Genomic DNA, 57,671 nt, shown 5'->3' with positions numbered 1-57,671 from the left:
GCAATGTACATAGTTTTGCATCTGGAGCGATTAATTATACAAATGTAAGCGATCTTGCTTACTCAGTTCCCGGATTTAGCCAGTGGCAACAGCAAAATAATCAGTATCTCTGGAATCAGGCTCAACAAGGTGTAAGTGGTTTTCAAGGTTTGGGATCTCTCGCATCAAGTATGCCTTGGCTTGGCAGTGTAGGAACAAGTTTGTCTGGGATAAGTTCAGCTCTTGGTAATATATTGGGTGATGGAAGTCTATCAGCTTTAATTTCACCTTTTAACAAAAATAGAAGTTCTCAAAACCTAGCCGTCATCTCCAACCTTTCCATCGACAAATTAACTGACCAAGACTGGTTTAAATTTGAACTTAGTAAAGATGGAGAAGAAGGTCAATTTATTAGCATCAACTTTGATCATGGCCAAGGCGATCTGAAATTAGAACTGTTTGAAGCATTCAACACCACTACCAACACTGCTGAAGCACAATATCAAACATATCTCGTCGATCGCGCTAATGGTAATGGTGACACAGAACAAATCAGTCTCACTGGGTTAGCAAAAGGAACATACTTTATCCGTGTCAGTGGCGCAATCAACCCAAATTACAGCCTCACCCTCAGCGCCCCTCCGCAACCGAACGATACAGGCGACTGGACAGAACCCAACAACAGCAGTTCTACAACCTACGATTTAAAGACAGTAGAAGGCGGACGTTTACTAGAAAATTTGTCTATTCACAATTCCACTGATCAAGATTGGTTTCAGTTCACTACAACAGGAACAGGAAAAAATGGTCACAAAGTCCGCATTGATTTTAGCAATGCTCAAGGCGATTTAGATTTGCTGCTCTATGACCAAAACGGTACTACTGTTAGAGGACGTTCCGAAACCACAGGAAATTTTGAAGAAATTAGCCTGAATACTTTACCTGCTGGTACTTATAAAGTCCAAGTTCTCGGCTACAACAATGGCACTAACCCGAACTATAGCCTATCTATCCTCGCTCCTGATAATACAACGACGATCGCTCCCGATAACTTAGAACCAAATAATACCTCTGCTACCGCCATTAATCTCAATCAGGCTGATGGTATCAACACCATTTCTAATCTTACCATTCACAATAGCGATCAAGACTACTTCAAATTTACCCTGCAAGATACCAATCCCAATGACGGACAAAACCTTGTCACTACCGACTCTTCTATCAGCATTCAATTTGAAAACGCCTTGGGCGATTTACAATTAGAACTTCGAGATCAAAATAATACTCTCGTCAGAAGTTCTCTGAGTACTTCCAATAACGAATCTATCTCCCTCAAAGGTCTTACCCCTGGAACTTACTACTCGCGTGTTTTCGGTAATACTGTCAACAATACTACTGCAACCAATCGCTACGAATTCCATATCGACGCGCCCACAGATGCGACGCAAATCAAAAATGACTGGACTGTTTTAGTGTACATGACCGCCAGCGATTTGCAGTCAGCCGCTTTTGATGATATCAACGAAATGGAATGGGCAACTTCTTTATTCCCCAGTAACGTTAACTTCGCTGTCCTCTGGGATCAGAGTTCCTTTGACACTAATAAACAATACACCACTGGCACACAGGGTAAATGGGGAACTACGGGACGAGCTATCATTCAAGCCGATACCAATATGAATCGAGTGGCTACAAATTTTGACATCAGTATTGGCGAACTAAATACAGGCGACCCCAATAACCTTGTCAACTTCGTCAACTGGGCAAAAACGGCTGCTCCGGCAGAGAATTATGCTCTTGTTATGTGGGATCATGGTGCTGGTGATTTAGGTGGTTTTAATTTCGATGATGAGGGTAATAAAACTAATACTTCTGTTGATCGCCTCTACACCAATGAACTGGCTGCTGCTCTCAACACCCTGAAAACAAGCGGCACAACTTTGGATTTGCTCGCCTTCGATGCTTGCTTGATGGGCATGACTGAGGTAGCCTATGCACTCAAAGATTATACCGATGTCTTCGTTGCTTCCGAAGAATTAGAAGCAGCTGAAGGTTACGATTACACTACCGCCTTTTCTGCCCTATTAAGCAATCCCGACCAAGTAACAGCACAAGACATCGCCTCTGGAATGATTACCAGTTTCCAACAACAATACCAAGGCGATCGCTTTGGATTCGATACCCTATCGGCAATTGATGCTCTCAACGATACAACTACGGGTAAATTCTCTAACTTTGTTACTCAATTAAAAGCCTTTACCGTTGCAGCCGTTGCTATCACCACATCTGCTACTTGGGATGCGATTCAAGATGCCCGCAATGCTGCAACCAGTTTCTTACAATCCGGGGATTACCGTGACTTAGGACAGTTTTTAAATGCGATCGCCACTAGCAATAACACCGCCCTCAGTGGACTCAAAACAGTCGCCCAAAGTGCTTACACTGCCTTACAGGACTTGGTAATTGATAAAACCTCAGATCGACGAGATACTCAAGGACTCTCAATTTACCTACCTTCCAGAGGATCAACCCTTGACCCTGGTTACCTCAACCGTAATGGGGCATTCTTCACCGCTACTGGTTGGAATAACTTCCTCAATGCTGCAATTAGTAGGGGAAGCAACCGGAATGCTACAACCGACTGGGCAGACTCTAACGATACTGCTGCTCGTGCTTATAACTTTAATAAACTGATTGGTGATGGGCATACCTTTACCAATTTAAGTCTGCATGAAGTTGCCGATCAAGACTGGTATCGTTTTGAAATAATTGGGAATGGAGAAAGTGGCGATCGCCTTACCGTCACCTACAGCAGTACTTTAGGATCTGGACTATCTTTATCGATTTATTCTCTGAACAACCGACAAACTCCTGTCAAACCAATTGCTAATGCAGTTTCTGGACAAGCAAGTATTGATTTAGCAGGGTTAGCTACAGGAGAATATCTAATTCGTGTTCAAGGCAATGGTTCTTTAATCGTTCCTCAATATTCTCTAACAATCAATACTCCAGGAACGCTGGGATCTGCCAATATCCAAGACTGGGCAAGTGGCAATAATAGGACAGCCAAAGCCAATAGTTTAGGTATCATTACGGCGGAAAGCGTATTTGCTGGTTTACGAGTTAATTCTACGACTCCAGATTTCTTTGAATTTGAAATCCCGAAAAACCAGATTGTCAACCCTGGAAGAGTGAATGTGAATGTGGTAGGGAATCAATCTGTCACAGCAGAATTACTCGCTACTAATGGAACAACAGTTCTTGCTACCAAAACAGGAACAGGAAAACTACAACTTACTTACCCTGGTGAAGCAGGAAAAACCTATCAACTGAAAATCAGTCAGCCTAGCGGACAAAACCCAGTCAGTTACTCCCTCCAGTTTGAGACAACACCTAGAACTGTTAATGATGGTACGATCAACAACGATCAACTGGAAGGAACATCAGGTAATGATACTCTCAATGGTGGCACTGGCAATGATGGGTTATCAGGTTTAGCGGGTAATGACATCATCAATGGGGGTCTTGGAAACGATACTCTCAATGGTGGCACTGGCAATGATAGTCTAATTGGAGGGTCTGGTGATGATACTTACATCATCGACAGCATTGGAGATACCATCACCGAAAATGCCAACGAAGGCACAGACACTGTTCAATCTTCTATCACTTACACTTTAGGTACAAATCTCGAAAACCTAACCTTAACTGGAATAGCAACTATTAACGCTACAGGGAACAGCTTTAACAACACTATTATAGGTAATAGTGCTAATAATACCCTCAATGGCGGAGATGGTAACGATAGTTTAACAGGTGGTGCTGGTAACGATATCCTAGTTGGCGGTGTAGGGGCTGATACTCTCACTGGTGGTACAGGAAGCGATCGCTTTACCTTCAACTCCCGCACAGAAGGCATTGACCACATCACCGATTTTAGCGTCATTGATGACACGATCGCCGTTTCCACAACCGGATTTGGCGGCGGATTAGTCGCAGGTGCAGTCATTACAGCCGCCCAGTTTGCCATCGGTACAGCCGCAACCACAGCTAGTCAAAGATTCATCTATAACAATACTACAGGCGGAATGTTCTTTGACCAAGATGGCACAGGTGCGATCGCTCAAACTCAATTCGCTACCCTCAATACTGGGTTGTCTCTGACGAATGCAGATATTTTGGCGATCGCATAAACATTATTGAGTTAAAGGTAGTAATACCCAGCTTTTTTTATTTCAAGAGTGATTCCCTGTATATTTTTCCGCAACTGTCCCAATAGATAGATAGCACAAGAAAAAATAGATCGATGATCAAGGAAATATAGATGAATTGTAAGCTAGTAAATCGCTTATTCCTGGCAGTGTTAACCAGTGGATTTGCAGTTCTCGTTACAAGTTGTCAGAAGACAGAACAGAACTCTTCAGTTCCTCAATCATCCTTTAGCTCAAAACCCTTTAATTTGAGATTAATTCCTTCAAAGCTAGACAACTCACCTCTACTAAAAAGTAATACTTCTTTATTGCTCCCTCAAACTGCCAAGCAGTCCTGCGGCGATACCTCGACGGGAAGTGAAACAGCTTGGTATCCTGTTTTTATTGACTACGGTAACTTAGCAAACATTAACCGTGAGCTATGTGCAGATGCCATTGAAACAACAAGAAAGGATACGGGAATTCTGTCAGTACAAGTGGCTAGTTTTTCAAATAGGGATAGGGCTGTAGCATTTGCTAATAAGGTTGGTGGTAATGTCGGTAAGCCAACTTTTGTCAATGGGGAATCTCAAAGCGATGTCTCTGTCAGTGATAGTAGAGGAGAAGTATTAACGCCTGTTGAAACAGAGTTACCACCAAACAATAACCTTACAACTATAGAACCACCAGTGCAGCCTAATCAAATTCAGGCTGCACCTATAAAACCACCTGATATTAGCTCTTGTGCTTTCGATTTTTCTCCTAATTCTAATTGCTCCGAGCAATTATTTAAGTACCAACAATATGTTGAAAAACAAATTCAGGAATCAGCAAATAATCGATCTCAAATTAGAAACCAAATATCTAGCAACGAAGGATATAACAGTGGCATACATTCTATGCAAACTCAGATCAATGTTGACAAATTTCTTAATAATCAAAAACGCAGCATTGATAACCAAAACTTCCTGATCCAACAAAGGAATGCGTCTAGATGTGCTACAACGACATCTCTAGTTTGTTAAAAAGTGCGACTTGCCAGTCTTTTTTACTTTTGATTTACATCATGATTCTCTGTATATTTTTCTGAACTTGTCTCAATAGATAAATAGTACAAAAAATTAGAACAAAGGAGGCTAAATTTATGTTCGGTCGCAAACAAAAATTTTTAGAGCATAGCCAACAATGTCGTCAATCTGCTCAAGAATTAACTCAAGAAGCAGTAAATAACCTGGCTCGTGCTGCTTTTCACGGAGGAAAATCTATGTTTATAGATGGTGGAATAAGTGAAGTTGTGAATGGCTTTCAAGGATTTAAGAATTTAGGAAAAGGAGTCTATAAAGCCAAACAAGCTTATGATTATCATCAAATGGCAAATACTCTTGAAGAAAAAGCCAAAAATACTAAATGGTGGCATTTTTAGAAGCGTTATACCAATCTTATTTGATTCATGAAAATTGAGAATACTAGACTAGAACACTGACTTATTTAAAAAATCGAGTTCTAGTTTATCATTCATTATTTAGTATGGCTATGTTAATTTTTAAGTTCTCATGATTTACATGGTTCTGATTTCAGATATGCTAAACACATAATTTTTTGATAGACTTTGACGCGAAAACGGTGATGGGGAAATTTACAAAAAGGAAATACAGAAAAGGTTTTTGGCAATTTTTTCAGAAAACGTTAATCTTAGCAGTTGTATCCTGTCTTCTTTCAATAACACTCCCTTCTGTTGTTGCTCAAATTTCCTCACCACAAGTGATCGCTCAATCTCCACAAAATACCTCATTCTTAGTTAAACAAGCGAATCAACTCTATCAAGCAGGAAGGTTTACCGAAGCAGTTGAAGTTTGGCGACAGGTGGCGATCGCTTTTGCGTCTCAAAAAAATTACCTCAATCAAGCAATGGCGTTGAGCAATCTTTCTCTCACCTATCAGCAGCTTGGTGAGTGGGAAAAAGCAAAAACAGCGATCGCTCACAGCCTTAAACTCCTGAAAACTCTCGAACAGACAACCACAAAACAACGCATATATGCCCAAACCCTTGATATTCAAGGACAACTACAACAAAAAATTGGACAATCCCAACCTGCTCTAGAGAGTTGGCAACAAGCAGCTAAAATCTATGCAGCTATGGGGGATAATGATGGTGTAGCAATCAGCGAAATTAACCAAGCGCAGACATTACAAGACTTGGGACTATATCCAAGAGCCTGTAAGACATTACTTAAAGCTTTGGGCTTAAATAATCAAGAATGTCAACTCTTAGCCGAACAGTTTAATCCTCTCCAACAAAAACTCCTCGAAAGCCAACCAAATACTATCCAGGAAGCTCAAGCACGGGGATTGCGAAGTTTGGGTAATGTTTTTCGAGTCGTGGGTAAATTAGAGGAATCAGAGAAAGTCTTACAAACCAGTCTAGGAGTTGCTAAACTTTGGAATTTACCCCAAGATATGAGTAAAGTTTTACTCAATCTGGGCAATACAAACCGCGCTTTGGCAACAAGAGAAGAAACCTATAAAGATGAAAAACAAGCAAAGATTTACAGAAAAGTAGCTTTAGACTATTATCAACAATCTGCGATCGCCGCCTCTCCTCTCGTCAAAATTCAAGCTCAACTCAATCAACGAGATTTATTAATCGATCAGCAACAAAGGCAAGCAGCTGATAGTTTATTATCTCCGATTCGAGAATCGCTCACTCAATTACCCCTCAGTTGGGCATCTCTCTATGCCAAAATTAACTTTGCTAAAAGTTTAATTGATTGGCAACAGGAAGTTACTCAACAACCTGACTCTGGCTCTGTTTCAGAAGCAATTTCTCTGTTAAAAGGTGCGATCAACGAGGCGAAAATCTTGGAAGATGAGCGATCGCTCTCCTATGCTTTTGGTACTCTGGGGAAATTATATGCAGACATTAATCAAAACGACAATGCTAAAACTTCTACTCAACAAGCATTACAAGCCGCTAATCAAATTCGGGCATCGGATTTAGCTTATCAGTGGCAATGGCAATTAGGACAGATGCTGCGCGATGAGAATCGGGAAGAGGCGATCGCAGCTTATGGTGGTGCAATTAACTCCCTAAAAAACCTCCGGGGAGATTTAGTCAGCCTCAATTCTGATGTTCAGTTTGACTTTAAAGAGCGAGTAGAACCAGTCTATCGAGAATATGTAGATTTACTTCTGCAACCTAAAGAACCTAACCAAGAAACCCTAAAAATAGCCCGTCAGACCATTGAAGACCTGCAATTAGCCGAACTTGACAACTTTTTCCAAGAAGCTTGTACAACTGTCAAACCCCAGCAAATAGATCAAGTTGATGCCAATACAGCCGTTATTTACTCAGTAATTTTACCAGAGCGATTGGAAATTATTCTTTCCCTTCCAGGCAAATCTCAAAGCAACCTACGTCGTTACACAACATCAGTTACTCAAAAACAAATCACAGAAACTGTCACCAAGTTGCAGAACAGTTTGAATGCACCTTTATATAAGGAATCAGAGATTTTGCTGCTCTCACAGCAAGTTTACAATTGGCTAATGCGCCCTTTAAAAAACGAACTCGACAACTCTCCACAAGTTCAAACATTAGTGTTTGTCTTAGATGGAGTTCTGCAAAACATTCCGATGGCTGTTCTTCATGATGGGCAAGAATATCTCATAGAAAAAAATTATGCGATCGCGCTCACCCCTGGTCTACAATTACTCGACCCCAAACCCCTGACACGCAAAAATTTCAACCTGCTTGCAGCTGGATTGAGTCAAGCTCGCACTAGTCCAGTTACCCGTAAACCCTTTTCAGCCCTTCCTAACGTCACAACAGAGTTAAAAGAAATTCAACCGACTGAGCGTAAGCGCCTGCTGGATGATTCTTTCACCTCAGAGAGCCTGGAAAAACAAGTCAACTCATCTGCTTTCTCAGCAGTTCACATTGCCACTCACGGAGAATTTAGTTCTCGTGTTGACAACACCTTTATTCTCGCCTGGGATGGAGAAATTAATACTAATAAGCTAGAGGATGTTATTAAGGCTAAATCTCAGCCAAACCGCCCCATTGAACTACTTGTTTTGAGTGCTTGTAAAACAGCAAAAGGGGATAATCGAGCCGCTTTAGGCTTGGCGGGTGTAGCAGTGCGAGCAGGAGCGCGCAGTACTTTAGCATCTCTTTGGGTGGTTCGAGATGATGCAACTGCCATACTGATGAAAGAATTCTATGGAGAATTCACTCAAAATCAAGTCACGAAAGCTAAAGCCCTCCAACTTGCCCAAAGAGCAATTCGGCAGAATCAAAACTGGAAACATCCTTATTTTTGGACTGCTTTTGTACTGGTTGGTAACTGGTTGTAATCGTTCCAGGAAAATTATCTATAGACGCGATTTATCGCCGTCTCTACAATATTAATGTACTGGATTTTTCAAACATCATCTTATGATTATGTTATTTAGCTATAGAACAGCAAGAAGTTAAGGGTTGAGATTTTAAGCTTGAGAGAATGACATCAGGGCGATCTAGCAAAGTAAACCAAGCTTCTTTGATTTCTGGATCGTCGGGATTGAGACGGCGTAATTGAGCTAATTCATTGAGCATTTCATACCAAATGCCATTTTCTCCATAAAGAATTATCCGATCCCAGGGGGATGATTTTTCTAACTGAATTGCTTGGGTTGATGGAGGGGATTGGCGCTCAATAACTCCACTTTCAGATAGCCAAATATGTTCGTTTTTTTCGCCATACAAAATATCAAATTGCCAAAAATATGACTTACCAATTTTTAAAGGTGGTGCAGTTTGAGGTAGCTGAAAATTAAAAATCCCTGTCCCGCCAGTGAGTTGAAAATCGGTTTGGTAGACTTTCGTATTGGTTTGATCATCAAATAAGGTAAATCTCACAGTTACCGATCGCTCAGAGGTGATCTGACTTTGATCTTCAAAATAAAGCCAGAAAGTCGGAAACTCGGCATAAGTCAGTCCAAATTGCTCATCTGGATTGTTTTCATCTTTGAACACCAGGGCTTTAAAAACTTCACCTCGGACAACAGCATCTTTGCAGACGTTATTCTTTTTACAAAAGCGAGAAGAACCATTCTTCGGAAATTTAAAAGCTCGAACTCTGTCCACAACATTTCGCTGTTTTTTAGCTGATGGCGCGGGGGATGATTTTAACTGTTCGGATGCTAGAACTAAAGTACTATTTAGTGGAAAGTTGACATCAGATTTCAAAAGTATCCCAAAGCCGTCAAAGCTGATTAAAGCCGGGGTAACAGCACAGGATAAAGTAATGAATTGATGGAGTAATTTTTTCCTAGACATAAGTTATTTTGACTTTTAACTTTTTCAAGTGCGTTTTTGAAGCAAAAATGAGCGATAAATAAAAATAATTGTACTGGTGGAGACTACAGCTAAACCTGAAGAAACTAGTGGCATCCACCATCCTTGTACGAGTAAAAACAAGCAGATACTATAGAGAATTGCCATTGTTGCGACAATAACTAAAGCATTGATCCAGAGTTTTTCAAAACGCCAAGTTAGACTGCTGGAGATCGCAGCCCATGTTAAAATCCAAAATGTCTCTTGCCATAACTGCCAAACTTTTAACAAAGGTCGTCGATCTAAGACTGCATTGATGATCTGGCTGGTCATATGTGCCTGAAGGATCACTCCCGGCTGTTTACCAAGGGGAGTATCGTGATAATCTGAGTTACCCGTAGGGTCAGTTACGCCAATAAGAATAGCTTTGTCTTTTACTAATTCCGGTTTGACCTGATTTTGTAAAACTTCACTCAAGGTAACAACTTCAAAGGGCTTCTTAGCGGTGCGATAATTCAGGAGGATCTGAAACCCACAATTATTTATTTGTTGGTAAGCACCTAGATACTTTGGCAAGCTTTGAAAGATTGTTTCACCAACTCGAATTACAGAGTTAAAATCTTGACATTCCGAATTATCTTCGTCTTGAGATTGGAAAATTTTTTTTGGCTCAATGTTGTGTTTAGTCAAGTAAAGAAAAGCAAGTCTAGTACTTAAGGCGTGGTCTGTAGGACAGGAAGTTTGATTTGGTTCGTAGGACAACAAATGACGGCGAATCACTTGATCCACTTTATCCGCTACGATATCGCTAAACCCTAAAAAACCTGCTATTATGCCCGGAGGGGCTTTAAATCCGGCTTTTTCAGGGTTTCCCTGATCTGGGTGGCTACAAATTGCGATCAAGTTTTCCTGTTGTCTAAAAAGCTTCATTAGCTCTTGATAACCTGGTTCTCTGGGTCGATCGCGGATGATATCTAGGGCGATGAATTGGGGTTGGTATTGATTCAATTTCTCGATCGCTTGAGCTAGGGTGCGATCTGGTAGGGGATAGCCGCCGTGCTGCTCAATATCTTGCTGAGTAGCGGTAACAATTAATAAATGAGGATCTGTACCTTCGTCTGGGCGCGATCGCATTAATTGGTCATAAGCTGACAGTTCCCATGCTTGCAAAATTCCCAAAGCTCGGATACCAATTACAAGGGCTGTTATAACTACACTGACAGCTACAGGTATAAATGGTTGATAGCGTCCTTGATAGCATAGTTGCTGCCAAGTCGGAGGAATTGTGGCAGGATTTTGACAAATCACGGGCAACCAACTGGCACAGGGATATTCTTGTTCTATTGCTTGCAGTTTTTCCCTCGCCTGACGCACTGACAAGTAAAACGATTTACCCCCAGCAAACAATTCCAGAAAATGCTGTAAAAACTCATGAGCAACTGGATCTGCTACTGACTCCTTCATGACAACGACTTGGGGGATATGTAAATCTGCCAATTGTCTTGCTAATCCCAATCCCTCACAGGAGTTGAAAATTGCCAATTGTAAACCTTGGGCGATCGCAGTTTTTAGAGCGTGTTTTAATTCATCAATAGTTAAGCTGTCAGCCTCATTAATAAAAATCCGCCCCCTTTCCCCCTCAGTACGACTATGCCCAGCAAAAAACAAAATATCCCAGCCTTTTTGCTCCCAAAGAAACTGATTTAATTCTTGACGATGGGGTTGCCTCAACAGCACCAACTCAGCATTTCTCGGTAAACTTTCTAGTAATCTACGGTCAATGTCTACGTCTATTCCTTGAGAATTTCCCAATACTGCCAAAACTCTCACCGTCCCAGAAGGGGTTTGTGAGTGAGGTTTTGAGTCAAATTTCGGCGCACTCAAAGCAATTTCCGCTTGGGGATAGTCTTCCAAAAAATGCCACAAATGCCAAGGTAGCTGACGAATTTCTTCGTCTTCCGTAGCAATAATGACGCGGATTTGATCTTCTTCCTGCAACTTACGGGTTAATAGTCGCTCAATCCGAGCGAATGACTCAGCATTTAACCAACGAAGCAGCTGATTTTGCAAGTTTTCACTCAGTCGCTCTAGATTCACGTCTGAGATATTGGTGGGACTGCCCAGAACAATTTCTATTTTGCCACGATTTCTCAGGCGAAGAGCTAGGGCTTGATACAACACCTTCCAGTCTCGATAGGCATCAGCCAATTCTGGTGCTGGGGGTAAGCTTCCCTGCTCTTGGATACTTAAGAAATCTTGAGTATCAGATAGTTGAGCAATGACCGAAGGAAAGCCATCTGTCAAGCTACCATTGCCTAAATTAATCAGGACACATTTATTCATGAGAACTTAACAATACAGCAAAATTTTCTGTAACGCTGACCTGATCGAGAGCGATTTGAATTTGAAACTGAGTATCTCTAGAGCATCGGAAATAGGGAGTTTGGATATAGCTGTCTTGTTCTCCAGCCATAATCAGTGGAAACACTGCTTCTGATTCAGATAATAATACCAGTTTGAGAGCAGGAGGTAAATATTTTTGCTGTTTATCTGGATGCACCTGTACCTGTACACCAACTCGACCATCTGCTTCTGGAGTAATAGCCACAAGTAATACTACTGCTACTTCACCCATCAGCATCCGTAGGTTAATTAGTTTAGCTTGCTTGATGGTATTCTCGATACTGTTGATTCGATAAGCTAACTGAGGAGATGCTGGAGTTAATAATGCACTGATTTCTTGCCATCCTAGTTGCATTGACTCGGTAAAATTCCGGTTTAACCAGGCGCTCAAGTTCAGCCAAGGTTTTTTGGGAGTTTCTGCTACAACTTGAGTGCAGCGTAATTGATACAATTGTTGCCGTAGGCGATCGCTTGCCATCAAAGCTGCCCATTCGGTAAACTCAATGTCTAAACGGGGAGAGTAAGGAGAGGGTTGACTCAGTTGGGTTAATAAGGTTTGGGCTGTTCCCGCATCCAACACAGATATAGGAGCAATTGGCGCTATTTCATCAGGACAGATTTCTCTAGCCAGCCACATAACCTCCAAATCATCAATCATCAAATCCCGATTTAGAGAATAGGTGCGGTAAATCGGGTCATATCTGCCTTGAGTTTTGAGGGTGCGATGGGTTGTATATCCCCAAATTCGCATCCAGCCTTGCTCTAAGTCTATCTGGACTGCGAGATAGTAGTTAGCCATCCAACTGGGAATGTCAACCCATTCTTGGGGAACAGAAAACTCTTCTGTATCCGTGGCTTCGCTGGGAATGAGGATAACACGTGTTTGTCCGATGGCGATCGCACTCCCGTTAACGACTTCCCAAATACTCAACAAATCTTCGGTTGGGGACACAACAACTGGACTATCTTCTAGATGCTCTTTCAGCCAACTGATAAAAGCTCTTAGACATAAATCATTTAACTGGGCATTTATTTGAGCTGTTGTATTTGAGCATTTCTGAGCGATGAGTTTTGCTTTCTCTAAATCAGTTGCTGAAATTTCTAACCATAACTGCTCTGTATCCATAAAACTCATCTGTATTAAGTCTGATAAGTTCATTTTCATAAAGTTATACCTCCTTGATACTTAACTGAAATCCTAATAGGACGCGCGTTGAAACCATTCTGTTGTCAACATAACTATCTTTTCCTTTGCCGGCCCCGTTGGTTTCAGAGATAGAACTAGGCGATTTTGAATGCACTCGATTAAAAACTGCTTAACTGTTTCTTGGGCATTTTGCCTGATTTGAGCAACATTATCTTCAGAAATTTGCAATTTCTTAGCTATGGCTGTAGTATCTAAATGCAAAATATATTGGCATTTAAGTACTTCCATTTCTGAAAAAGATAAATTCCCCAAAGCTATCTGAAAATTTGCATAAATGAAGTTGGTGTAATAGTCATCAAATTGCTCAATGAGTTCTTGCTTAATAATTTCTAAGACCTCTGATGACCATTCAAATGGTTTTTCGTTTCCTAGCGGCAATTGCCATTTTCCTTGAGTAATTTGTCGTAGTAATTCCACTAACAGTCTTTGGTAACGCCGACCAACAGTAGGCTGAGTGATGTCTAACTCCAGTGAAATTTGCATTTGCACGAGTTTTAAACCGTTCTTTAAAAGCGGTATTCTGACATCGATACTATCTAAAACTTCTAGCTCATTAACAATAAACGTCTTCAGTGCGATCGCCTTTTCTTTTCTTTCCTGAATTTCTGCCGCATCTTCGAGAACTGTAGTTTCATCAAACAGTTTCTCTAGCAGAGTTGGGCTATCTTGTGTGCGTGAAAAATCCAATGATTCCACAGGTCGGTCTATATATTTGCGGATAGCTGCACCAATTTCATTCAGCCATTTTGCTATTGTCTCACCGTTAATTGCTGGATTTTGCTCAGATGCTAATGGTAATCCAGAACGGAGTTGATTGTAGCGATCGGCAATCTCTGGAAAATTTTGAGCATGAGGTAAGGAAATATCAACTCTCCCGGCTGTTCTCACTTCCTGGAAACACTTCCAAGCCAAGACATATTGCGTTAGATACGGTGGCGATATTCCTCTATATTTCAGAGAATCTAGCACTCTTTTCTCAGTTGCTTTCACCGCTAAACCTAAGTCGCTGCGCTTGAAGGTTTTCATGCCCTCCAGTTCTCTAATCCGGTCAATGATTATGCCTGTCATCTTCCGCAGGGCGTATTTCTTCAGCGCCGGATACCCAAAAACCCCCTGAGCAAATTCAAGGTCAAAGTTTTTGAAGAATTCTGCTGGATTTAAGGCAGACTCCAAGGCAATTTGCAATATATCTGGGAAAAAAGCATCAGTATCCGGAGAAAACTTGCCATGTTTACTGAGGTCTTTCTTGACTTCCCATGCTACTCTCAGGCTGAACCTCGATAAAAAAGCAATCAAGTGACCTCTGACTAGAGCATCCTGGGAATTGCGCCTTAAAGCGTTGAGAAAAATCAGTGCTAAGGCGGCTTCATTCAATTCGGGATCTCGTTGGAGGATAATATCTAAATGACGCTGCAACCTAGAATCGGCTACCCAACAAATGGTTGAATGCCCCTGATGCTCATCGAATCGGGGTAACTGGAAAAAAATCTCGAAGGTTGCTGTCATTGCCTTCTCCTATCAATGGTGAGTTTTTGCAACTCGGTTGTCGGTTGATTTAAGTTTTTAATCTAATTATCTATTGGGACACCTACAGATCATTATGCAGTTATGAAGAGTTTAAAACTGATTCGACTGCTAGACCTTTATCAGTACTGGCTGGCACTAATGAGTAAACATAGGGTATGCCGTTGAGGGTACTGATGAGTACCAATTTGTAGCCAAGTAGTGAATTTTCCGACTGGTACACCAATGATTTGTCCGCGAACCGACAAAAATTTCATCTTATGCACTAACCCACACTGTAGCCATAAACTGTCTATACTTAGGTAAATAAAAAGTGTAGACATGGCAAAAATTGAGCGGGTATCAATCAACTTTAAACTCCCCCAGCCTTTAGTTGAGGCACTCAAAACCAAAGCTAAAGAACAAGAAACCACAGCCACAGATTTAGTCATCAAAGGGCTGCATCATATCTTGAGTTTGTCCACTAGCAGTACAGACAACAGTACAGATAATGTTCTACACGAAATCATCACCCGCATTGAAGCACTAGAAACAAAGCCAGCAATCGATAGTAATAGTAAAGATAATAGTAGAGACAATCATCTATACCCACTAGCAGACAGCACAGAATCACAGCGACTTAGTAAAATGGAACAAAAGCTGGAGGTAGTTGCTAGGCGACTGGAACTTTTAGAGATAGCGATCGCCTCTGGGAAATACAATAGCAATAGCAAACCTCGAAGACAATCATATCCATATCAACAATCATCCGTTGAACTACAAGCAATACCTATAGAAAACTTAGCTCCGCGACTAGGTTTAACACCATCGTATCTGGCAGACCAGAAAGATAAATTATCAACTAAAGAATTTATCAGTTGGTCTCGGAATCGAGATCCCAGAAGCATTGGGTGGGAATTTTCAATTGAAGACGGTTTGTATCACCCAATATCACCATAAGCATACCTAGCAAGCCTGACTTTTCACCGGGGACTACTCCTCAATCCCATCAAAGTTTACCTACACATCCATCAACTTTAAGGCACTACTGTCACTAGGTCTAGCTTTCAAATAACGGTCAGTAGTAGCTAAATTGGCATGACCCAAAGTTTCCTTCACCAGCACCGGATTAGTTCCCCGCTCAATAGCGTGAGAGCCATGAGCATGACGCAGCCAATGAGCCGAAACTTTATCACTCAATCCCGCAGCCTGCGCTATTTCCTTGATAATTGGATGTAGATTTTGACGATCAAGATGCCCTCCCTTCTGGCTCTTAAACACAGGATCTGTCGCCAAAGCATTTCCTTTAAACTCCATTAATTCTGCCCACAACTTAGACTTGATGAGAATAGTACGGTTCTTGTTGCCCTTAGATTTGCGAATATAAACCTGTCCACTATCCCCTCGTGGAGTTAAATCTCCCCAAATTAGCTGACACAGTTCATTAGCTCGTAGCCCTGCTTGATACAGCAACTTGATAATTAACAGATTGCGACGGGCTACGCATTGCTTTTTAGGTGTCTTCACTTCCTCCAATTTCTTCTGTGCCATCCGCACCAACAACTTAATATCACCCTCATCTAAATACCGTTCGTTGATTGCGTCTGGCATTTCACTCAGCTTGAGTGCCATACCAACATTGAAAGGCAGATAGCCAATTTTATGTGCGAAAGAAATCAAACTTTTAGCCGCCGCCAGATAAATCCGTCTGGTACTTTCGGTGCAACCCCCAAATTCCGTCGCGTATTCCACCAAATCTTCATAGGTGACTTTTTTGAGCGGTTTACCCAAAAAAATTAAAAATCGCTTCGTATAACGCTGGTAAGCCTGTACTGATGACTCCGCCTTGCCATCCAACCACAGCGAAATCAACTTCGCCTCCGCTTGCATTGGCGTAAGAGATGCGATCGCCTGACGATAGTTGCTCACCTTCACCAACGACAGAGCCATTTTTCTTACTCACTTTTTTATCAGACATAATTGTAGTTTTGTCTGCTTTTATGTTGTCTGATTTTTATTGTCTCTTAAGACAGGTACTTGAGATACATATGTTTAATTTATTAAGCTATGTTAAGGTGTAACTTACTTAAGTGTTTTGTGAATAAAAAGCTAAGTTATATACTTAATTTTTCTGCACGACGCACCTGCTGTAGCTGATTGTTTGGTGTTTTGGCGTTTACGTTTATCGTCTGGTTGCAGGAATGACAGGCTGTATCATTCAGGAGAACGCTTGATTAACCAAGTTTTAGTGGCTAGAGATAGTTAGGATAGTCACCAGTCGTTGAGCATGGATGTCAAAAGAACTTTACAGATAACAAAAACCCCCTTACGGGGGCATTAATTGGTGAGTTTGACAAAGTAACAATACTTACTGCACTACCAGAGGTCTGTTAAGGATACTCATGACTTCGCCTGGATTGGGACTTGGTAGTAGGGGACTCCAATCGCCTACCTGAGCATAGCCAATAACCTGTAAGTAGTGGATTGTGCTGGTTACAGCTTTAGAAGAACCAATTAACAGATGTTTGAGTGGTTCTCTAAGAGGAACTGTGTTGTCAGACGCTTGATTTTGGACGGGTGGATTTGGGTCTTCTACACCGGATAGGAAGCTTTGGGTAATCATGATTCACCTGTGTTGAGCAGGAATAGCTATTACCCACAATAAAGTTGTTGTTGTCATGGTGACAACAAATTAATGCACCCGTGACAACTAATCATTGCACTCTGTATCGTTTTTGCGGCGACGCTTTCTTGCCCAGATTTCTCTGAGGTGAGCAGGTTCATTTTCAAATTGAGTCCACAGAGCATGAATTTCTGCCAGTCTGCGTTTGTCAGCTTCCGACGGTTCTCTACGATGTTCACCTTGAGAAAACCAATGAGCCACCGTGCTTTTAGAGCGTCCGCATAACTCTGCCAGTTCTTCATAGTTGACAGCCCAATGTTTTAGGAACTCTTCAGGCTCCATCTTGATAGCAACCTTAGCTTGATAAACCTTAAACAGTTCCCAGTGTCTTCTAGTAGGGGTTTTGGCTGCAATCATCATGACAATTATCTAAATGCACAGGTGACAACATAATCATGATCATATCCTGTTGGGAAACAAAGCAGAGTCACCGAAGATGTCGCCCCCCCTGAATAGATGACAAAGTTCAACGGCGATCGCTCACCGATTATTGGTTTTGAGGCTTACGCCTCTTGGGGTAATGAAAGTAATAGTAATATTTTATGAGCTTAAAGCCATGAAAAATGCTGAACAAATAATTGCTGAACTTAAACATTTTACGGGTTCGGAAGTCATGTACAAACATTGGTTAGGTATTCAATATACTGAAGGGGTTAAATATCTAGCTGATGCGGCAGAAGCTTACTGGCTAATTGATATAATTGCTTCATATCAAACTAAAAAGTTTCTCTCCAATTCCCAGCTACAAGATTTCCAAATTTGGCACTTGTTAGTAGAGAATCAATCAGGTACGTTAATTTGCGAGTGGGATACAGATCAGGAAGTAATACGCCAAGAAATTGAATATACAGACTTTCCACTTGCTACCACTAAACTTTATCTAGTGCAGAAAGTTTTAATGTTACCAAGTGAAAATTGATGTCAGAGAACACCACAAAAACTGACATTATTGAACTGCACATTACTTTTAATTATCCGGTAGCGAAGCGTGGTAAATGCGTTTACACGCATCAGTTAAAGAAATTTTCTTGCAGAAAAAATGGACATTATCGCACCACAGAAAACACAGAATTTAGCAGTGTGTCGCCAAAAATTGGAGTCACTACGAACAGAAATAATAACTGACTCTAATTCACCAGCATTACGAGAATTAGCAGCTAGGGAAGCTCTTTGGCAAGAAGAACAAGCTTATTACCATGACCAATTTCTTTATGATGACAGATTTTAGTCTTCATTTGCCGAATGACTGACTTAATTTGGTGTTCAAACGCCAGACAATCCGTACTTATCGCTAACGCGATTAAAGGAATTGATATTGATGATTTGGAGCAAAAAATATGGCGAAAACAATTGAATTTAGCGCAACTTCGTTTCCTTCTATCGTGCTGCGAGAAGACTTGACTCATACCTGGAACGATATTGGCATCTCTCAACTTTCAAATGCTGAACAAGTTGCTTTGCTGGATTTTCTTGAACACCTTGGGACAGAGTTATTGCAGGATTTCGACGTTGAGCGAGTGCTGTTGGTGAAAGCAGCTAACGGTGTCCCTCAAGGTGTGTATGGCCCGGCTATCTTTCGGGATGATGATTCTATAGTCCTGAAGCTGGGAGCTAATCTCTTTGGGGTTCAACAGATGGGCGATCGCCTGATACTGGGAAACTTGAAAGGCAAAGTCACGGTGACAGAGGAGAAAGATACCGCCGGAGTAACCTATCCTAAAGCTTTCTGCTCTTTTGTTGCTCCCTCTAGAGATGTCTTTAAAATTAATATCTCACTAGCAACAAAGGAATTAAACCTCACATCGGCAGACCTGAATGCAACCTTAATTAACGAAGAGTCCTTACTCCCCTTCTTACGACAAGTTCCCTGTGGCTCTTGCATGAAAATGCACGAATTGGGTTTGGGTGAATTTCAGGTTCAAGGTATCACGGAAACCGAGGGAGAGTACGGCACAAGTTACAAACTGCACCTTGCTGATGGTCGGTCTGTATGGGCTAGGGGTAACGCAGCATTACTACTAGATTCTGGCTGGCGACCTGCTCCTGGTGAAGCTCTGTGTCTGGTGATTTCTCATATTGAGCAAACGGGAGATAAGTACAGTGTAGATTGCGCTTTGAGATTGCGGCTGCCAAGCTTACCTAGTCAAAGTAGCAGCAATCATCACTATCACAATACAGCAGCGATCGCTGTAGAAGCATCACCTGTCATAGATGACGACGATATAGGTTTCTAGCTGGTTTATCTGTGTTCGCTTTCAGTGTTCTTTTCACAAGTTGCTGATAACAAATCACTCCGTTATTTCCCCTAACGGAGTGATTTGGTTTGGCGGTGCTTACGCACTAAAGATGAGAGAAAATTCTCCTTTGCAGTTAAGAAGTGAGCAATGAACTAACAACATATATGCGCTCACTTCTTGGGGGAATTTTGCTGACTAATTTACAAAAATCAGAACGATGACACAAGTAATAACCTCCCCTACATTACCCGAAACTTCATCGAGTCTACTAAATGTTGCTACTGTCAGAAACCATGACCTGAGAACCTTAAACAAAACCAAGGTGCGATTCAAAATTAGCTTGAAAAATGCCACCAAGAAAAAAGCACCATCCTGGCATCAGGTACTTTCTGGTAAAAGTTCTTTCCAAGCAGATTCTACTGTTACTACTGACCAAAATACACAATACCTGGAATCAGACCTCGAAAAAGTCACGCGCAGCGAAGTAGGTTTGCGTGGTATTCCTGTATTCAGAGCTTTAGAAGATGCTGCTGCGGTTTTGCGAACAGAAATTGAATCTGTCAAAGAATGGACTACCCTAGATGGCTCTGTCATGGTTTGTGCTATTGAATTGGCACAAATTGTGTGGACTCAACTGTTGCATATTCGTGACGAACTTGCTCCAGCACTTCGCACTGAATTACATACAAAATACGAGCAAGGATTGGCAGAATATACTGGGCGACTTGATAAGTTCCTTCAGTTACAAGCATGGAATTTAAATGCTGAAGATTATGAATTAGCACGCAACGAAATGCTGTTAGCTTATCCATCCAGAGAAGAAATTGATGATTATCTTCAAGTTACCATTGCTAGACCTGAAATAGTTAAACCACTAGCAACACAACTATCAGAAGAACAGGCTCGTATCTTAGGAGAAATCACTCGTTATATCGAGCAGTACGACCAAAATCTGGAAAGAAGTTTAGCAACAGCAGCAATCTCATCTGGTGAGAAACTAGCGGGAGAACTCATTGAGGCATTAGCAGCATGGGAACCAGGAAAGAAACCTGTACGGTTTCGCAAGTTCATTGAAAAACAACTTAAGAAAGCACGAGTGTTACTGCTCAATGCTGATAACAGTGCTGTGCCTTCATTAACTGTTTTAATGAACAATATTGAACAGATAGTTGAGGATACGAAAATATCACCGAAAGAACAAGTATCAAGACGGTCAGAACTGGAAAATAAAATTGCTGAAATTTCAGCTTCTATGCTGCAAGAACAACAAAAACTGAGAGAAATTGCAATTGCTGAAAGTTCCCTAGATGACCGTTCTGATTGGGTAGTGTTTGCCACTTCTGAAGATTAGGGATTGGGTTGGGGATTGGGGATTGGGTATTGAGTATGAGGAAGATATTTCGCCAGTCCCTAGTTATTCTTCTTCATCTTCCCAGTCCCTAGTACCGCAAGGCGTAAATAAACAGACCATTTAAAATCGCTGAAAACCCTACACTGTATTCATTTTGAATTTTGAATTTTGAATTCCGCTTTGCGGTACTAGTCCCCTAGTTCCCACTATAGGGAGTAACAACGAGATAACGAATAAATCACCAAATGTAAGGATGGAAATAATTTATGAGCCATTTTTCGAGCATAAAAACAACACTGATAAACAAGCAAGCTCTTGTCGAAGGACTAAAGTCACTACTGGCATCTCATCAGATAGATATTCCAGTTGAAATCTATGAATCTCCAATGCAACTATTCAATGATTACGACAGGCTGAATACAGATGAGGCAGAAATCATCATCCGTCGCACTTACTTAAAGACTCGCAATCGTGATGCTTTAGTTGATGTTGGATTTGCCAAAAACCCAACATTAAATGCCTACGAAATTAAAGTAGATGCTTGGGATTTCAACCAAAATCTATTGGGTAGCGTCTTTGGTAATGTGCGAAATTTCCAAGAATCAGTGCAACTTGCTCATAACCAAGCTTACATCAACATCCACTACCCTCCAGAAATTTGGGATTATCAACAATCTACTCTTGATGATGGCAGCTTACAAACAACTCTTACTAAGAAAGTAAGTTTAACTGTCTCAAATTCAAATGGTAACGATTGGAATAATTGGCAGTAATAGGAGTGAAAAATGTCACAAACTCAAATTATTATCAAACAGAAAAAGGGGCAACCTTTACAGGTAGAAGTGGTAGGTGTACCTGACTCTAGTTGTCGAAACCTCACAGAACCTTTAGAAGCACTCGGACAGCTTGAGGTGACAGCAAAACCACAGATGTACGTTGAACCTACGATTACCACATTCTCAACCGTTGAAATCGACGGGTAAGTAGAAGCTAAGAGGAAGCGACTACCTAAAAACGCTTCCTTTTAGCTCAATGATGTTTTGAAACCAAACCAAATATATGACATTTAACACACAAGAAGTCATCACTTCGTTTCACGCTGGTTGTGCCACAGTAGCAATCAATTCTCCGACAGCCAGCGAAATCAACATTACTCATCAGCTAATTGTTGATATTGCTCTCCGTCTTGGTATGGAAAGTTACATTTGGGATATAGCTAAGTCTTTGCAGAAAGTAGAACCAAAAATGCGTTCTGGCAAAGTTACGGGACTTCCTAAAACACCAGCTCCTAATTTTGATGCCAAAGGACATCCCATAGAAGCACTCTTGAAACACATTGAGGCTGAGTGTGCTAACAACACGAGTGTCCGAAAACTTTTCATCCTCAAAGATATCTACCCCTTTATTACTGGAATCAACCCCAATCCAGTATTTGTGCGTCTGGCGATCGATACTTTCAATGCAGCCAAGCGTAGCTCCCATCGACTGGTTATCCTGCATGACAATTTGAGGACACCCAAAGTCTTCCAAGACTTGATTGCGGATATGCACAATCCTAACCCCACACAGCAGGAAACGGAACACATATTTGACACAAGAGTAGAAGCACTGAAAAAAAGTGCGATCGCTCAAGGTGCTGAACTACCCATACACATTAGCCCATCAGACAAGAAGCGCCTCATCCGCGCTTTGCAGGGGATGTCTTATGAAGCAATAGAAGATGCCATTTCTCTATGTGCCACATCCTTAAGAAAGGTTGATGTGGGGGCAATTGAATTTCTGTCCAAACACAAACAAAAGAAATTCGCCGCTAAGGGGATTCGTTATGCAGAATCTCCTGATGTGGCTGTACAAGGATTGCCAGCAGTTACAGAATGGGCAGAAACGATGGCTGCACTGCTGGAACCAGAGGCTCAAGAAAAATACAACATCCCCTTTCCTTCTGGGGCGTTATGGGTTGGTGTGGGAGGTACTGGTAAGACTTTGTGCGTCAAAACCATCTCGCAACTGTGGGGTCTGCCTAGTTTAATTATGGATACTGGCAGTTTGATGAGTCGAGAACTGGGCGCAAGTGAAGAACGATTGCGGGAATACATCCAAGCCGCAGAAGACCTTGCACCTAGTATCCTGTTCATCGATGAGTTTGACAAGCTCATGCCAGGAGGGAACGCCGTAGAATCTGACAGTGGTACAAGTGCAAGAATGTTTGGCTATTTCCTCACATGGTTTGAGGAAAACAAAAGCAGTGTATTTGTAGCAGCAACTTGTAACCGACCTTGGGGAATTAAAGACGAAACCAAAAGGCGGTTCACCAAAATATTCTATGTTGATTTGCCGAATTTAGAAGCCAGAAGAGATATCTGGAATGTACAGTTAAATCACTGCAAAGTTGCAATTAAGAAACCTGAAATGGAGAGGTTAGCTTCTGTGAGCGCGGATTATACGGGTGCAGAAATTAGAAAAGTAGTCCAACAATGTGCTAGTTACTCCTATGCCAAAACCCGAAAAGTCAATGTGTCTGTTGAAGACCTGTTAGCAGAACTTCATAGGACTCCGGCTCAATTTAAAGCTAACACCAGAGAACTAGAAGAACTGCGAAAATGGGCGCGTTCTGGAGGCGCAACATGGGCTGCACCTGAAACAGAAGCTGGCGAGAGAAATCGCGAGCGCTCTGTCACCTTTCATTCAACCAGTGAAAATTCGCACAGCGACATCATCGATTTTTCTGATTTCAACTAAGTAATTCCAACCCGCTCAACATCTGACGAAATGATTGGGCGGGTAACAACTTTATTGGTGTTTAATTATGGCAGATAAAAATCAAGCACTCAAAGTCCAAAAACTCATTTGTGTCCGCCCTGGAACAAACAATAACAAATATTGGTGCGGTTATGTAATGCCCAATGGGGAATTACTAGTAGAGTACGGGCGGGTAGGAAATACACCGCGAACTCATGTTTATGCTTGCGGTTCTAGCAATGCAGCTAATAACAAGCTAGCCACTTTAGTTTGGGAAAAAACCACTCAAAAAGGCTACACTTTTGCAACAGTAGATATTGGTACAAATCCTCAGCTTGATTGGAGTCAATTTCCAGTTGATGCAGTAAATCAACTCCAACAAAAATTATCTCAAATTCAAGCTATAGGAGATAAAATTTCCAGAGATACGCTGATTAAATTTGACTGCGTTCACGGCTTGTTTATTACTGATTTAGGAGCTATAAATCAATCCACAATCAACAGAGCTACTCTGGCATTAAACGCAGTTGAAAGAAGCTATAACCAGGATAATAACAGTTTTAATGATGCCGTAGGAGATTATCTGCGTTGTATCCCGTTACCAGTTGGCAGAAAACTAGATGCTAGAGCAATACTGGGAACAAGACAATTGATTACTCAGCAGCGACAAATCCTGTCTTTACTACAAAATGGATTAGAAGCAATAGAGAGTTTACGCCAGGAAATGCTCTCTATACAAACGCAGTCTTCATCAGATTTATTAACTGAACGCTCTTGGTGGGTAAGGTGGGGAATTGACTCAGTAAGTCCATCATTATCTTCCGAAAATTTAGACAATCGTTCCTACTATGTCCAATTTAATTAACTAAAGAAAGGGAGAAGTTAGAAGTAAATAGATGCAGGGTGTTGATTGATAGTAATACAGTTTTGGTTATTATTCAGTAGTTAAGACAACTATATCTTCTGACTTCTGATTCCTTTTGGTTGGATGGGGAGCCAGTAAAAGACTCATAGCTCATCTCAAAATTCACGGTTCGCATAAACTCGGTTCTTGCCGCTCGATAGATTCGGTTGCAGCCAGATTACTTGCACTATGATCGCTCTGTCACTTTTCATGCAACCAGTGAAAATTTGCACAGCGACATCATCGATTTTTCTGATTTCAACTAAGTGATTATACCCCGCTCAATATCCGACGAAATGATTGGGCGGGCAACAACTTTATTGGTGTTTAATTATGGCAGATAAAACTCAAGCACTCAAAGTCCAAAAACTCATTTGTGTCCGCCCTGGAACAAACAATAACAAATACTGGTGCGGTTATGTAATGCCCAATGGGGAATTACTGGTAGAGTACGGACGGGTAGGAAATACACCCCGTACTCATGTTTATGCTTGCGGTTCTAGCAATGCAGCTAATCACAAACTAGCTACTTTAGTTTGGGAAAAAACTACCCAAAAAGGGTACACTTTTGCAACAGTTGATACTGGTACAAATCCTCAGCTAGATTGGAGCCAATTTCCAGTTGATGCAGTCAATCAACTCCAACAACAATTATCTCAAATTCAAGCTATAGGAGAAGAAATTTCCAGAGATACACTCATCAAATTCGACTCTGTTCACGGCTTGTTTGTCACTGATTTAGGAGCTATAAATAAATCCACAATCAACAGAGCTATTCAAGCATTAAACGCAGTTGAAAGAAGCTATACCCAGGATAATAGCAGCTTTAATGATGCTGTAGGTGATTATCTGCGTTGTATCCCGTTACCAGTTGGCAGAAAACTAGATGCTAGAGCAATACTGGGAACAAGACAATTGATTACTCAGCAGCGACAAATCCTGTCTTTACTACAAAATGGATTAGAAGCAATAGAGAGTTTACGTCTGGAAATGCTCTCTATACAAACGCAGTCTTCATCAGATTTATTAACAGACCGTTCTTGGTGGGTAAGGTGGGGAATTGACTCAGCAAGTCCATCATTATCCACTGAAAACTTAGACAATCGTTCCTACTATGTTCAATTTAATTAACTAAAGAAAGGGAGAAGTCAGAAGTAAATGGATGCAGGGGGTCGATTGATTGTAATACAGTTTTGGTTATTATTCCTTAACCAGAAAGTGAACGCCGTTCCCATGCAGTTATGAGATTTGACAATAGTTGTTCCTTTAACTGGAACTATGGAAGCGGCATAACGTTCCTAATCACCGGACGCAGACAAACTCGGCAACACAGCGACAAATCAACTTCGTTCCCTTGCACTGAGGTTGTTATGCCGTAACGCTACATCATTCGACTCAAAATACTTAGGGCTTTAAGACTTCTTTTGCTCCCTCAATGAAGAATTTGGCAACAGGATGATCAATCATTTTTTCCAAAGCTGCAAAGCTACCTGCTTTAACTCCTCTCAAAATTCGAGATTTTAGCTCTGGATTTTTTTCGACTTGATCTACAGCCTTTGCTCCCAAAACTCTAGGACTATCACTAGGATAGTCTACGGATAGCTGGTCTAATAAAGCTTTGATATCTTTAGAAGCTTGGACTAAATCTTGAGAATTGTTGATTTGAGTGCCAATTTTATCACCCATAACTTTATCACCTGCAATGTTATCACCCAAACCATATTGATTAATTGAATCTCCCATAATTAACTCCTGAATAATGATCTGTAATTTCTTGTGATCAATACCCTCTTTTAGCACTTTGCACAACCTGATAATTGAATTTCCGTAACGCTCAGATTGCATAGCATCATAACAACCGCTTTGACTGCTTGAGCATAGATAATAGCCCATTTGAAGCTTACGGTTAAAGCTCACGAGCTGATTGTTGAAATCAAGAAGGCATCCATAGGTTTGATGATGAGCGGAAACATTTGTATATCCACCAATCAAACAACACATTACAAGATGAAACAGTGCATGGCGTTGAAGTGAGTAATCATATTTTTGCTCAAGAATTCCCCAAGAGATAAATCGTAAAGAAACAACAGCAGTACATGGATATAAATCTTCTATATTGGCTCCAGCAATAAATAGATTTGCAAGCCCATGATCCAAAGCAGTGATTACACCATCGTAGAAAGCTATCAGAAGGTCTTCTTTATCTAAATCCAAACGTTTTTTTTGGCTATCCAGAAATTCTAAAATCTCAAGATAATCAGCATGAGACTTCTTTAATGGGGAGGTGTTTCCGCTCTCTGGGGGCAGAAGATAGAACTTAAAATCCGCCTGAGTGGTATTTGCCTGATCCAAGAAATTGGTAAATTCATTTTCATACTGATAGTGCGGAAGAATAAGCACTTTGGGCATTAGAATACATACTTCCTCGTTCGCTCATTGGTAATATTTGGGAACCAATGGTTCCCATTTGGCATTTTATAATGAAATATGGACAATAAATTTTCATGAGGTAAAAAATATGACACACTCTTCACCCGAAAGAATTGTCAGACGTGGAAGAGTATTCCCGGAAATTCAGTGGACAGAAGCCCAAAAAGCCCAAGAAAAAGCCAGAAGACAGGCATTTTATGAGCGTTGTTGGGTGATTTTCGAGCGTTTAAAACCAGAAATACTAGATAAATACTATGGTTGGTATATTGCCATTGAACCTGATACTGGGGATTACTTTATTGATCGGGATCAAGAGGTAGCAAGTAAAATGGCCAGAGAAAAATATCCTAATGTGATTCATCATATTTTTGGCATTAACGAAACCGGAGTTAGTGGCAGAATATGATTGAGGGGAGATTTGGAGATAAAGGTCAAGTTTACTTTGAAATTGATTTAATTGGAGGGGATGACTTCAGCTTTCCTGTAGAAACAATGTTAGATACAGGATTCACTGAATTTTTAGCTATGAACAAACAAGATGTACAAAGTCTTGATTGGTCTTTTTTGCGCCAAAATAAATTAAGAACTGCTCAAGGAGAAACTGAATTTGATGTTTATAGTGGTAGGGTAATAATAGATAGTCAAGAGTGGGAAATTCCTGTATTTGCTGGAGATGAAATCCAGGAAATTTTACTAGGTTCTCGATGGCTGAAATTATTTATCTTCGTCGCTAATTATAGTCAAAATATAGTAAGTTTAGAGTTAATTTAATCAAGAGTTTTACATAAACACTTGCTATGACTCCTGATTCCTTGAGTATGGTTTACTTTTTTAGAGAAGCGCTCTCACTTGCACTCTGCCACAAGCCTTACGGCTAAAGAAATTAAAACGATTCAAGTGAGCGTTTATATGGCAGAAGTGTTAGTGTCACCACAATTTCAGGTAGTAACTCATGTACAAACTGGGGCAAAAATAGGCAGGATTTACTTTCCGGCATTATTCCTAGCTGAATTTTACAGTAGTGTTATCAAATGGCTGCAACGGCAAGAAATCCACTTTAGCGAACAAGACTTCAAAAAATATGGAGATGGTTCATTTCGCCTCTATTTTAGAACAGCCAAATCTCCAGAAATAGAATATTTTGAGCTAATAGCAATAGTGAAAAACCTACACAATAGCTATTCCTAAGAATCTCGTTATTCCTCCTCATCTTACACAACATGGAGAAGGATAGAAAATGTTGTGGAAATAATTTCTACGGAGTGTGATGAGGAAATTTATTGTTAGCATCTGTAGCTTTTAGTCTCTGTGCAAGCTATTGGTGAAATACCAGTGGCTTGTTTTTTACGCTTACGCGCTGCTGAGGAATGAAATTTAAATAGTCATTGATCAATAAAATGTGCAATATCACTACAGACATCGACCGTGAAATTGACTTTTTAATGCAGGAACGCGATAGGTTAACACTATATTGGTTTGAGTTAGGCGAGGCAGACCGTACCTGTAATCTACCACCATCGTATTCAGAAAATTACTGGTATCTGCTTGGCTGGCATGACAGAGACTACCAGATAGAAATCGCTGTTCAACCGGAATCCTCAATTTTTGAGCATTTCTAGAATCAGTAACACCTCTAACTTGTAGCTAGGGGTGTTGAAATATTTGCAACCCCTCACGGGGAAGGAACTATAAAAAGCCAGCATACACTTCACGCAATTTTACTGGAGACACGGAAAATGCAAGATATTCAAGACTTTTTGACAAATGCGATTTTAGCGATCGCCACTGTATATGCAATCTTGATGATACTTGATTTGTTTGCAGGTTTAGTACAACTATGGAATGCTTGCAATCATCAACAGAACAACACGGCATACTCAGTTAACGACAAGCAAGTGACAGACCAACTTATTTCACCAGCTTCTAATAAACCTGTAAATAATCCAGAATCCCTATCAATTCCAGTAGCCGACAGCACCGCGCCAAGCACAACTGATAATATTGACACTGAATCCCTAACGCTTTTAATAGAGAAGCTGCCCCAGCCTCGCATTCGTACAGCAGCCCGACGTTTAGGGATTGCAGACAAGGTGAATGGTCATTACCAGCGATTAGCGATTCTGCGGACACAACTGAAAGCCAAGTTGACATCCCAGCCAACTGAAGTAGCACGGGTACTGAGTGAAATGACGCTACCAACTTCCACTAGCAGACCCAAAGTTCTTGCTGGCTAATGGAGTCCATACTCTTGTTCCACATCAGCCAGCAATTTTTCCTGTAACGGCGAAAGGTACGGTTTGAGTTGTTTCCCCAATCCTAAGCAAAGCCAATCTACTGCACTATCTCGGTTTTCAATTTCATGCAGCCGCCGCAATCGCGCACATAGTTGTTGCATAAATTGGCAGTCATTGTCTAACAGTTCTAGGGACTTGAGATGTTCTATTTTCACGGTATACTGAGCATCCCAAGTCTCAAGAGTGCAACTATAGTCCCCAACATGAGTGATGACACCCCAACAACCACTCTTGCCTTTAAGTTCTGGGTTGTCTTTGGGCAGTAGAGTACATATTTCCCCAAGGTGGTAGGGATTAGGCACTTTGGTTCTTTCTCGGATTTTGTCCACAATATCTTGAACAATACGACCGGAGGGAATTTTACCACCAGCAAGTTCTACTGCCTGTTGCCAAGCAAGACGTTGTTGTTCTGGTTCCAAGGGAACCAATGGTCTAACTTGGCGTTCGCTCGTTGGTAAGATTTGGGAACCAATGGTTCCCGTTTTATCTCGGTTCTCGATTTGGGAACCATTGGTTCCCGTTTCATCTGGGTTTTCAATTTGGGAACCATTGGTTCCAGTTTTATCTCGGTTCTCGATTTGGGAACCAATGGTTCCCATTTCATCTGAGTTCCCAATTTGGGAACCATTGGTTCCCATGAGATTGTCAACCACCAATGAACCAGCTATCAAGTAGTTCACATGGCGGTGAGTGAAGCCAAACCGGGAACGGCAGTAATCTTCAAATGTTGCGTGAGTCGAACGGTACAAACGTCTATCTCGTAGTTCTTTCAATGCTTTAGCTGCTGCGTAAAATGCTCGTTCAACTTGCCTTTCTAAAAATATGCGATCGCGCCACTCATCTGTGGTAAGTTCGGAGCTAACAACTATTTCAACTGGTACAGTGTGGTTGGCTTCTAAGTCGCTCTTGGGGGGTAGCAAGTCCCTATCAGTGGAGATGTTGGACATCTCGCTCATACTTCTACCCCCTATCTCCAAAGAAAAGTCACTATTGTTTGATATCTTTGATACCTTATCATAAACTATAAACTCATGGTTTACTATTTCGGGCAAACTGACAATCTATAGTTGAAGGGAGTTGAAGGGCTGAGGAATTGATGAAAGTTAGAAGAACGATAGATATAGAAATCCCTAGTCTGGGGGAGAGAATTAGACGAGCTAGAGAAGCTGATAGGCGTTCTTTAGCTGAAATATGCCGTCAAATTCCTATGACAACTATGAATTGGTACAAAATAGAAGCTGAAGAAACGAAAGCTTTGCCAATCGAAACTTTACGACGCATAGAAGAGGTATTGGGAGTTAATTTTAGTATCAACTTGGATGAATAACCCAGAATTAATTAATCCTCATGCTCTACCACATATTCCTCTGGTAAATCGCAAAAGTTTGCCGGAGATATCATGGAAGTAATTCTCGTCTTTGATTGATTATGCAACGGAATCATCAAAGGGATCTGAACCGATGGTAATAATATCGCTATGTTCGCTTAAGTTTGCCCAAACAGTTGAGAAGTAACGATTATGATGAGTGATGACCTCATCAATTTGCGTAACAACCTCAACAACATCGTAGAAGTGAGCAGCTTTACGCCATGCAGTTGTAGTTAAATTTGCACTACCTTTAAACGCCATCAGTCCATCAATAACAATCAGCTTTTGATGGGGAAGTTTTTTCCAGTTGTTAGTAGAGGTACAAATCGTCTTTATGCAGAAATTCGGAGTTTTCAGATCGGAGCTTTCTAGCTCAGACAAAACCCAGGATTGATCGGGAGTAAGAGCGACTATACCCCGTACCTGAATATGTTGGGCGATGAACTTAAGGACGAGCAAAAAATCTTTGCTAATGCCAAAGGTTGTGAAGTGAACAAACTGTCGCGCCAAGTGGAATGCCTGAAGCAGACCGGCCAAAGGTGGATAGTCTGGGCTGTACTGATTAATACGATGAGCGATCGCTGCCAGTTGCCGACAATGTTCAAAAATCTGGTGATTCTGGATATAAAGCCCTTTGTTTTTGAAATAAGCTCGAAACTGCTCAAATTCTGAATTGCCATGAACAATGTATTGCACTCGACAAATAGGGCAGTGAATATGTTGTTGGCGGTTACGCTTCATAGCACGAGAAATGGCAAGGCACTTTTTGCAGCAGGCAAGAGCGTGGGGAAAGTTCAACAGGTCTTGAATATCAAAGCCAAAATTATTAGAACCAGCCATAGCTTTATCCTTAAGTAGTTGACTGTCCTACAAATTACCTAAAATATCCAATCTAGGTATGCACACAAATATGGGGAGTTTTGTGGGTATTTTTGTGGGTAGTTTCTCATTTAAGGAAATTGCTAACCTTGAGAGCAGTAAACATAAAGACATTTAAGTGATGCCAACCTTTCCATCTAACCCCAGTGAGGAGTTCTCCGAGGTCTACCAGTTATACGATTGGGATAAATTTTACTTGGATCTGTTGACTAGCAATAGTGGGGACGGATTGAGTCTTCAGCAGGAAAGATGTTTGCGAGCCATTGCCCTGGATTTAGATCGCAAGCAAATAGCAGAGAAACTAGGTATTGAATCTCGCACAGTAAGTGACTATTTAAGAAAGCCATACGAGCTTATTAAAATGCTCTTCAATCAAGAAGGAAGAATGATAGAGAAGAAAGCTCGTAGTCTCATCTTAGGCAAGTACAGCAAGTCCAATCGCTCCCAATTAAGTAGTTTTAGTTTTGTACAAGAATTTGAAGCTAATCATGAAGTCGATAGAAATGATAATAAAGAATATTTAAACTCAGTTAATCAAAATACTTGGCAGACAATTGATGATGTGAAGCCTCACGTTGAAAATTTTTACAAACTCTGCGATTCTGAGAAATATTTAGACGCTTTTTATACAATTTTTGACACTGACGATTATAACAATTGCGTTTATAGGTTTTTAAGTTCTTATGGCTATCTAAATACTGTCATAGCTTTGTATAAGCAACTAACCGAATCTTGGATTCCACGAAAAAATGAAAAATGGGAATTTTTAACAGCACTTGCTTGTTTGGGAGATGCCCATGATCGAATAGGTAATCACGAGATAGCTATTGCTAATTATCAAGATTGTTTGGAAATCGCTTTAGAAATTGATGACCTTGATAACATTGGTGGTTCTCTTGTAAATATAGGGCTTTCTTACTATTCCTTAAAAAATTATGAAGAAGCACTAAACTATAGCCGACGTGGTTTAGAAATCGCTAGAGAGATTGAAAATAGAGAGTTTGAAGCTCATGCCTTAAATAACTTAGGCTTGATATATGATGCACAACAAGAATATTACTTGGCAATTGATTACTATCATTTCTCTTTAGAGATTAAGCGGAAAATTAATGATTATCAAGGAGAAGCAGGTTCCCTAATTAATATAGGAAACGCACATCGCCAGCTAAAGCAGTATGATCGGGCAATCTTCTATCTTCAAGCGGGAATAGAAGCTGCTCATCAAAGTTACCATAGTCAATTTGAAGCTAATGGTTGGTTTAATTTAGCCCTGGCTTTAGAATCTGTCAAGCATTATTCAGAAGCTATCCTTGCCTATGAAAAAGCTTGTATTCTGTATCAGAGGATGGAAATGTCCGATTATGTTGAAGAATCTCAAGAAGCAATGAATCAGCTTTTTATAGTAATTAATAATAGCAATAGTGTTTCAATGCCAAACAGCTTAAATGAAAAGGATTTTGACAATGATAAATTTGATAAAAATAATTTCGATACCAAAACTAGCAATGAATGAGATGTTTCTAATCTAACGCTCGTGTTCTAAATTTTTTGTTACTATTGTAACTTCCTTCTGAGTGGCAGCCCCTCTCTGGGGTAAATTACGCCTATCAAACTCTCCATTTTCTGGAATGTATGCTGCCACGGATATTCCTTGATGAGCTGCATAGTTAATAATTCCAGATGTTTCTATGCTGCTGACACCAATAACGATATCATCCGGTTGTTTTAAAAGTTGCACAGCAATTTTTACATTGGCTGCGGTAGATAAGTGGATTTTGATATCTTCTCGCGCTTGCGCCAGTTGTTGAATTGTCAGCAAAACTGATGAGGAATTTTCTGACTTGTATGGTGAAGCATTCACAAAGTGAAGTGTATTACAACCTCGCTCTACTGCTCGGTCAACAGCACGCTTCACCATATTACACATAACCATATTGGTTTTAGCTTGATGTGCTTGGTCAACCGGGGCTTCAAAAAATATGACAGTGGCGATCGGCTTCGGCAGTGACCCTTGGGCGATCGCAGGCTCAATCTCTCTAGGAGATGCAACAGCTACTTGGTCTTTAAGCAAATTTTGATTAACTTGTTCTTCTATTTGAATTTCTGGATACTTAACAGTCGCCGGATCAATGACTATATCTGCATAACTAGCAGGGGCAAGACTAACAGTACCGACAATCGTAAAACCGTGAATTTCTCTACCGACCGTCGCTAGTCTTTCTTGCAAAAAACTTACTGATTGTTTGTTTAAACTTCCCAATATTTGATTTCCCACCTTAGCAAAAACTATTGGTGCTTGATGAGAGTGTTTTTGCCGCACTTCCAGAGTTATATTAGCTTGCTCTCCTTGCCATTGATGAGCAGCAAAAGCGAATTTATTAACATTATCAATCTGTAACTTATGATGGGAATTTTTTAAACTGGTAACAATAACGCTAGTACTGGGAGAGGATGTAATGGTGGCGATCGCCTCACATCCAGGAAGCAGATGAGGAGAACGAGCATCAACAGTACCAAGTTTTTTACCTTCCACTGTTACCCAACGAGAGGTTTGGCATGGGTCACGGGGGTGAGCAGCATTCTCAAATTTAATCGGAACTTTTTCACCTCTAAAATTTCTATCAGCATATTCATTAAACTGAGTACCAATTACCCTCATATTAGTAAATTGTAACTGCTTCAGTTGAGCTAATACCTCATCGGTGAAAAGAGAAAATGCTACACTAGCTCGACGTGAACCTGAATATTTTCTACTTTCTTCTGTGTGGCTCGCGTCGTGAATAACTGCTGCCATCTGTAACTTTTCTACTGGCTGAAGATTATTTTTTATAGATTCTATATATTCTTGAGTTTGCTGTTTAAGGGCATCTATCATACCCTCACTAATGCCAAACTTAAATTTTATACTACCCTGATTAATTACCATTCCAGGCTTGAGATTATGCTCTTGAACTGATTTGAAACTAATTGTGCCTAGTGGTACAACTGTCTCTGCACCATCGGGAGTATTGTATTTAATACAAGCCAACAAATGATGTGGCATTTTAGGAGTTGGTTTTCTCGATTTTATCTGAATATTTATTTGTGTATTTTGCCAAAACTCTGGGTTTTTAGCTGGTTCATACCTAATTAAATTAGTAATTTCTAATATCCTCTCGCTAGTTGGAGAAGTAACAATCATATATGGGCCGATTTCTAGCTTTCTCTGTTCTTCTAATTCAATCTGTTGTCTAACTGATAAGTTGTAATTATTTTTTATATCTTGAGCGTATTCTTTCTGAGCAGGGGTATATTCAACTACTGGGTATAAGTTTCTAAAACTTTCAACGGGTTGGGCTACAAGTTGATTTGGTTCAAAAATTTGATTTGTCTGCTGAATCATTAAATCAATCGGACTATAGCCATTAGTCTTCATACTTCTATTCGTAAAAGCCTCTGGATTTTTTTTATCAGCCAACCACTCTACTTCTTTGTAAGCCGTTATAGTTTGACAGTATTGAATAATAGAATCTTCAGGTCGTAAAGCACTTTTTGGCCCATCAGCAGCTACTTGTAGCTCATTACCAAGTTCAGCTAGGCAATCTTTTAATAATTTTTTAAATACCTGCAATTGATGTTCTACTTGATTATCATCTATCGCTGCACCTTGTACTTGAGTAACTTGACTTATCTGCTGAAGTATCTTGTCTGGGATTTGTAATTTACCTGCTTGAGATTTAGCCAATACATTACCTAAATGTGCTGATACTTGAGTAAGGTATTTATATTTTTCGTCGTGCGGTATTGCATCAATCTCACATTGCAATGCCACATTTTTCTGAATTTCATTGGCAATAATTCCAATTTTATTCTCCATTGCTGATACAGCAATTTCCTCAAATTTACCTTGATACGGAACTTTAGCTTTCTTGACGATATCGGGATAACGATTTTGTGGTAAATTTTTTTCTTTAACTTCTGCTGCTAGTTGAGGAAAATCTTTAGCTTGAGCAAAAGCCAGTAAATCCCCATCAAAATCACACTGCATATTGTCCATTGCAGTTTTAGGATGTATGTAGACACAACCATCCAACATTTTTGGCAGATGCTTGTTTTTTAAAGTAATAACGCCATTCGAGTTAATCAATGGCGAACGAGTAACTATAATTTCTTCTCCCTCTTTGATATAAGGTATGCAGATTTCATCACTCTGCAAATCTAAACTTGGTTGAGCCAGACCAGAGGTAAACTTGATAGAGCGTCCAGTGGCAATTTCAAACCATTCTTTACGCACAAAATCTTGAAGTTCAGCTATTACTTTTGGATGTTCGATGATTTGACAATAATTTTCTAAGTCAGTTTTTAATAATGAGTAAATTAATAAATCCTTTTGCTCTTTATCCAAATATTCACCCTCTTGAGTATCTGTAGTTCCACCGCCAGAACTTAAAGCATCAAATATGGCAAATTTATCTTCTATATCTGCTGTAATATTTGGTTGAATTCCTATAATTTTGGACAATAATGCTTTGCGGCGTTCGTAAGTTTCAACGTATCGCAGTGCCAGCCGTCTTGGGTCTTTTTGGTCTTGAGCTAGTTTTTCTGCTTGCTGCTTGATAATGGGCAAAATTTCTTGCTTCACCGCTTTGGGATAATTGACTAAAATTTGAGTCCCTAAACTGTGTTCCCGATATTGAGCCACTGCTTTGACACCCAAACCAATAGTGAGCATATATTCTCCTGGCTGAATGGCATCTTCTCCTTTCCTACCTTTGAATGAAGAGGTTGCCAGCACTATGTCGTAACCAGTTTTAGTACGCAAAGTGCTTGTTTTTGCACTACCGCCCATCCGCAAGAAAGACTCTCCAAATTTATCCAGCCTTGTAGGTGCAAGCGTGCCTTTGGCAATTCGCATCACTTGGCTTTCTTCTTGAGGTTTAATACCAAGCCTGAACTGAAAAGCACGCAGTTCTATATTATTGGCTTTAGCAAAATCCTGATCTATTAAGCCCTTACAGTCACCGACCAATTTTTTGGCATCGTTGTTGGCAATGACACCACCATTTTCTCCGGTTGTATCATCAACCACCAAAATTCTAACGTTTCGTAATTCCTGAAAAATTCGGCAGGGTGTAAAAGGTAAAGGGTAAGCTGCTCCATCTGAAGGGTTGGGGTAAAGTTGCTGGCGGACAGTAGGGTTATCGGCAAAGAACATCCTCTTACCTGCCGAAAATTGTAGAGTCGTCCCGTTATGCTCTCCCAGGTCTTCTGGGACTGTCGCTTCGGGGTAAGCTGTGCCAATACTAAACTGCACACCTGGAAATAAATATTCAGCCAGTGTGTTCTCAAGTTTCTCTTTTACACCTGTATCTTGCTTGGTTTTTGTATCAAAATGATTGAGCGTTAAAGTCATAGAAGCATATCTAGGGACTATTAAAAAGTTTTATGGAGAAATCGTATTAATTGTCTAAAATTTGCTAAGAAGCTAATTAGCATTTAAGTTGCATAAAGCCAAGGCTGAATCTATTACTACAAGCAACTTATCCTGGAAAAATGAATGACGATTAGCTTACCTTTAAAGGCGTAAATTCTGATTATGTGTGCTGATTTTTTAATTTTTAATCAGTATTTGTTTCACACAATCAGTGAATACAAATTAGAATTGAAATTGGTATCGCACAAGAGGCGAAGCAGATGGTAAAGAAACTCAAAACAAGCAGATACCAGTTAGTAGCATCAATGACTGCTGAAGAACTGCTCAGTGAGGGATATCTCAGTATGGATGACTTATACGATCCCAATGAAGAGCAGGAACAAAAGGCACTTATAGAAGAAAAACAACAGGTGAGAGAAAGCGGTTGGCAAGAAGAAGGCGAAGAGTTTTAGGCGGTTGGCTCTTAGATCAGCGCAAACCCTTAAGATGACTGGCTTTTGGTTGTAAGGGTGTAGGGGTGTAAGGGTGTAAGGGTGTAGGGGTGTAGGGGTTGATGAAACTATGATTATTACGTTAGTCAACACTCATTGCTTTATTAAAAACCTACACTTGTCAGCCTGCCCCCCTGCCTACACAGCGATTGGTTATTTTTTTAGTTGGAAGTCCCTTACTTCCGTAGGCGTAGCCTTGCCGTAGGTTATTCTGAGTTCTAAATTCAGACTTGTGCTGTATTTGGCAACTTTACAGCATCAAAGCCATGTTATGGCTCAACAAATTTACGCTTCTCTGGTGGGACAGCCCAGATGAGACAATGCCCTGATTTGGCCTTACGTCCGTACTGGGACAAGACGATACCTAGCTTCTGCACATCCTTGAGGCACTGTCCGTTTTCTAGGTAGCCTTTGTTCCATTCGATTAAGTTCTTGGCAAACTTACCCTCCTTGGACATCGCCCAATTCTTGGCCTCTAATTCTTCCCAAGTCAAGAGGTTTGACTGTACATCTGTATATCCTCCACCCAGCATCCCAGTGATCCAAGGTGGGATGCTCATGCCCATAATGAAGCCCATACCCAGGATAAAAAACATTAAGAGGGCCGCAGGGAATACGGCGGTGAGAATTTTTCTGCCTTCTGCTAGCTGTGCTTTGTGAATGAGGGCGTGGGCTGCTCGGTCTATAGCAACCTTCTGTCGCTCGACTGCTACGTGTTCCACTAACTCCAAGTTCCGAGCTAAGTCTTGATTCCAGTTCTTGAATAGCAACTGCAAAGTGTCGGGTGCATCTTCCAGCATTATTTCCAGTTGTCCGGTCGCAACCAACACTAAAAATAAAGGGTCATCTTGAGATAGGCCGCTACTAAGGGCAAAATCAATTACTCGACGCTTGAAGGCTTCACTTTTTCCCTGCAAGGCTTCTGCCAGTAATTTATCGACGGTATAAAATACGTCTCTACTTTGTGGTCTGTCAGCAGGTGTGGAATAAAAATCTTCGTCAACTTTATCTACTTCATAGCTTGTCATTGCACTAACCCCGTACCAGCAAAGGCTGCATAGGCTTCTTTGAGGAAGTTCTTGACTCGTTGCTTTGATATCACCTTGAGATCAGGATGGGCGATCGCTGCTTCAAAAGTCACTCCCAATCGGTCAACCATGTTCCGCTCCCAAAAGGGAAACTTGGGAAAGTCCATGACGATGAAATTATATTTAGTTTGAGCTGCTACAAACTCTGGCATCTCCTGAATATATTTCCAGTCATCACATAATCCCAAATTTTTCACGAATACGTGGAGTATGCTGTCTCCCAAATCGTCTAAAGACTGGAGAAAGAAATTTACCGAATCAACTCCACCAGTACACACAAACCATTTAACAAATTTAATCGAATTTTCCTTGCCTATTTCAGTCAGATTATTACTTTTTATCCAATTAGTCACTTTGGAGTAAACTTGAGCAGGTAAATTCACGATTACTGAATTTTCAAATGCCAAATCAAATATTGTGTCTGCTTCTTTAGCTAGCTTCTCATCATCACTGAAAAATGCCGTTTCTACACTGCCGTAAATGTTGACAATATCCTGGTTACTTGTATCCGCATCTACAATTGCGACGCTATGACCAATTGAGGTGCAATACTCTATAAATGCTCTCGATAAGAATGATTTACCAGCACCTCCTTTTTCACCATCTACAATGTGAATAGTTGTAGAGACTTTAAAACTTTTTTCTGGCTGGTTCAGGTTAACTTGGTCATGACCAGATTTTGGTAGCTGTAATTCCTCTGGAATTTCATTCGCTGTTACATCTGCTGTTAATTCAAGTAATACATCAGAGTTACCAACATTTGCCACTTCTAGCTCTAAAATTTCTCTAGTATCTGTGGCATCCAATCCTTGGATATTGGCATCTAATGGAGTCGAATTATTTAATACTTCTAGCGGCAAACTATCTTGAGTATCTATGGCATCCAATTCTTGGATATTGCTATCTAAAAAAGTTGGATTATCTACTACTTCTAGCGGTAAAGCATCTTGAGTATCTATGACATCCAATCTTTGGATACTAGTATCTAAAGAAGTCGAATTATTTTCTATTTCTCGTTCCCAAGTGACATCTTCTCTTTGGAGATTTTCATTGATTGTAGACATAGCATCATTGTGTAATTGGGAGTTTGATGACTGGTTAAGGTTATTACTAGGATTCTTTCTCGGTCTGCCTCTTTTTCTTTTTTCTGGATTTGGGGTTGGTGCTGTAAAAGTCATAATGCCAATTTGTTTTTGATGGAAGTAGTAACTGGACAATTTAGTGAGTGGTATAGTAATTCGCTTTGATTATGGAACTGACTTGCGTAACTTGGCAGTAAGGAGTAGAGAATCAATTTGGATTTGTACTGAGTTTGTATGCGCGAGCGCAGGCTACGTCAACAAAAATCAAATAAGATTTTTATAGAAGTAGAAATGAGAAAGTTAATTAAATACATTGTTTTTCTGTTCCTTATCTACACCACTTAATTTAATTTTAGGAACTACTTAAACACCTCGTATTTAATTTGAAAAAGTTCAAAAATTAAGAAGCTTATTGCCTATTTTCTCACTACCCAAGTAAATTCAAAAATCAAAAGTTCCTACTATATTGATCAGCAATGCAGTGAATCGGTTTTATTAACTGACTTACCAGTTTTCAAAAGAATTGATGTCATAATCAAACTGTCCTATCATCTCTTTTTGTTCCTCGATAGTGGGAAGACTTTGTACAGGCTGGGTATGAGATTTGGAGTCGTTTGGTGAGGGCGATCGCTCTGGATTAGAAGTCAAACGCAAATGAGATAACCCTGCGGTGGCGTAAATCTGCCTCAGTTGGTGTAGGAATGTTTGGTAAGCGTCAGTGACTATCCGTTGTTTTGCAGCTTCATCAAATTTTGAGGAGTTAGCAACAGCCATTGGTAGCCAGAATGCTCTTAGTGCTAGCAATATCATTTCCGTAGTATCTCTAACACTACTAGCAGCAATGTAGTCAAGCATTAACGCATCCATCTCATTGCGCGGCTGATACCGCCAGCGAAAATTTATCCGAGTTTGCTTAGACATGGCTGATAACCTCAGCATGATCAGCAAAATGGTGTTTCACTCTTTCGTCGAAATACAAAAATGCACTATATACATCTGCCAAGCGATTACCAAGGGAGTATTTATCTAAGTTTTTGGGAATAGAAACACCAGAAAATATGCAAGGTATTGCTGGGTAGTGTGAATTCAATTCTTTTTTTAGATAATCCGCAGTGCCACCACAAAATAATATTTCTTCTACATCTGGCGGCACAACTTGATCTAGCCAACTCGTCAAGGCTGCAACATATTCATGTCGAGCTGTCCTAATTACCTGGAGAATCTTTGTTAACTCAGATGTTCGTCCTTCTCTACTGCGAGAACGCAAAACCCGCACTAGAGGACGAGTGTCAATGTCACTTCCTGCTTCAGCGATCGCTTTTGTCAAGCGTTCCACGGTTTGCCCTGATGTTGCGCCCACTACTTTTTCCAGCATCCTCACCATGCCTAAATCTGACATTTTTCCTTCCTTGGACACAATGCCTCTGTGAGAAATTAAAACTGACGCATTGCGAAAGCCAAGCATCACCACCGCGCATACTCTCTGTTTTAATGCCTGTCCCACACGCTTTTGGTGCGATAAAAATACTCCTGCACCTTCTGGTAAGCATTTAAACATTAGACACTCTACCTGCATTTGCGAGCCAACTGCTGAGTAATTGCTACCAAATGTCCGCACTAATCGTTCAAATTCAACTTTGTTTTCAAATTCCCCAGGAGGTAGCAGAACTGAAAGAAAAAGTCTCATTTTGGCTGGCAGGTTCAGTTTCTCCTTAACTACCCAAATTGCGGCTAATGTTTTATAAACAGCCCGCTCGTACTTCAACTCAACTAATCCTGTATTAGCGTGGAACTTGCTTTGAGCTAAATATCCTACTACCTTTGTCTTACCATTGACAGACACCCACACCCTATTCTCTGGATCAGTTGCTCCCATCAAATTCTGTTCGTGAGTTTTAACCGATTCCACTGTCACATCCCCTACTTCCGGTTCCATGAACAGCGAATATATTTCAGAACTGCCACATAAAGAGTAAATTCCTTTTGTACCGCTTCCTCCAAAATCTAAGGCAAGAATAACGAGGGGAGGAATATCAAGATTATTCATAGTCTGAGTCTTTTTTTTCATGGATATAAATCAGAGTTAATTTTTTAATCCTAAATTTGGAGTCAAATGGAGTCTTTTGAAGACACTTGGAGCCGAATTATTAACAGAGCTTATGTAATTAATTTTTTTTTCTGGCTCCATTTAGCTCCAGTTGGCTACACCAAAAATAAATACTGGAAAAATCTATAAGATGCTTACAGCAAGGCTTTGAGTTCAATTGGAATAATCGGAGCTTTAATATCAGCACATAAATGTTGAGTCAAATGTTGTTTCGATAAAAAAGCTCGTACACCGTCCAGATTAAATAGCGAAAAAATATACCCATTATTGAAAATTTGAATTGTGAACTCACTACACAATTGATGGCAGAAAAATACTAAACAATTATTTTGCTTGCCATCATAAAATTCGGACTTCATATTTACTGCCGATTTAAAACTTAGCTTCTTGAGGCTCAAGCAATAGTCATTAGTTTTACTTATAAACGAAAAGAAAATATTTTGCGCTTGAACATTTATTAACTCAATTAAGCTGTCCATAAATCCCAAAATTAGTTTCTTCTTTTAGTAACTAATTTTTAATGAAGCCTGTCATTAAACAACAGACAGATTCTCTAATACTCTAGACAGCACTAAATAAATCTGTATAAAAATTAATCCAGTTTATATAAGTTGCTTCACTAGCTGACTAAGGGTAAAAATTGCTGAAGCTCTTATTGGGAAATAATTACAGCGACAGATTATTAAAATATTTTTGTGTATAATTACACTATTTTGGCAAATATGCTACTGCTAATTGCAACTATTAATAGCCCCTACAATAACAATTTTTTCAGTTAAAATACACAGAAGTTTTATAAAAAAATTGACCTAGTTTTTTATAACTACGTTAGATTTTAATGCAATTTAAATTACCGTAATGTGATAATTACATTTCGGTGAAATTATGTGATTGATGGATGTATCAACAGATTATTTGCATGAAACGCCTGTCTTATGCCGCTAGCAGTCTGTAGAATACAAAAAATTAAAAGCTGGGGGTTGTTAGGAGGCAATGAAGCTCACACAGCCAGAGCTAGAAACACGCCCAATGCAAACCCAGCAGTAACAAACGTTACGCTCTTTGGGAGTTCTGACAACGCCAATTTAGTAACTTTGGTGAAAGACAAAATCGGGTTGCAAACAATTCGCTCAAATGCTGTTCTGGCAGTGGAAATGCTACTAAGTGCCAGTGCTGATTATTTTCATCCTGAAGGACTTTTTGAGGCGGAAACACATGACAAACAGCGTTTAGATGACTTTGTACAAGCAACAGTCACATGGTTATGTTCTGCTTGGGGCGATCGCTTACTGAAAGCTGAATTGCACTTAGACGAAATTACGCCCCACGTTCACGCTTACATTGTGCCACTGGACGAGCAAGGCAAGCTCAACTGTCGCGCCTTGTTTGGCACTAGAGAAAAGCTCTCTCAACTGCAAGATAGTTTTGCCGATGCTGTTGCACATTTGGGTATCTCTCGCGGTATTAAAGGTAGTGCTGCTACCTATACCTCAGTTAAGAAATATTACGCCGCAGTATCCCGCGATTCGGAAATCCTCGACTTGGAGAGTCATCTGCCTAAACCTCGAATACATGAAGCCAGCGAATCCTACCGAGAACGGGTAATTGAAGCTCTCAGTCCAAAGCTAGAGATCATCAACTACCAATTAAGCGATCGCGATCGCTTGCTCAGACAAAAAGCTGAATTGGAGGAAACGGCATCCAGAAGTGAAAAACTCAGGGCTAATTTAGAAAAAGAATTACAAGCTCTACGTCAGGACATTAAGCTTCTACAAGATTTACCCTTGGAAGTTGTGGCTGATGAACTGGGTTTAAACCAAGACAAGCGGAATCAGTGGTTATCAACCCACCACATAATCACCATTAACAACTCTTCGTTTCACGATGATTTGCACAACAGCATTGGTAAAGGTGCGTTGGAATTGGTAATTCAGGTTAAGCAGTGTACTTTCGATGATGCAGTTGTCTGGTTGCGGGATTGCTTTGGGGAAGCGGGGATGCTGGCTGCGGTTACTCACCACGCCAGAAGACAAGCTTTAAATATTGCTCAACAGATTCCTCCATCTATATTTGTTGCACCTACACCGGCTCATCATCGGTGGGCGGAAATTGAGCAATACTTGACACGCGATCGCTCTCTTCCGCCAAAATTTGTAGATACTTTGTACAAGCGTGGATTGATATATGCAAATATTACTGGTAAAGCAGTATTTCTAGCACGTAGTCTTGCCTCTGAAGTGACAGGGGCATATTTGCATCCACCAAGGGCGACCAATGATGCTTTTAGTTTTTGTACTGCCAGCAACAGCAAGGGACGTTTGATGTCTACACCTGGTTGGTTTCACTTGAGTATGGGGGGTGACTTGGACAACCCCATCAAGATAGCAATGCTAGTTTCTACACCTATTGAGGCTATGTCCCTGGCAGTTTTAAACTCTCCTCATAAACAGAGAACTCTATATTTGGTATCTGACAGCGAACACGCGCCCGCACCTGTGGAATTTCTCAAAAACGTACCAAAAGTCATTGTTGCAATGCCCAAAGTAGCAACTATAGAACTTCACAAAACTCTATCTCATGCCAAACAGTTAGAGCCGAATACTTCTTGGAACCAGCAGTTACAGCAGCAATGTCAGGGAGGCATAAGCTATGTCGCGTTGGGATGATGAGCGCAGGGAAATGATGTTACATTCTCTTTTTATTACTTTTAATCCTGTGGCATATCTGCTAGGAATGGCAGCACTGGGATTTTTAGGAGGACTGTACATCTGGTTCAAACCAACATCAAATATGTCTTTGCAACCAAAAAGACTAGAAACTGCTACTGATTATGTAGAGTGGGGCTACAAAATTATGAACGCTGATATGCCAGAAATAGCCAGAATCAATCCAGAGCGTCGTCAAGCTAATTGTAAAACTGCTCTGCAATACTTTGAAAAAGCGATCGCTCTCAACCCCAAATTAGCCCTTGGCTACCAAGGACAAGGAGTAAGCTTAATTTGTCAGAATAACAAGCAAGCTGGACGAAAATCACTCTCTCATGCCAAAAGCCTTTACTTAAAACAAGGTAAAAAGGATGGGGCTGAGGGTATTGATTTGATACTGACAATATACAAATAAGTAGAAGGCATTCTTTATGAACTTAGAACACCGCCAAGCATGAAAATGGGCATAGGAGATAGTGCGCTCAAGCTAGTAATTTTTATTCAGCACGCGCTATAGCAGTCGCCACATAACTCCCAACCTAAGCAAATAATTTCAGGAATCAAGTCGGATTCCCATAGCACTTTTAAGTCAGAAAAGAAAAGTTAGTTTTTGCCAGGGTTTTACAGGTTGATATCTTATATTTGATTATGACCACGTACTTAACTATGAAATAACTGTTATTTTAATTTTCGTAAACTCTTTAATTATTTTATGGTTAACTGTATAAATATCATTGATTTTTATTTATGTTTATTTTTATAAACTAGCAAAATTCTAGCAATTTTTATATTGCCATAAAATACTTAATCTGGTATTTAGTAAATCATTGTCTCTGCTAAAGTTTGATCTTATTCAATTATAAGTAGCTAGAAAATTATGATATTTCAATTATTTTCCTATAAGAATAAATTATAGTTAAATGAAGAAAACCGCAAAAAATAAGGTTTTTTATATTTTTTTAATTTCTTTGCAGGTATTTATTTAATTAAATTTGGGTTAAAATAATTTTAATTTCAGCAGCAAAATGAATAATGAAATAGAAATTTCATATCAGACTTGACGCAATTTAGAAAAAAATATTTTGGTGTCATCTATAAGAAAAAATAGATGATAAAGCCTGGTTGTCAATATCTAACTGAACACTCACGAGTCTAATAGTTTTTGTTAGCAAAAGATTCACATCTATCTCTAGAAAACCATCACACAAATTAAGGATTTCCATCAGCTTTTGCTATCCATTACTAAACTATAACTATTTTCATTGACATAAAATACAGATTTGCAGCCGTCGATGTAGACACAACAGGAAGTTCCAAGATAATAAAAATTCCTGAATCAAGACGTGTTGTACTAAACGGCAAATCGTTATAGTTAGTAAACCTAAACTAGAAGATATATAAGTGTAAAAGAAAAGATATTACATAAGGTAAAGCCCAGAAAGAACCATTTTTCAAGTGTAGGGAGTAACTCGGCTATGACTCTAACCACAACAGTAAAACCAGAACCCACAGTAAGCAGCATCAACCAACTAGAAAGTTTTGAAATTAAAAGAAATATTACAGACATACCAAAAACAATTACAGTTCGATGGTGGTGGAAACAACACTCTTGGGCGGCTTATCAACTACCAGATGGTATAAAGGTAATGAGTGATAGGCAGATGGCATTGATGCTTGGACAATCCAAAACAGATGTCAAAAATTTCGTGGAGTCCAATCATTTAGAGACAATAAGTGTGCAAATTCCTAGCAAAGTAATAATTCAGGGTAACACTCTACCCACAATAGCGGCTTATTTACAGCATCTGCTTAAAGAAGATAAATTACAGCAGCATCGGTTGTCTTTAAGTCGCTGCGAGTGGAAAGAATTAATCAAGGCACTATCAGATAACGATTTACACAATAGGAAGCCTCTTGTACCAAATCCAAATTTTTTTACTAGCAATTATCAAGTAATATCGTCCCAGGCAATTCAAATAGAATTAGAAAACGACATTACTTTAGAAGTTTTAGTCATGCCATCAGGAGAATATCGCATTGGCTATGAAGAAGGGTTAAACTGCATTCAATCTAACCCGAACTGGCTGCTAGAAAATTCACCTAAGAAGGCAAGGACTCTCACAAAATTAAATTTATCACCATGTCCAGTAAAATGTCTTGTTGCTGTTTCGGAGGGATTTAAACAGATATATACACTCAGCTGTGATGATTGGTTATCGATATGGGAGTATTTTGCAAATAAGGGAAATAGACGAGCTACTGCTATTTTGAAAGCTTGTGCTAAAGAGAGCATTGCGAGTAGGGTTGTAAAATTGCTTTCTGGTAGTTGATATTTTTGCAATTGTTTGATTTTGAAGACAAAGTGCATTTGCGATCACCTACGGTGGGCGGAACGCCATCGCCAAAGGTGGGGCGCAGCCCATCGCCAGTGCAAATCTGCTATTGTCCCAATTCAGAATAAGTAGTGGCGCATAATTAATTACACAAAATATGGGCTGAAATTCTTGCCTAGTAGAGAATCAGTAATGTAATTAATTCTGTTGGTTTACTTATCCTACAGGGTCAAAATTCCCTTGCGCTTTCAGCCGCTTGTCTCAATGCTAAAAAAGCTTCTTTCAGAGGTTGGCTAACAGCACTGTCTGGTTCTGTTAGCACTAACTGTTGGTAGGCTTGCAAGAATTGCGATCGCAACCGATGGAACAAATGCAGAAAGTGACGCACAAAACTGATGCAATCCAAAACCACAATCTCTATGCCACCTGTACGTTCATACATACTTGAGGCATATTCCCGAATACCTTCTTCAATCACATCCGTTGTGATAAAGATATAGTTGTCAACCCGCTTGCCTGTGCTGTTGATTTTTTGCAAAGCACGGTCAATATCTGCTAAGGTGACACGCCGGGTCTTCATTTCATAGCTGGTGATTGCCTTTTCATCATCAACTAAGGTAATTTCCACATCTCCTAAAGCACCTGTCTGCTCATCTGCGGCGTTGTGGGATTCTAGAGGTAAAAAACGCTCCCCAATATATTGTTCTGCTACTTGATAAGCAGCAGCAACAATCAGTACAGGAAGGCGGCTTGAACCTCGGCAAGCCAAATGCTGTTGCAAGAGTGTGACAATTTCCTCTGCTGACAAAGGTATTGCGCCTTCTGACTTCTTCAGGTCAGCTAGTAGTGTTTCCATGCGTTGCCGCTTCTCATTCCGAGCAATAATCAGACAACGGAGGGTTTCGGCTAACAGTTCCTCAGCAGTTATTGTGCCTTGATGAACATCATCAAGCAATTGCAGGGCGGCTTCGTAGAGTTTGGGTGGTCGTCCCACGAGATTGACTGCTGGGGTTAAGGTAATGTTACGGTTTCGCAGAGCAGGAGTCAGGAACGCAGTGGTGGGATTGCAAGGCAACTCGTGTTGATTAATAAAGGCTGTGATGTAACTTTCATCGTAGTAACGCCCAGAGTAAGCGTCTGGTGTGCCTATCTCGGTGTAAGGTTTGCGGATATCAACATTCACACGGTGAATCGCCGCCAAAGCACAAGCTAGCAACAAACGAACTACAGCACGATTGCCTACATAACGTGATACATAATCAATTTTTTCAGCACTGCTAGGGTTGGTGACAATTGGTTGCGCTATTGATGCTTCGGCTTTCTGTAAGGCTACATCAAGGATAGCTGCTGGGGTTGTGGACATTGATTGATTTCTTCAACAATAAATGTGGAGGTTGTCAGGTCATAATTGAGCCAAAGCACTTCTTGTCTTAACTCCTTGACGGAATGGCAGTTCTTCAGGGGTGCTTTAATGCAGTTCCAGTCACCATAGAGTTCTTGCATCAACGGACAATCATAGCCTGAAAGGGCAACTTTACCTTCGACTGCTCGCAAAACACCCGCTAATTGTCGATGCTCGTTGTCTGTCATTTCATAAGCGTAAGCCTTGCTATCCCCACGGGAATCGTGCGGGTACGGTGGGTCACAATAAAATAGAGTTTCTGGACTATCGTACCGTTGTATAATATCAATCGCTCGGTCATTCTCAATTTGCACACGCAGCAACCGTTGCACGATTTCGGGCAGATCCTCAACACTGCCTAACCATCGGGAAACTGCACCAGCCATTCCTGCGCGGCTTGTGAGTTTGCAGTGCGCCCATCTTCCCACGCTGGCGGTTTGTGCCAAGCCTGTTCTCACTTGTCGCGCCCGAACAAAAAATCGTCTAGCTCTTTCTAGGTCTGATAAACTCTCTTCTTCTTTGGTAATAGCAATCCGAAATTCTTCACGGGAAAATGGGGTTAACCCAATCGCCTCGATGAGTTGGTCTTTTTGGTCACGTAGTACACGGAAGAAGTTGACTACCTGCCCATCAATATCGTTGTAGGTTTCCACAGGGGATGGCTCTCGGTTCAACAACACGGCGGCTGAACCACCAAACGGTTCGCAGTAGTGGGTCGTTTTTGGCAACAAGGGTAAGAGCCAGTCTAAATGACTGTACTTGCCGCCATACCAACCAAATGCAATTTTCTTTGCCATGAAAGTCAACCTCAAACGGAGTGCTTTACCCGAAACCGAGGATAAGGGTAAAACGCAATTTATTATATAGTGTGGAGAAATAAAGTATAAACAAACAAGAATACTGTCATTGTTTTTTCGGGGAAAAATCTATCATTCTTTTTCGGTAAAGCGATTGGTATAAGTAACTTTTAATAAAAAAACCCCTAAATTTTAGGAGTTTTTTAAGTAAAATACATACACTAAAAAATACATTAACTAGCTAAGGAGCTTAAAATCCTCCCTTGAAGTAAGGATTAATAAAAGTGCCATCCTTTTTCATATATCCTTTGACCAACTTAATTGGTTTTGGAGCTTTGGGCATTTTTGGCATTTTTGGTTGCTTGGGTTGTTTAGCCATAATTAAATCTTTAATTTAGATAACTCTAGCTTTACACTTTGTTTTAATCATTACTTCGGTAGTAATAGCTATATTTGTTTTAAGTGATTATGAAGACTTGGATTAGTTAGACTATATGCTCTACTCTTAGGTAAAGAAATAATAAAATTGCTCAAACCTTTATAAAGCAAAGCTTTCCAGACTATATTGCTGGAAATTACACGTATCTGCCCAATACCTTGTCCGATTAACTGTTAACACATGGTTCTCCCCAATACGTAGTAATCGCTGGAGCGAAAACCGAAGTGTCTTTTGTCGATGCTGGTTGACAAATATACTTGGCTCGATTTTCTATAGCCAGTATTCTATCGGTATCCCTAACGTAGAGTGGTACTATCATTTCCCTTTGTTCCAACAGTTCGGACAACCCAATTTGAATTTCCTGCCCCTGATGAAATAATGCACGCGCTGCTTTTTCTACCATTCGTGCTAGTTCAGCACCATTACAGTTGATGGTTTTGTTGAGGATAATCCGCCATTCTTTCTCAGTCAGGCGATCGCCACCATTGCGGTATCGCTCATCAAATCTCGCTAGGTGCATCATCAGAATTTCCTTGCGCTCTATCGCTTGAGGAAACCCGACGTAGAATATTTCATCAAATCTGCCCACTCTGGTTAATTCTGGTGGTAGCGCGTCGAGTCGGTTAAGACTAGCTACTACAAACACAGCACTCTGCTTTTCTTGCAACCAAGTGAGCAGAGTTCCTAAAATTCGGCGTGAATCAATATCCTCACCTGAAGGAGTGGATGCTGCAAACAGTTTGTCCAATTCATCAAAGTAAAGCACAACGGGAGCGCAAACTTCTATACGCTCTAACAAACGTTTGAGATGGGTTGCACTACCACTCGCTACTACTGCGGTGTCCATAGACACAAGAGGAAATCCTAAAGTTTTGGCACTGATGTGCGCCGCCAGAGTTTTTCCTGTCCCCGGTGGCCCTACCAGTAAACAACCTTTGGGAAGGGGGATGTTGGCAGTTCGTGCTTCGGGAGCAAAATCTAGCTTGACATTTTCAATAAACTTTTTGAGTAAATCTAAACCACCAAAGTCAGCTAAGTTTGAATTAGAAACAAAGTTTAGGTTGAAGGCACGAAAGCGATTAATTTTATAATCTAATAAGCGTCGGGCTATTATATCACTATGAAACTCTTGAGAGGAATTAATTGCTATTGCCAAGCCAGAACCTATTTCTTCTAGAGTTAACCCAGAAACAGTATTCACCAAAACAGATACATCAAAACTTTTTGGTAAATTATTTATTTTTTTGGATAAAAAATTTCTAATAAAATCAGTTATTATCTCATGTGAAGGCAAGGGTGTAGACAGATTTGGAATTAACTGAGTTAATGATTGTGGTAGTTCCACATCATCCATTGCTAAAATAATGAAATATTTTGTATTTTTGATTGTTTTCAATTCATAATAAATATTAATTACTTGTGATATCATTTTATTGGAATAATTTTCCAAATATGTTGAATTTATCTTAATTAAAGACTGCAAATTTTCAAAAATAAAAACACCATCAATTTCAGAATTCAATAACTCATCGAAAGCTGCAAAGACTCCATCATCACAAGGTTGTAATTTACTAGAGTCTACACTTGAAAAACTTACACAACACTCTGAATCAGATTGGACTTGTTTAAAACATCCCCAACCAGCATTCCATAAATAAAGAGGGAGATTGGGAGCATCCACTTTTGGAAGATATACAGGTTCTGGGAGAATATAACAACAGATAAAACAGTGTGGATGACTTACCATGAACCAGGATAAACAAGAAAGAATCAAAGCCTGTTTACAAGAATTGTCAACACTACTGTATGAAGAAGCAGATAAAAGTAAGCTGACAGACCTCGAAAGTATAGAAAAAACAGTTCGGAGTCAAATATTAGAACTAGTCAGTCCAGAAATAGCCCTTTTTTTATCGAACAAAAAACTGGAACAAAAGTAGGTAAAACCAGGAAAATTAAAAGCTTAGTGGGGGAACTGACTCTTAAAGCCAAACAGTTACAGAAACTGGGTTTGAAGCCAAGAACCCGGTTAAGTCCATTACTTCAAAAGTGTTGTTTAAGGCTGTCAGCTAACGAATCATACCAAAAAGCAGAAATTGAAGTTGAGGCATTGACAGGAGTCAAAGTGGGTCACTCAACGCAACAAAAATTAGTGCTGTCACAAGATTTTCAACTACCATTTGCAAAACAAGCAGTTTCAGAAGTCAGTGTAGATGGAGGAAAAGTCCGACTCAGAGGTAAACCGAAAGCAGGCTGTTACTGGCGAGACTATAAAACCGTTCGTCTGCAAGGGATTTACTATGGTGCGTTTTTTGATGACAACCAATCATTAGTTGATTATGTCAATAGCCAACGTCTGGTTAACCCGTTAGTGTGCTTGGGGGATGGTCATGATGGCGTGTGGAATCTAGTCAAAGAGTTTGGTAAAACAGAAAATTTTGAGCGTTGGGAAATCTTGGATTGGTATCACCTCAAAGAAAATCTCTATAAAGTTGGTGGTTCTTTAAAACGGCTTAAAGCTGCTGAAACGCTGTTATGGCAAGGTCAGATAGAAGAAACTCAAGCTTTATTTCTTCATTGCCGAGGTAAACAAGCGAAGAACTTCATTGCTTATCTTGAAAAACATCGCTCTCGTCTTGTCAATTATGCCTATTACCAGGCTGAACAACTTTGTTCTATTGGTTCTGGCGCAGTTGAATCTGCTATTAAACAAATTGGTGCGAGGATTAAAATTTCTGGCGCACAGTGGAATGTTGATAGTGTTAATCACATCCTCTCTATTCGTTGTGCTTATCTCAATGGTTTATTAGCTATTTGAGTCTTTCTGCCAAAAGTGGATGCTCCCGGGAGATTTTTGTTAATCGCACATTCTTGATAAATTTGCTTTAGCACTATCATGCGCTCTGATATAGAAGCAGTGATGCAGATTATGGGTACATCAGAAGTAATTAATAGGTTCAATTGAGATAAGTTCATAGCTATCTCTCTAATTCATTACTGTTAAATTTTTGGTTTCGCAATGTTGCTGATTCCTGTTGGCGTTGGTAAGTCGGCTGTAATCTGGGTAAGATTTGCTCGAAATAGATTAAATCTCGCTCACTCATAGAACTTTTGAGTTGTCCCTCAGCTTTTTCTAAGACAATTCCACGTCCATCTTTGGCATAAATGCTTACTTTACCATCAGTAGTTGCTTGCCATTTATAAGAGAATACGCCATCAATTTCTACATTTTTTTGATGAGCGATCGCATATTGCACAAGAGCGTTACTAATCTTATCTATACGAGCAAAATACTCAGCTTCCTGGCTACCTACAGGAGTAAAGGAAGCAGGAATAGGTTCATTGCGTTTTAGCGATCGCTGTAAAGCATTAATATCTTGAATATGTGTAGGTTCTAGATTGCCAGTTTCTACCCGCACACCCAAATTTGTAGAACGAAACTGCATTAAAAGTTTGCCTGTTCCTGACTCTGTTATTTTATACAATGAACCCTCACGAGAAATTTGGTATTGAGCCGCCTGATATTCTAAAGCTCCTGGGTGTGTCTGGGTATGAAATAAAGTTTTTAAAGACACTGCTATTTGGTATCGTGTTGAATTTTGTTTAAATTCTTGAATAGCCGTCTTCACAGCAGAGTTAACACTGTCTACCACCAGCGAAACATTATGAATCGATTGCTGCCACCAGGAAATATTGTGCTGTTGTTGTAACCTTTTTTCAATTAATTTTTGATACACATTCTGCTGTTGTCGTAATGCTTTGATTTCTGCTTGTAGCTGTCCAATTTCATTAGTCAGTAAATTTTTTAAAGGACTATCTTCTAAAGCTTGGAGAGATTGCATTACTCGTGTTGAACCTGAATTATCCGGTAAGTTAGTATCTTGCTGTAGTTCTTTCTCTTGTTTAACAGTATTTTTAAGTAAAAATTCGGAATTATCAAATTGCTTGAGATTATCTCTATTAGTAGACTCATCTACATCAAGCAATTGGTTCTTATCTTTAGACTGCGATACTTGATATTTGGTAGGTTCATCTACATTAAGCGATTGGTGATCGTTTGTAGATTGAAGTATTTGGGGCTGTAATAAATTATTAATAGTGACTTTACCTTGTTCATCAGATTGCAATACAACGCGCCCATCTAATTCAACTATTTTATTAGTTGCTCCTTCTACCGTACCACCTACAGGACAAGAACGCAGTTGTTGTATTTGAGCAATAAACTGAGGATTTAAAAGCTGTCCCGCTAATCCTGAAACCTCATCAAGAAATTGATTTTTATCACGTCCATAAACAAGCCTGTTACCATCAAATATTTTTAAACCCTGATCCTTACTATTATCATGCTTGATATCCAATAAACTTTGTAACAAAGCTTCGATTATTTGTTCGTAATGTCTTTGAATTGCAGCCGCTTCTCCTGATGCAACTGTAAATATATCAGTCATGATAATAATACTCCCCAAGAGTATATTAATAAATTTGGTAAAATATCAAATTAAGTTAATAATTGCAGCCGATTTATCACTACTTCGCCATTTACGTAAAAAGCCGCCAACTCTCCATCAAACAGCCAAGCAATAAATTCACTTTTCTCTAGAAAATCACGAGTACATTCATAAGAAATAGAGCTAAATATTCTTCCAGCCAATAAGCCAAATTGATCAAATATTTCTATAGTTTCTGGGCAATAACTTACATTGAATAAAGGTTTATTTATTGCCTCAATAACTATATTCTGCCACTGCGGATAACGCGCTAAGACAGACGAAACCTGTTGACTCCAATTAATCTGTGAAGATTGCATTTCCAAAATCTCTAAAAAACATTGGCAAGTTCTTCTGGAGAAGGCGGAGAATTAGATTGCTCAGGCAGAGGAAATAATTCTTCAGCCAATTCACGCCTTTCCATAAATTGCTGAGAACGTTCAGAATCACTAATTTGCACAGAATTATTTTGAATCAGCCTATCTCTAACAAAATCCCACTTTCCCTCTGACCAATTCATTTCATCAATATCAGCAGTCGGAACTTTGATAGCTTGCAATATCGGAACATAGGCTTCTGTGCCACGAGTGTAAGCTGGATTGATAATTACCGCTTTGCCCGTACCCATCTTGACAAACTGTGCTGCTTCAAATAAATGGCGTTTTTGATGTTGTTCGTTGGTGCTGTGTGACGCACCCCCCTTTCCAGCACTGCGCGATTTGGAATTAAATTTAATTTCCATCTCGCCCAGGTAGTCGCTGAACAATTTTGCAGATTCCGGGTCTTGGGGATTGAAAATAAACTTGGTGGCTGTACCTCCCAAGATAGCCCGTGTCAGTTCCCTACCATAGACTTTTTCTAGCTGGGCGATGTTTTGATATCCCAAAATCCCTACAAAACCGTCTTCACGGCTTTCGTTCAGCCAATTTACAAGGGCTGGCAAGTATAAAGTAGGCAGTTCGTCTAGGGCTACTACTAGCGGGTCTTTTCTGGGTAGGACACGGGACACATTGCGCGTAACAATCATGTGCAGAATAGCCGCCAGCAGTGGACTGATAATGTCACGGTTGTTCCTGTTTAGTCCAAATACAATTAGCTGTTTACCGTCCAAGTCTAGTGGTAATGTTGTCTGACCACAGAATGCACCCACAAAGTCTTTCTTGAGAAATCGCTGAAATATGCGCTGCGCGGCCCCAACAATGCTGGCAGTAGTTTTTTCAGAGTCCTTGACGCTGATTAGCTGAGATAATGGTCGCGTTGTCCAAATTTTCAGTTTGTCCTTGGAGGCAGTTTCCAATCTTACTGGTAGATTAGGTAAAGATAAAATTGCTTGCGCCATCATCAAATCACAGTATTTATCGTCACCAGTTAGGGTTTTAACTGCCTTGGTGACTAGCAATATCCCTTCAACCAGACTATCTCCGGCTTCTTCAAAAAATTTATCGCTGCTGTTATTGCTCCCACGGTCGAAGTTACGTGATATGACGCTAGTGATTTGACCTGCCGCAATTGCATCTTCTTCGTCTTTCAGTAGGTCGAGAGGATTACAGGTTTCACTTTCAGGAAACCCCGGCGCAAATACTTTGACAGTGTAACCACGCTTGATAGCATAAGCGATCGCCCGTTTAGTTTGCGCAGGATATTTGAAATCATACAGACACATCGGGAAGCCTTGGTCAAAACTGCTACGAATGAGAGGATCTATCACAGAGAAGGTTTTACCAGAACCTGCTGCACCAATAACGGCTATTCCCCTCTGGACATTGGGAACGTACAGGGTAGAGTTGGGTGAAATTAATTGATGTAGCTTTTGAGAAAGATTTGGTTTGGTCTTCAGTAAACCTGCGGTTCGCCACTCGTTTTCAATGCGCGACCTTATTTGCTGAGGTGTGCCAATGTAAAGTGCTACGGAATTGCGTGTAGGGTTCGATATCTGCTGTTTAGCCTTACATGCAGCCAAAGATTTTTCACGACCACCGCCCCAATAACTGGTAGCAAGTTTACCTTTGCGATTCCCTCCTGAAAGCACTCGAAATATAGCAAGTGCAACAAAACAGCTTAAAAGTACCAACCCAGACTGCGATTTCATCAATTGTGCCAATCTTTCAATTTGTAGTGTCTCTACTTTGGCAGGCGGTACTTGGATAAATAAAGAGTAATTAAAACTGTGAGTATTCATCACCTGATTTTATTAAGATATCAAGTCTTATTTAGCAACCGAGAAAACTTGATTAAACCGGATAAATCCTTCACCCTGGTAACAATAATGTGTACGGGATACTATATTTTCATCGGCTGTTGGTTGCGTAACAACCAAACAAGGAAATTCATTGGCTATGGTGTCTGAAGTACGAATTACTTCTTCTTTCAGTGGTAAATGTTGATGAGCAATTAAGGAAAAGACCAACTTACCTGATTCGTGATAAACCAGATAAAGACAACCACTTATACCACAAAGTTGGGGTGAGCGATAATCAAATATATACAAATTTCCTCCACCTTGAGACGGAACTGGCATGACTTTGATGGATTTACTATCAATTCTGCTTGTGGAATTAAAAGATAATGCTTTTTTAAGTAGAAATGGAGGTGTAACTTCTTTGGCATTTTTCCATGTTGCTGTACGCCTGCTATTTGAAAGATTTGCTTTTACTAGGAATGCTATAACCAATAAGGTTAATACAGAAACACTAGCTAATAGTGCTTTATATTTGAAATATTTTAGCGTCGCCAATTTGTCCAATCTCAATTGCATATAAGATTCCAGTTGAACTTTTGAAAATATTTTGAGACAGAAAACCGCATTGTATTATGTTTTTATCTACAATCTTGGAGAAAGTTATACAGGATTATCACCGCCTAAAAGCATCCCATCAATCGCAGAGATTGAAAATATTTAGCAGATGTTCTTTTACCATATCCTTTTACTGAGATTTTTCCGTTCACATCAATAACATCAGCATCAACAGGAATATTTACCCCAGCAAAATTCATTTGAGCAGCACGTTCAATTAATCGCTCTCCTGTAAAAAGCTTTCCAGTTTTTGGGTCAATTTGTTGAGATGTGCTGTTTAGTAATGTAGTAATGTCAGCTTCAATTAAAGTCTGTTGTTCAACAGGTGAAAAATACTGCATCATGTCCTCACCAGTAACTTGTTCACCAGCATCTAATTTTGCAAGAAACTCTGCACCACCAGATTTACTTGAGATAATCTTTCGCACGTCTGGACGATATGACATAAACTGCATTGCACCCAGTCCTCGACCACAATTACCAGATGAGTCACATACATAATTACCGACTAAATTGTAATCTTTTTCGAGACTAGAAAAAGCAGAACTGAAAGCATCAATATTAGTTCCTGATGAGTGAATATTTTTGCAATCTCCTTTGATTGTAGGCAGTAAAATAGATAATTTATTTGTTAAATTAGGAGATTGTTTAAATCTAAATCCACTACTCTTTAAGCCTGTGGGTGTGGAGACTGAATTAGAGCTTTCCCCTGTAATTAAACCTAAAAATATAGATTCTTTCTCTTTGAAAGTCATGAATGGTACTGGCCCAATAAAATAGGGAGTACAGCCCAAATCTACAAAAGTTTTCCGCATACAAACTCGGAAGAATAAAGCTTGAGAAATCATGCCATCTACTTCTGAGATATCCCAAACTGCAACTTTAAAAGCATCACCAAATAGATGACGACCTGTGGGTTCTTTACCTCCATTAACTGAAGCGAGAATACCTTTACCACCCTTAACTAATTGATATTTACCACTAACCCAGGCTTTACCTGAAACCGCAGATGAACCAGATAATTCTATGTGGGCGCAATCTTTTTGACATGGTA

Annotated in this window: 50 protein-coding genes (2 of these 50 cut by a window edge); 26 read left to right on the top strand and 24 right to left on the bottom strand. The window is 40.1% G+C overall.

Going from position 1 to position 57,671, the window contains the following annotated elements:
* From FD725_RS33025 to FD725_RS30695, 4 genes are all read left to right on the top strand, one after another.
* Window positions 1-4,172 carry the end of a pre-peptidase C-terminal domain-containing protein gene (locus tag FD725_RS33025; protein WP_179051975.1) on the top strand. It extends 4,732 nt beyond the left edge of the window, so the window shows 4,172 of its 8,904 coding nt (coding positions 4,733-8,904); the start codon falls outside the window, past its left edge; the stop codon is at window positions 4,170-4,172.
* A 131-nt stretch (window positions 4,173-4,303) separates the two neighbouring features.
* Window positions 4,304-5,194 carry a hypothetical protein gene (locus FD725_RS30705; RefSeq protein ID WP_179051974.1) on the top strand — a complete coding sequence of 297 codons (891 nt, stop codon included), beginning with the start codon at window positions 4,304-4,306 and terminating at the stop codon, window positions 5,192-5,194.
* 119 nt (window positions 5,195-5,313) lie between these two features.
* Complete coding sequence (locus FD725_RS30700; protein WP_179051973.1) at window positions 5,314-5,592, top strand: hypothetical protein; 279 nt, start codon at window positions 5,314-5,316, stop codon at window positions 5,590-5,592.
* A gap of 338 nt (window positions 5,593-5,930) precedes the next feature.
* Window positions 5,931-8,522: a CHAT domain-containing protein gene (locus tag FD725_RS30695; protein ID WP_179051972.1), complete on the top strand. Its 2,592-nt coding sequence runs from the start codon at window positions 5,931-5,933 to the stop codon at window positions 8,520-8,522.
* A 91-nt stretch (window positions 8,523-8,613) separates the two neighbouring features.
* Here FD725_RS30695 and FD725_RS30690 read toward each other — a convergent pair whose 3' ends face one another.
* The 4 genes from FD725_RS30690 to FD725_RS30675 are packed head-to-tail and all read right to left on the bottom strand — an operon-like array spanning window position 8,614 to window position 14,599.
* A complete protein-coding gene (locus FD725_RS30690) occupies window positions 8,614-9,486 on the bottom strand; it encodes a DUF928 domain-containing protein (RefSeq protein ID WP_179051971.1) in 873 nt (290 codons plus the stop codon).
* A 24-nt stretch (window positions 9,487-9,510) separates the two neighbouring features.
* The gene (locus tag FD725_RS30685) at window positions 9,511-11,826 is read right to left on the bottom strand and encodes a CHASE2 domain-containing protein (RefSeq protein WP_179051970.1); all 2,316 of its coding nucleotides are present in this window, start codon (window positions 11,824-11,826) and stop codon (window positions 9,511-9,513) included.
* The gene (locus tag FD725_RS30680; protein WP_179051969.1) at window positions 11,819-13,051 is read right to left on the bottom strand and encodes a DUF1822 family protein; all 1,233 of its coding nucleotides are present in this window, start codon (window positions 13,049-13,051) and stop codon (window positions 11,819-11,821) included. The genes FD725_RS30685 and FD725_RS30680 overlap by 8 nt, the downstream gene beginning before the upstream one ends.
* Before the next feature lie 33 nt (window positions 13,052-13,084).
* Complete coding sequence (locus FD725_RS30675; RefSeq protein WP_179051968.1) at window positions 13,085-14,599, bottom strand: hypothetical protein; 1,515 nt, start codon at window positions 14,597-14,599, stop codon at window positions 13,085-13,087.
* 339 nt (window positions 14,600-14,938) lie between these two features.
* Here FD725_RS30675 and FD725_RS30670 point away from each other — a divergent pair, with 339 nt between their 5' ends.
* Complete coding sequence (locus FD725_RS30670; RefSeq protein ID WP_179051967.1) at window positions 14,939-15,556, top strand: hypothetical protein; 618 nt, start codon at window positions 14,939-14,941, stop codon at window positions 15,554-15,556.
* Window positions 15,557-15,616: 60 nt separating this feature from the next.
* Here the strand turns inward: FD725_RS30670 and FD725_RS30665 are convergent, their stop codons facing one another.
* From FD725_RS30665 to FD725_RS30655, 3 genes are all read right to left on the bottom strand, one after another.
* Window positions 15,617-16,546, bottom strand: coding sequence for a tyrosine-type recombinase/integrase (locus tag FD725_RS30665; RefSeq protein ID WP_179051966.1), 930 nt, complete (start codon window positions 16,544-16,546; stop codon window positions 15,617-15,619).
* 418 nt (window positions 16,547-16,964) lie between these two features.
* Entirely contained in the window at window positions 16,965-17,219 is a 255-nt protein-coding gene (locus FD725_RS30660; RefSeq protein ID WP_179051965.1) for a hypothetical protein, read from the bottom strand.
* Between the two features lie 87 nt (window positions 17,220-17,306).
* The gene (locus tag FD725_RS30655) at window positions 17,307-17,639 is read right to left on the bottom strand and encodes a hypothetical protein (protein WP_256872028.1); all 333 of its coding nucleotides are present in this window, start codon (window positions 17,637-17,639) and stop codon (window positions 17,307-17,309) included.
* 196 nt (window positions 17,640-17,835) lie between these two features.
* Here FD725_RS30655 and FD725_RS30650 point away from each other — a divergent pair, with 196 nt between their 5' ends.
* The 9 genes from FD725_RS30650 (at window position 17,836) to FD725_RS30610 (ending at window position 25,641) form a co-directional block, all read left to right on the top strand.
* On the top strand, window positions 17,836-18,198 hold the full coding sequence (locus FD725_RS30650) for a DUF6876 family protein (RefSeq protein WP_179051964.1): 363 nt from the start codon (window positions 17,836-17,838) through the stop codon (window positions 18,196-18,198).
* Window positions 18,199-18,318: 120 nt separating this feature from the next.
* Window positions 18,319-18,507: a hypothetical protein gene (locus tag FD725_RS30645; protein WP_179051963.1), complete on the top strand. Its 189-nt coding sequence runs from the start codon at window positions 18,319-18,321 to the stop codon at window positions 18,505-18,507.
* A gap of 109 nt (window positions 18,508-18,616) precedes the next feature.
* A complete protein-coding gene (locus FD725_RS30640; protein WP_179051962.1) occupies window positions 18,617-19,513 on the top strand; it encodes a hypothetical protein in 897 nt (298 codons plus the stop codon).
* A 220-nt stretch (window positions 19,514-19,733) separates the two neighbouring features.
* On the top strand, window positions 19,734-20,867 hold the full coding sequence (locus tag FD725_RS30635) for a hypothetical protein (protein ID WP_179051961.1): 1,134 nt from the start codon (window positions 19,734-19,736) through the stop codon (window positions 20,865-20,867).
* A 266-nt stretch (window positions 20,868-21,133) separates the two neighbouring features.
* Window positions 21,134-21,640 carry a hypothetical protein gene (locus FD725_RS30630; RefSeq protein ID WP_179051960.1) on the top strand — a complete coding sequence of 169 codons (507 nt, stop codon included), beginning with the start codon at window positions 21,134-21,136 and terminating at the stop codon, window positions 21,638-21,640.
* Window positions 21,641-21,652: 12 nt separating this feature from the next.
* Window positions 21,653-21,850 carry a hypothetical protein gene (locus FD725_RS30625; RefSeq protein ID WP_179051959.1) on the top strand — a complete coding sequence of 66 codons (198 nt, stop codon included), beginning with the start codon at window positions 21,653-21,655 and terminating at the stop codon, window positions 21,848-21,850.
* A 76-nt stretch (window positions 21,851-21,926) separates the two neighbouring features.
* Complete coding sequence (locus FD725_RS30620) at window positions 21,927-23,606, top strand: AAA family ATPase (protein WP_179051958.1); 1,680 nt, start codon at window positions 21,927-21,929, stop codon at window positions 23,604-23,606.
* Between the two features lie 67 nt (window positions 23,607-23,673).
* The gene (locus FD725_RS30615) at window positions 23,674-24,471 is read left to right on the top strand and encodes a WGR domain-containing protein (RefSeq protein WP_179051957.1); all 798 of its coding nucleotides are present in this window, start codon (window positions 23,674-23,676) and stop codon (window positions 24,469-24,471) included.
* A gap of 372 nt (window positions 24,472-24,843) precedes the next feature.
* Window positions 24,844-25,641, top strand: a complete 798-nt coding sequence (locus tag FD725_RS30610) for a WGR domain-containing protein (protein ID WP_179051956.1) — start codon at window positions 24,844-24,846, stop codon at window positions 25,639-25,641.
* Window positions 25,642-25,914: 273 nt separating this feature from the next.
* Here the strand turns inward: FD725_RS30610 and FD725_RS30605 are convergent, their stop codons facing one another.
* Entirely contained in the window at window positions 25,915-26,919 is a 1,005-nt protein-coding gene (locus FD725_RS30605; RefSeq protein WP_179051955.1) for a hypothetical protein, read from the bottom strand.
* 109 nt (window positions 26,920-27,028) lie between these two features.
* On the opposite strand from FD725_RS30605, the gene FD725_RS30600 reads away from it, so the two are divergent.
* The 5 genes from FD725_RS30600 (at window position 27,029) to FD725_RS30580 (ending at window position 29,174) form a co-directional block, all read left to right on the top strand.
* Window positions 27,029-27,346 (top strand): hypothetical protein, encoded by a 318-nt coding sequence (locus FD725_RS30600; RefSeq protein ID WP_179051954.1) that lies wholly within the window; start codon window positions 27,029-27,031, stop codon window positions 27,344-27,346.
* Entirely contained in the window at window positions 27,343-27,711 is a 369-nt protein-coding gene (locus FD725_RS30595; RefSeq protein ID WP_179051953.1) for an aspartyl protease, read from the top strand. The genes FD725_RS30600 and FD725_RS30595 overlap by 4 nt, the downstream gene beginning before the upstream one ends.
* Before the next feature lie 138 nt (window positions 27,712-27,849).
* Complete coding sequence (locus tag FD725_RS30590) at window positions 27,850-28,128, top strand: hypothetical protein (protein ID WP_179051952.1); 279 nt, start codon at window positions 27,850-27,852, stop codon at window positions 28,126-28,128.
* 209 nt (window positions 28,129-28,337) lie between these two features.
* A complete protein-coding gene (locus FD725_RS30585) occupies window positions 28,338-28,559 on the top strand; it encodes a hypothetical protein (RefSeq protein ID WP_179051951.1) in 222 nt (73 codons plus the stop codon).
* Between the two features lie 117 nt (window positions 28,560-28,676).
* Entirely contained in the window at window positions 28,677-29,174 is a 498-nt protein-coding gene (locus tag FD725_RS30580) for an aminoglycoside phosphotransferase (RefSeq protein WP_179051950.1), read from the top strand.
* Here FD725_RS30580 and FD725_RS32865 read toward each other — a convergent pair.
* Window positions 29,171-30,181, bottom strand: a complete 1,011-nt coding sequence (locus tag FD725_RS32865; RefSeq protein WP_256872027.1) for a hypothetical protein — start codon at window positions 30,179-30,181, stop codon at window positions 29,171-29,173. The two genes, FD725_RS30580 and FD725_RS32865, sit on opposite strands and share 4 nt — an antisense overlap.
* 149 nt (window positions 30,182-30,330) lie before the next feature.
* Between FD725_RS32865 and FD725_RS30570 the strand changes: the two genes are divergently transcribed.
* Window positions 30,331-30,561: a helix-turn-helix transcriptional regulator gene (locus FD725_RS30570; protein WP_179051949.1), complete on the top strand. Its 231-nt coding sequence runs from the start codon at window positions 30,331-30,333 to the stop codon at window positions 30,559-30,561.
* 99 nt (window positions 30,562-30,660) lie between these two features.
* Here FD725_RS30570 and FD725_RS30565 read toward each other — a convergent pair whose 3' ends face one another.
* The gene (locus FD725_RS30565) at window positions 30,661-31,443 is read right to left on the bottom strand and encodes a phospholipase D-like domain-containing protein (RefSeq protein WP_179051948.1); all 783 of its coding nucleotides are present in this window, start codon (window positions 31,441-31,443) and stop codon (window positions 30,661-30,663) included.
* A 160-nt stretch (window positions 31,444-31,603) separates the two neighbouring features.
* On the opposite strand from FD725_RS30565, the gene FD725_RS30560 reads away from it, so the two are divergent.
* Window positions 31,604-32,995: a tetratricopeptide repeat protein gene (locus FD725_RS30560; RefSeq protein WP_179051947.1), complete on the top strand. Its 1,392-nt coding sequence runs from the start codon at window positions 31,604-31,606 to the stop codon at window positions 32,993-32,995.
* 12 nt (window positions 32,996-33,007) lie between these two features.
* Here FD725_RS30560 and FD725_RS30555 read toward each other — a convergent pair whose 3' ends face one another.
* On the bottom strand, window positions 33,008-36,874 hold the full coding sequence (locus FD725_RS30555; RefSeq protein WP_179051946.1) for a hypothetical protein: 3,867 nt from the start codon (window positions 36,872-36,874) through the stop codon (window positions 33,008-33,010).
* A gap of 281 nt (window positions 36,875-37,155) precedes the next feature.
* Between FD725_RS30555 and FD725_RS30550 the strand changes: the two genes are divergently transcribed.
* The gene (locus FD725_RS30550) at window positions 37,156-37,347 is read left to right on the top strand and encodes a hypothetical protein (RefSeq protein ID WP_179051945.1); all 192 of its coding nucleotides are present in this window, start codon (window positions 37,156-37,158) and stop codon (window positions 37,345-37,347) included.
* Between the two features lie 308 nt (window positions 37,348-37,655).
* Here FD725_RS30550 and FD725_RS30545 read toward each other — a convergent pair whose 3' ends face one another.
* The 4 genes from FD725_RS30545 to FD725_RS30530 all read right to left on the bottom strand — a co-directional run bounded on the left by FD725_RS30545 (window position 37,656) and on the right by FD725_RS30530 (window position 41,624).
* Window positions 37,656-38,414: a DUF6753 family protein gene (locus FD725_RS30545; RefSeq protein WP_256872026.1), complete on the bottom strand. Its 759-nt coding sequence runs from the start codon at window positions 38,412-38,414 to the stop codon at window positions 37,656-37,658.
* Window positions 38,411-39,538, bottom strand: coding sequence for a cobalamin biosynthesis protein CobQ (locus tag FD725_RS30540; protein WP_256872025.1), 1,128 nt, complete (start codon window positions 39,536-39,538; stop codon window positions 38,411-38,413). The genes FD725_RS30545 and FD725_RS30540 overlap by 4 nt, the downstream gene beginning before the upstream one ends.
* A 522-nt stretch (window positions 39,539-40,060) precedes the next feature.
* Entirely contained in the window at window positions 40,061-40,477 is a 417-nt protein-coding gene (locus FD725_RS30535; RefSeq protein WP_179051943.1) for a hypothetical protein, read from the bottom strand.
* On the bottom strand, window positions 40,470-41,624 hold the full coding sequence (locus FD725_RS30530; RefSeq protein ID WP_179051942.1) for a ParM/StbA family protein: 1,155 nt from the start codon (window positions 41,622-41,624) through the stop codon (window positions 40,470-40,472). The genes FD725_RS30535 and FD725_RS30530 overlap by 8 nt, the downstream gene beginning before the upstream one ends.
* Before the next feature lie 974 nt (window positions 41,625-42,598).
* Between FD725_RS30530 and mobV the strand changes: the two genes are divergently transcribed.
* The 3 genes from mobV to FD725_RS30515 all read left to right on the top strand — a co-directional run bounded on the left by mobV (window position 42,599) and on the right by FD725_RS30515 (window position 46,698).
* Entirely contained in the window at window positions 42,599-44,329 is a 1,731-nt protein-coding gene (mobV, locus tag FD725_RS30525) for a MobV family relaxase (RefSeq protein ID WP_179051941.1), read from the top strand.
* Complete coding sequence (locus tag FD725_RS30520; RefSeq protein WP_179051940.1) at window positions 44,313-44,783, top strand: hypothetical protein; 471 nt, start codon at window positions 44,313-44,315, stop codon at window positions 44,781-44,783. Before mobV ends, FD725_RS30520 begins: the two co-directional genes overlap by 17 nt.
* 1,060 nt (window positions 44,784-45,843) lie before the next feature.
* Window positions 45,844-46,698 carry a hypothetical protein gene (locus FD725_RS30515; RefSeq protein ID WP_179051939.1) on the top strand — a complete coding sequence of 285 codons (855 nt, stop codon included), beginning with the start codon at window positions 45,844-45,846 and terminating at the stop codon, window positions 46,696-46,698.
* A 232-nt stretch (window positions 46,699-46,930) separates the two neighbouring features.
* On the opposite strand, the gene FD725_RS30510 is transcribed toward FD725_RS30515, so the two are convergent.
* The 4 genes from FD725_RS30510 to FD725_RS30500 all read right to left on the bottom strand — a co-directional run bounded on the left by FD725_RS30510 (window position 46,931) and on the right by FD725_RS30500 (window position 51,086).
* Window positions 46,931-48,064 (bottom strand): restriction endonuclease, SacI family, encoded by a 1,134-nt coding sequence (locus FD725_RS30510; RefSeq protein ID WP_179051938.1) that lies wholly within the window; start codon window positions 48,062-48,064, stop codon window positions 46,931-46,933.
* Window positions 48,031-48,900 (bottom strand): DNA adenine methylase, encoded by an 870-nt coding sequence (locus tag FD725_RS30505; protein WP_179051937.1) that lies wholly within the window; start codon window positions 48,898-48,900, stop codon window positions 48,031-48,033. The genes FD725_RS30510 and FD725_RS30505 overlap by 34 nt, the downstream gene beginning before the upstream one ends.
* 250 nt (window positions 48,901-49,150) lie before the next feature.
* On the bottom strand, window positions 49,151-49,279 hold the full coding sequence (locus tag FD725_RS32860; protein ID WP_256872035.1) for a hypothetical protein: 129 nt from the start codon (window positions 49,277-49,279) through the stop codon (window positions 49,151-49,153).
* A 226-nt stretch (window positions 49,280-49,505) separates the two neighbouring features.
* Window positions 49,506-51,086, bottom strand: a complete 1,581-nt coding sequence (locus FD725_RS30500; RefSeq protein WP_179051936.1) for an ATP-binding protein — start codon at window positions 51,084-51,086, stop codon at window positions 49,506-49,508.
* Here FD725_RS30500 and FD725_RS30495 point away from each other — a divergent pair.
* A protein-coding gene (locus FD725_RS30495; protein ID WP_179047673.1) for an ISKra4 family transposase occupies window positions 51,085-52,154 on the top strand; the annotation gives its coding sequence in 2 pieces (ribosomal slippage) (window positions 51,085-51,241 and window positions 51,241-52,154; 1,071 coding nt in all). The two genes, FD725_RS30500 and FD725_RS30495, sit on opposite strands and share 2 nt — an antisense overlap.
* A gap of 160 nt (window positions 52,155-52,314) precedes the next feature.
* On the opposite strand, the gene FD725_RS30490 is transcribed toward FD725_RS30495, so the two are convergent.
* The 5 genes from FD725_RS30490 to FD725_RS30470 form a co-directional block, all read right to left on the bottom strand.
* Complete coding sequence (locus FD725_RS30490; RefSeq protein ID WP_179051935.1) at window positions 52,315-53,784, bottom strand: hypothetical protein; 1,470 nt, start codon at window positions 53,782-53,784, stop codon at window positions 52,315-52,317.
* A 50-nt stretch (window positions 53,785-53,834) separates the two neighbouring features.
* Window positions 53,835-54,143 (bottom strand): hypothetical protein, encoded by a 309-nt coding sequence (locus FD725_RS30485; RefSeq protein WP_179051934.1) that lies wholly within the window; start codon window positions 54,141-54,143, stop codon window positions 53,835-53,837.
* Window positions 54,144-54,154: 11 nt separating this feature from the next.
* A complete protein-coding gene (locus FD725_RS30480) occupies window positions 54,155-56,002 on the bottom strand; it encodes a type IV secretory system conjugative DNA transfer family protein (protein ID WP_372726751.1) in 1,848 nt (615 codons plus the stop codon).
* A 27-nt stretch (window positions 56,003-56,029) separates the two neighbouring features.
* The gene (locus FD725_RS30475) at window positions 56,030-56,578 is read right to left on the bottom strand and encodes a histidine kinase (RefSeq protein ID WP_179051933.1); all 549 of its coding nucleotides are present in this window, start codon (window positions 56,576-56,578) and stop codon (window positions 56,030-56,032) included.
* A 104-nt stretch (window positions 56,579-56,682) separates the two neighbouring features.
* Window positions 56,683-57,671, bottom strand: partial view of a hypothetical protein gene (locus FD725_RS30470; RefSeq protein WP_179051932.1) — the 3' portion only. 844 nt of this gene lie beyond the right edge of the window; 989 of the gene's 1,833 nt are visible here — the last part of the coding sequence; its start codon lies off the right edge, out of view; its stop codon occupies window positions 56,683-56,685.

It is taken from the genome of Nostoc sp. TCL26-01 (assembly GCF_013393945.1).
Lineage (GTDB): Bacteria > Cyanobacteriota > Cyanobacteriia > Cyanobacteriales > Nostocaceae > Trichormus.
This window is presented reverse-complemented; position numbering and strand designations above follow the sequence as displayed.

Excerpts from the sequence above, each read along its gene's own strand:
- FD725_RS30705 (WP_179051974.1), top strand. The coding sequence starts at position 4,304 with ATGAATTGTAAGCTAGTAAATCGCTTATTCCTGGCAGTGTTAACCAGT.
- FD725_RS30700 (WP_179051973.1), top strand. The coding sequence starts at position 5,314 with ATGTTCGGTCGCAAACAAAAATTTTTAGAGCATAGCCAACAATGTCGT.
- FD725_RS30690 (WP_179051971.1), bottom strand. The coding sequence starts at position 9,486 with ATGTCTAGGAAAAAATTACTCCATCAATTCATTACTTTATCCTGTGCT.
- FD725_RS30685 (WP_179051970.1), bottom strand. The coding sequence starts at position 11,826 with ATGAATAAATGTGTCCTGATTAATTTAGGCAATGGTAGCTTGACAGAT.
- FD725_RS30680 (WP_179051969.1), bottom strand. The coding sequence starts at position 13,051 with ATGAAAATGAACTTATCAGACTTAATACAGATGAGTTTTATGGATACA.
- FD725_RS30675 (WP_179051968.1), bottom strand. The coding sequence starts at position 14,599 with ATGACAGCAACCTTCGAGATTTTTTTCCAGTTACCCCGATTCGATGAG.
- FD725_RS30670 (WP_179051967.1), top strand. The coding sequence starts at position 14,939 with ATGGCAAAAATTGAGCGGGTATCAATCAACTTTAAACTCCCCCAGCCT.
- FD725_RS30665 (WP_179051966.1), bottom strand. The coding sequence starts at position 16,546 with ATGGCTCTGTCGTTGGTGAAGGTGAGCAACTATCGTCAGGCGATCGCA.
- FD725_RS30660 (WP_179051965.1), bottom strand. The coding sequence starts at position 17,219 with ATGATTACCCAAAGCTTCCTATCCGGTGTAGAAGACCCAAATCCACCC.
- FD725_RS30655 (WP_256872028.1), bottom strand. The coding sequence starts at position 17,639 with ATGATGATTGCAGCCAAAACCCCTACTAGAAGACACTGGGAACTGTTT.
- FD725_RS30650 (WP_179051964.1), top strand. The coding sequence starts at position 17,836 with ATGAAAAATGCTGAACAAATAATTGCTGAACTTAAACATTTTACGGGT.
- FD725_RS30645 (WP_179051963.1), top strand. The coding sequence starts at position 18,319 with ATGGACATTATCGCACCACAGAAAACACAGAATTTAGCAGTGTGTCGC.
- FD725_RS30640 (WP_179051962.1), top strand. The coding sequence starts at position 18,617 with ATGGCGAAAACAATTGAATTTAGCGCAACTTCGTTTCCTTCTATCGTG.
- FD725_RS30635 (WP_179051961.1), top strand. The coding sequence starts at position 19,734 with ATGACACAAGTAATAACCTCCCCTACATTACCCGAAACTTCATCGAGT.
- FD725_RS30630 (WP_179051960.1), top strand. The coding sequence starts at position 21,134 with ATGAGCCATTTTTCGAGCATAAAAACAACACTGATAAACAAGCAAGCT.
- FD725_RS30625 (WP_179051959.1), top strand. The coding sequence starts at position 21,653 with ATGTCACAAACTCAAATTATTATCAAACAGAAAAAGGGGCAACCTTTA.
- FD725_RS30620 (WP_179051958.1), top strand. The coding sequence starts at position 21,927 with ATGACATTTAACACACAAGAAGTCATCACTTCGTTTCACGCTGGTTGT.
- FD725_RS30615 (WP_179051957.1), top strand. The coding sequence starts at position 23,674 with ATGGCAGATAAAAATCAAGCACTCAAAGTCCAAAAACTCATTTGTGTC.
- FD725_RS30610 (WP_179051956.1), top strand. The coding sequence starts at position 24,844 with ATGGCAGATAAAACTCAAGCACTCAAAGTCCAAAAACTCATTTGTGTC.
- FD725_RS30605 (WP_179051955.1), bottom strand. The coding sequence starts at position 26,919 with ATGCCCAAAGTGCTTATTCTTCCGCACTATCAGTATGAAAATGAATTT.
- FD725_RS30600 (WP_179051954.1), top strand. The coding sequence starts at position 27,029 with ATGACACACTCTTCACCCGAAAGAATTGTCAGACGTGGAAGAGTATTC.
- FD725_RS30595 (WP_179051953.1), top strand. The coding sequence starts at position 27,343 with ATGATTGAGGGGAGATTTGGAGATAAAGGTCAAGTTTACTTTGAAATT.
- FD725_RS30590 (WP_179051952.1), top strand. The coding sequence starts at position 27,850 with ATGGCAGAAGTGTTAGTGTCACCACAATTTCAGGTAGTAACTCATGTA.
- FD725_RS30585 (WP_179051951.1), top strand. The coding sequence starts at position 28,338 with ATGTGCAATATCACTACAGACATCGACCGTGAAATTGACTTTTTAATG.
- FD725_RS30580 (WP_179051950.1), top strand. The coding sequence starts at position 28,677 with ATGCAAGATATTCAAGACTTTTTGACAAATGCGATTTTAGCGATCGCC.
- FD725_RS32865 (WP_256872027.1), bottom strand. The coding sequence starts at position 30,181 with ATGTCCAACATCTCCACTGATAGGGACTTGCTACCCCCCAAGAGCGAC.
- FD725_RS30570 (WP_179051949.1), top strand. The coding sequence starts at position 30,331 with ATGAAAGTTAGAAGAACGATAGATATAGAAATCCCTAGTCTGGGGGAG.
- FD725_RS30565 (WP_179051948.1), bottom strand. The coding sequence starts at position 31,443 with ATGGCTGGTTCTAATAATTTTGGCTTTGATATTCAAGACCTGTTGAAC.
- FD725_RS30560 (WP_179051947.1), top strand. The coding sequence starts at position 31,604 with ATGCCAACCTTTCCATCTAACCCCAGTGAGGAGTTCTCCGAGGTCTAC.
- FD725_RS30555 (WP_179051946.1), bottom strand. The coding sequence starts at position 36,874 with ATGACTTTAACGCTCAATCATTTTGATACAAAAACCAAGCAAGATACA.
- FD725_RS30550 (WP_179051945.1), top strand. The coding sequence starts at position 37,156 with ATGGTAAAGAAACTCAAAACAAGCAGATACCAGTTAGTAGCATCAATG.
- FD725_RS30545 (WP_256872026.1), bottom strand. The coding sequence starts at position 38,414 with ATGACAAGCTATGAAGTAGATAAAGTTGACGAAGATTTTTATTCCACA.
- FD725_RS30540 (WP_256872025.1), bottom strand. The coding sequence starts at position 39,538 with ATGTCTACAATCAATGAAAATCTCCAAAGAGAAGATGTCACTTGGGAA.
- FD725_RS30535 (WP_179051943.1), bottom strand. The coding sequence starts at position 40,477 with ATGTCTAAGCAAACTCGGATAAATTTTCGCTGGCGGTATCAGCCGCGC.
- FD725_RS30530 (WP_179051942.1), bottom strand. The coding sequence starts at position 41,624 with ATGAAAAAAAAGACTCAGACTATGAATAATCTTGATATTCCTCCCCTC.
- mobV (WP_179051941.1), top strand. The coding sequence starts at position 42,599 with ATGCCGCTAGCAGTCTGTAGAATACAAAAAATTAAAAGCTGGGGGTTG.
- FD725_RS30520 (WP_179051940.1), top strand. The coding sequence starts at position 44,313 with ATGTCGCGTTGGGATGATGAGCGCAGGGAAATGATGTTACATTCTCTT.
- FD725_RS30515 (WP_179051939.1), top strand. The coding sequence starts at position 45,844 with ATGACTCTAACCACAACAGTAAAACCAGAACCCACAGTAAGCAGCATC.
- FD725_RS30510 (WP_179051938.1), bottom strand. The coding sequence starts at position 48,064 with ATGTCCACAACCCCAGCAGCTATCCTTGATGTAGCCTTACAGAAAGCC.
- FD725_RS30505 (WP_179051937.1), bottom strand. The coding sequence starts at position 48,900 with ATGGCAAAGAAAATTGCATTTGGTTGGTATGGCGGCAAGTACAGTCAT.
- FD725_RS32860 (WP_256872035.1), bottom strand. The coding sequence starts at position 49,279 with ATGGCTAAACAACCCAAGCAACCAAAAATGCCAAAAATGCCCAAAGCT.
- FD725_RS30500 (WP_179051936.1), bottom strand. The coding sequence starts at position 51,086 with ATGGTAAGTCATCCACACTGTTTTATCTGTTGTTATATTCTCCCAGAA.
- FD725_RS30490 (WP_179051935.1), bottom strand. The coding sequence starts at position 53,784 with ATGACTGATATATTTACAGTTGCATCAGGAGAAGCGGCTGCAATTCAA.
- FD725_RS30485 (WP_179051934.1), bottom strand. The coding sequence starts at position 54,143 with ATGCAATCTTCACAGATTAATTGGAGTCAACAGGTTTCGTCTGTCTTA.
- FD725_RS30480 (WP_372726751.1), bottom strand. The coding sequence starts at position 56,002 with ATGAATACTCACAGTTTTAATTACTCTTTATTTATCCAAGTACCGCCT.
- FD725_RS30475 (WP_179051933.1), bottom strand. The coding sequence starts at position 56,578 with ATGCAATTGAGATTGGACAAATTGGCGACGCTAAAATATTTCAAATAT.